Source organism: Salinimonas sediminis, assembly GCF_003429285.1.
Lineage (GTDB): Bacteria > Pseudomonadota > Gammaproteobacteria > Enterobacterales > Alteromonadaceae > Alteromonas > Alteromonas indica.
Window position 1 is genome coordinate 2,018,169 of record NZ_CP031769.1, and the last position, 57,671, is coordinate 2,075,839.

Genomic DNA, 57,671 nt, shown 5'->3' on the forward strand with positions numbered 1-57,671 from the left:
CTGCCGGTTCAGCTTGAAACACGGTGGGTTAACCAGCGTATAGCAACAGATTTTTTGCTGCAGGATCTTACTCAAGTGAGTATCAATACCTATTTACATCGGGTCGCCCCGCTTACCGAAGCAGACCATATTGTAGAAGCGATACATGCTGATGCGCGCACCGCCAGTTGGTTAAGTATTACCACCGGCGATGCATGTTTGTGTATCCATCGCAGAACCTATTGTAGTCAGGGAATTGTTAGTGTGGCCACCTTAATTCACCCTGGTAGCCGGTACCGTTTAGGCAGCCATTTGCAGTTTACCGCCACGGATAAGGGCTAATTATGAAGCGCCTGGATACCCAGCGAATTATTCGCTCTCCTATCGGCAACACGCTTAGCGCGCGGAGCTGGCAAACCGAAGCAATATTACGCATGTTGATGAACAATCTTGACCCTGCGGTAGCCGAACATCCTCAATCGCTGGTGGTTTACGGCGGCATTGGGCGGGCCGCCCGAGACTGGTCTGCCTATGACAAAATCGTGGAAGTTATTAAACGTCTGGCGGATGACGAAACCCTGTTAATCCAATCGGGAAAGCCGGTGGGGGTGTTTCCCACGCATGTTAATGCGCCACGGGTGCTCATCGCCAATTCCAATTTAGTGGGACGTTGGGCGACTTGGGACCATTTTAATGAGCTCGATCGTAAAGGTTTAATGATGTACGGCCAGATGACTGCCGGGTCATGGATATATATCGGCTCACAAGGTATCGTGCAAGGGACATACGAAACATTTGTCAGTGTGGCAAAAAAACACTTTAATGGAAGTAGTCAGGGGCGTTGGATTCTGACCGCCGGCCTGGGCGGGATGGGCGGCGCACAGCCCCTTGCCGCCACAATGGCTGGCTATTCCCTGCTTGCGGTTGAAGTGGATGAAACCCGCATTGATTACCGCCTTAAAAATGGCTATCTGGACAGCAAAGCGTACGATTTAGCCGACGCCCTGGCGCAGATCAACCGCGCCAACCAGCAGGGTACCCCGGTGTCCATTGGCTTATTGGGGAACGCCGCTACGGTGTACCATGCCTTACTTGCTCAGCACATCATTCCTGACGTGGTAACCGACCAAACCAGTGCGCACGATCCGCTGAATGGTTACTTGCCGGAAGGATGGACTATGGCGCAAGCGGCAGCCCAACGCCAAACTAACCCTAACAGGGTGATTCACGCGGCTAAACTTTCCATCGCTAATCAGGTTAAGGCCATGCTGAAAATGCAAAGTTGCGGGGCTGCCACGCTGGATTACGGCAATAATATTCGTCAGATGGCGATGGAGTCGGGGGTAGATAATGCGTTTGATTTTCCCGGCTTCGTTCCGGCCTATATCAGGCCTTTATTCTGTCGTGGTATCGGGCCGTTTCGCTGGGTAGCGCTATCGGGCGATCCACAGGATATTTATAAGACAGATGAACGGGTAAAACAATTGATTGACGATCCGCACCTGCACCAATGGCTGGATATGGCGCGAGCGCGCATTGCATTTCAAGGATTACCAGCGCGTATATGCTGGGTGGGGTTAGGGCAACGTTTACGCCTTGGTCTGGCATTTAATGAGATGGTCAGAACCGGTGAATTATCGGCGCCGATAGTCATTGGCCGCGATCATCTGGATTCTGGCTCAGTGGCATCGCCAAACCGGGAAACTGAGGCCATGCAGGATGGCTCAGACGCGGTAGCCGATTGGCCGCTACTAAACGCATTATTAAATACCGCCAGTGGGGCTACCTGGGTAAGTGTGCATCAGGGGGGCGGCGTGGGCATGGGGTTTAGCCAGCACGCCGGTATGGTGATAGTTTGCGATGGCAGTGTTGAAGCCGACCAACGGCTTCGTCGAGTCTTGCACAACGACCCCGCCAGCGGGGTGATGCGCCATGCAGATGCGGGTTATTCCCTGGCCCAGGAGTGTGCCCAAGCCCATCAACTGGATTTACCGATGCAGGGCTCCGCTCATGAACAGTAGTTTCCATCTGGAACCGGGCACATTAACGCTGGATGATTGCCGCCATTTTTTTCGTCAGCATCAACCTATCCGGTTGTCGGATAATGCACGCGGACCGATTGCAGCGGCACGGCAGACCGTCGATGATGTTATAGCACAAGGCCGGACTGTATATGGCATCAATACCGGTTTTGGACTCCTCGCGAATACCCGGATAGCACCAGACCAATTGATCGAGTTGCAGCGCAGTATTGTGTTATCCCATGCCGCCGGCATTGGTGAGTTTATGGAGGAAGCCACGGTTCGGCTAATGATGCTGCTAAAAATAAACTCCTTAGCAAGAGGCTACTCTGGCGTAGGCTTTGATGTGATAGCCGCGTTGATCACCTTGTTTAATCGGCGTATTTGGCCGGCGGTGCCACAACAGGGGTCAGTGGGCGCCTCGGGCGATCTTGCGCCCTTAGCCCATATGAGTGCTGTGCTGCTGGGCGAGGGCGAAGTATTTATTGAAGGTCAGCGGTATCCGGCTAAATACGGGCTTGCCCAGGCGGGCATTAAGGTAATGACCCTGGCGCCTAAAGAAGGGCTGGCACTACTAAATGGTACGCAGGCCTCTACCGCATTTGCTCTGCAAGGGGTATTTTATACTGAAAGTGCGCTATTAAGTGCTATTGGAATTGGCGCGCTCACCGTCGATGCCGCTGCGGCGTCGCGCGTCCCTTTTGACGCACGCATACATCAGGTGCGAGGACACTGTGCCCAAACCGATATCGCAAAGGCGTATCGACGGCTTTTGGCCAGCTCTGGAATCGGTCAGGCACATGCGCATTGTGACAAGGTACAAGACCCCTATTCGGTACGCTGTCAGCCTCAGGTGATGGGCGCCGTACTGCACCATCTGCGCCATAGTGCCGCTACCATAGTCACTGAAGCAAACGGTGTATCAGACAATCCCTTGGTATTTGCCGCTGATGCAAGTATTTTATCGGGCGGTAATTTTCATGCACAAATTATCGCCATGAGTGCTGACATGCTGGCCATCGCATTAAGCGAAATAGCTGCACTGTCGGAGCGGCGCACAGCGTTATTGGTAGACAGCACCCTCAGCGGTTTGCCGGCGTTCCTGGTGAACAATGGGGGCGTCAACAGCGGGTTTATGATCGCGCAGGTCACTGCGGCCGCGCTGGCCAGCGAAAATAAAACCCTGGCGCACCCGGCGTCAGTCGACTCGTTACCTACCTCGGCCAATCAGGAAGATCATGTATCAATGGCGACCTTCGCCGCGCGCAGGCTGGCCACTATTTATCAAAATGTGGCGGGCGTACTGGCGATTGAATGGCTGGCGGCAAGCCAGGGCATTGATTTTCGCGCACCTTTGAAAACCAGTGAGCCTTTGCAAAAAGTACAGGCAATGTTGCGTTGCCAGGTACCGTTTTATGCCAAAGATCGGTACTTTGCTCCAGACATTGCCGCTGCCACTTCGTTGGTGCAAAGCCATGCGCTGGCCGATTTTATCCGCACTGTTATTAAAATCGACATAATTCAGTAATTTACCCGATGACAGTATAAAAAGATTCTGGCATACTCTGCGCCCCCAACGGCAGTGGTGTGTCTATCATGCAACAAACACAGTGTGATAATAACAATAGTATGTTCAGTATCGGCCTTTCTAACCCGAAGTCAGCCACGAATGTAGCCTCTGTATTACGTGCCGCTGGATGTTACGGTGCCAGTAGCGTCTTTTATACGGGTGAACGGTACCGGCGCGCCAAGGATTTCAATGCTGATACCAAAGCCATGCATAAACTTATTCCCACGGTAGGGGTAGATACGTTATCTGCTATGGTCCCGGCTGGGGCGGTAGCAGTCGCGGTGGAATTAGTTGAAGGCGCAGTACCGCTGCCGGAATTTGTCCACCCCGCCAATGCGTTCTACGTGTTTGGCCCCGAAGATGGCTCGTTATCGAACTGTGATTTGGCATGGTGCGAGCAGGTGGTTTATATCCCTACCAGAGGCTGTATGAACCTGGCAGCTACCGTCAATGTGGTATTATATGACAGGATGGCTAAGTCAGATTATCAGGCTGGCGATGCGTTAATCAGAGCATCCAGGGACACCAATAACCGCACCCGTATCCGTTAATGTAGTTTTTTTACACCAAAGCGCTCTGTGTCTCCATATGGGTACGTCATTTCTATGATGCTGTATTTATTGACTATTTTTGAAAATTTCGGCCGTTAATCGGTGTTTATCCGCTATCGCCTTCTTTTAGTGACGCCAAATGGCAACACGCTATTGTTTGTAATGTATCTATATTTATATTTATTGCGCCTGTGGGGACAAGGGGTGTGTATCACCGCGGCTTTTTTTTATGATTCTTTAGTCTAAATTTGGGGTCGAAGTTGTCGAATCCGCGCTGATTATTCTTTCCCACTATGAAAAAAATTCCTACCGAAGGATTGTCCGTAAATATTCCCAATCTTGTTGTTTTTCTTAAAAGTATTTAGTTCAAAACGCGGAATGCTGAGGTCAATTTTACAATTGGCTATCTAGTAAAAATGTTGTAACAAAATAAAATGCCTCTGCAAGGCTTATCTGGCGGGCTCTCCCACAATGGCACAATTGTTGATACACTCAATAAAAGAATAAATAACCCTCATTATTTTCTTAATTTACTTCTCTGAGATTATGCTGCTGTTTGGCCCAAACTAAATTCAGATATTGTAATTTACTTTGGCGAAGTCATCAGGCAGTGTATCGAATGCGTGCGATCTGGTATCGATCGTGTTTTAGCGCAGTCAAGGAATGGATTGACAGAGGTAAAGAGTATAATTACAAGTCCATAAACGGGAGTCAAAGTGAAACGTCGCTTGCTAAATGTTTTTAAAAGAGTACATAAAGTACCAGGAATCAAGCAGATGATTCGTCCTGTCGTGCGCCGGAAAATGAATAAAATCATCGATGCCGCGGCCGATCATTTCTTCGAACATTTTACGTTAGTCGTAGCCAATGAAGAGCACGAACAACGTACCTGCTTTAAAACGCGCCATCAGGTATATTGCGAAGAAATGGGCTTCGAGGACGCCCGTCCAAATCGTATGGAATTTGATGAGTTTGATGAGTTTGCATTAAGCTGCTACATCAAGCACAAAGCGACAGGCGACTGTGCTGGGACCATCCGGTTAGTTATGCCCCAGCACCCCGGACAGTTGTTACCCATCGAACAAAATTGCCCCAGTGCTATCAGAATCGATGATCATAGTCCGCAGCGTTATCCGCGTTACTCGATTTGTGAAATATCCCGACTTGCTATACCAAAACAGTTCCGCCGCCGTAGTTCAGACAACAGCTTATCGCCAGTGACTGGTAAATCCCTGAACAACGGTTTCAAAAAAGATAAGCCGGGTCGTAATTTTCCTTATTTATCACTTTCTTTGTATTTTTTCGCTGCCAGCATTTGTGTGTTGCGTGACATCGAAAACGTATATGTGATGATGGAACCAAGACTCGCGCGTAGCCTGCGTATTTTAGGGATTCAGTTTGAACAACTGGGTAGCGAAATAGACTATCATGGCAAACGAGCGGCTTATCAAATTTCACCGGTTGAGTTTATGCAACAGGTATCGCCAGCATTACAGCGCTTTCAGCGTAAGATAATGGCCGAACTGCAGGAAGTACCCAATTTTGGTGCTATTTTCCGTCATCAACCATCAATTCTGACCAAAATTAATAAAGAACAACGTGCTGCGTAAATACGTCTGAATACGTATGCATATGGTGGGTTAACTTTCTTTTAACAGGTATTCTTTTAACAGAACTGTTTATCAAAGAAAGTTAACCTATGTTCCGTTTATCTTCCCCGCGCGCCGCTGCCGGTTTCATTTCGCTGTGCAGTGTTCTATTATTTTCCTGTACGAACAGCAATTCTTCGGAATCTGAAACAGTCCAGGCCGCTTCCATGAATACGCCCCCTCAAAGTAAACCAGTTGTCTATCAAGTGTTCACCCGCTTGTTTGGCAATACTAATTCTACCAACAAGCCTTGGGGTTCGATTGAGGAAAACGGGGTAGGCAAGTTTAACGATTTTTCGAATACTGCACTTTCTGCAATTCGCCAGATGGGCGTTTCCCATATCTGGTTCACTGGTGTGCCCCACCATGCTACCGCCACAGATTATACGCAGTACGGTATCGCGCTGGACGATCCTGATGTGATTAAAGGGCGCGCTGGTTCACCTTACGCGGTCAAAGACTACTACGACGTAGATCCTGACCTGGCACAAGACCCTGCACAACGTATGGCAGAATTCGAAGCGCTGATAGCTCGCACGCATGCACATAATATGCAGGTTATTATTGATATTGTACCTAACCATGTTGCCCGCGGCTATCGCTCTACCCAGGCCCCCCCAGGCGTGGCGTCACTGGGCGCGAATGACAACACCAACACGGTATACGCGCGGGACAATAATTTTTACTATGTACCTGGAAAAGCTTTTCAGGTGCCTGAGCAGCCTGAAGGGTTCCACCCTACAGGCGGGGCGGCCCACCCGCTGGTTGACGGTATGTTTGATGAAAGCCCTGCCAAGTGGACCGGTAACGGTGCCACGGCCGCGCAACCTGACGCCAATGACTGGTATGAAACTGTTAAAATCAATTATGGTATGACGGCTGAGGGGAAAACCGACTTTCCAACCTTAGCGCCTGGTCTGGCTAATCAGGATAGCGCAGCCCATTATGCATACTGGCAAGATAAGCAATTGCCCGACTCTTGGTACAAAATGCGCGATATCGCCTTATTCTGGCTAGCTAAAGGGGTGGATGGATTTCGCTTTGATATGGCTGAAATGGTGCCGGTGGCGTTTTGGTCTTTTTTAAATTCTTCTATTAAACATCATAACCCAGACGCCTTTATTCTGGCCGAGGTCTACCAACCGGACCGTTACCGCGAATATATACAATCAGGCCTGATGGACTATCTTTACGATAAAGTGGGATTTTACGACTCACTTAAGCTGGTTATACAGAACCAGGCCAGCGTCACAACGCTGGACCAGGCAGCCGGCGACGTTGTTGATATCGAGTCATCTATGCTGCATTTTCTGGAAAACCATGACGAACAGCGCATTGCCAGTAAGCCATTTGCCGGTAGTGCGGTGAAAGGTAAGCCGGCTCTGGCAGTTTCAGCCTTGAAAAGCGATGCGCCATTTATGTTGTATTTTGGCCAGGAAGTGGGCGAGGATGGTAGTGAAAATATGGGGTACGGGCAGGCCTCCCGGACGACTATTTTTGACTATGCTGGGGTACCGGCGCATCAGCGCTGGATGAATGAGGGGAAATTTGATGGCGCCAGGCTAACCGAAAAAGAGCGCTCGCTTCGTGATTATTACCAAAGCGTGCTGCACGTTGCCGCTTATCATCCGGCAATGGATAGCCCCACCTACAGTCTACTTCAGTACCAACAGGCGGCGCGACAACAACAGACTGATCGGGTCTACAGTTTTTTACGTGATCACCCGCATCAGCCGTTGATTGTAATTAGTAATTTTGATGACGACGAAGCTGCTATGACGCTCACTCTCCCTGAGTCATTAGTGACAGCGTTTCAACTCGCTAATTCAGCAGGTGTAAAGCCACAGGCCGAACCTTTAAATCAGAAGCAGCGGGTGACGCCGTGGTCGGCGTATCGTGTGAAAAACCTGTTGGACCGTACGGCGAAGATAACGCTGAGTCATCAGCAAGACGCTGTCGTGGTTAAGGTTAACGTGCCAGCACACCATGCCGTTGTGTTAGAAGTGAGCGCACTAAACGCTGCGAAGCTGTAGTGTTGACACAAGGTACGCCCCAAGGCTGGCAGCACCGCTGGCCCTGGGACTTACCTTTAGCGGGGATATTAATTAGGTGGGGTTTCGTTAACTAACAAACCTTTGTTTTCATAAATGTCATCCAGCGGTGTGCTTTGGGTTAGAAATCCTGAAGGCGCCCCCCCAACATCATATAGCTTGCTAAAAGCCACTGCCGTACGTTCTACCCGCACCAGAATATCTGCCACTCCCCGGTCAAAATTGAGAATCTCCTCAATTGTTAAGTCTGCCGGCTGTAAGCCATAGGGCAGGGCAACATACCTTGCCTGCGGGTTAATATCACATAGCAACATTACATTGTTGCGCTCGCACCCTTGTGACATTGCCATCAACCTTGCTTTACTGGTTTCGTCTATGGGCATGGTAACAAAATGGCGGCCAACCACCTTGGGTACTCCTTTAACTTCCGCCAACAAATAGCTACTACGTGATTTAACCTTTTTGGCATTCTCGACAATAGCATCAGGGGCTGGGCCTTTTTGGCCCAGCGACATTTCGATTTCACTGGTCATACGCTTCAATATATCCAGCGAAACATCACGGCAGTAATGAGCTACCTGTAAATAGCTTACCGGAGAACGAGGATGAAACGCGTTTAGCGTATTGGCCAGGCTTAAAATAGTAGGGTTTAACATAGTATGTCCTTAATCCACGGCCCGAGCGCTTCCTTAACTACTAAGAACGGGGGCGTCTGGCTCTTATCGTTACACTTCACAATAGGTTCTGGGGCTACGTCATGCCCGGTTTACATCTAAAACCGCAAATTATTAACATAAGGCGTGGCGGCTTTTATAGACAAAAAGTCTGCCACTGAAAGGCGACGTATTATACTTTCGTATACGTCAGTAAACATAGTTTAGAACAATTGTTTACATTGTGATAAACAAATCGCAAATAATTAATAATAACGGCGATATAACAAGGGGTTGGCGGCGTACGGTGATGTTACGCGTAACGTTACGTACAGTAGATTTTGCTGCCTTTTTGTTTTAAAAATGCAAAAAAAGGGACTTTTTCTTTTCGCTGAATACGTATGCAAAGCCTTGGTTGTCAAGGCTTCCAGGGGTAACATCCTGTTAACCTAGCCAAGTAGCATGCTATTTGGCGATTAACAAAAGTAAGGCAGAGCATGCACAAAGCCGTCCACACAATAGTCTTTCTAACCAGTCTCTTCGGGGGCAGCCAGGGCCACGCCAGTCAACCACCCGAATTAACGGTGGCGCCGCCCTCATGGTGGGTGGGGATGCAATCTTCTACCTTGCAACTCATGGTGGCAGGGAAAGATATCGCGGGCAGCGAAGTGACTGTAAATTCCCCTGATGTCAGTATTGTTAAGGTTGCCTCACAGGACAGCCCCAACTATTTGTTTATTGATGTGGATGTCAAACACGCGACCGCCCGGCAGTATACCTTTACACTGCGCCGGCCCGGTCAGGCAGATACGCAGTTTACCTATGATATTCATCGCCGTCGTGATGGCTCGCGCGCGCGGACCGGGTTTGGTCAGCGCGACACCATTTATCTGGTAACGGCGGATCGCTTTGTTAACGGCGACCCCAGTAATGATGCTCATGCCGCGCTGGTAGATAAGCCTCAGCCAGACAAACCCGGCGGGCGTCATGGAGGGGATATTCAAGGCCTAATCGATCATCTGGATTATCTACAGGAGATGGGGTTTACGCAGTTGTGGCCGATGCCACTACTGGAAAATGCCATGGATGCGTATTCTTATCACGGCTACGCCATCACTGACCACTATCAGATTGACCCCCGCTATGGCACCAATGCGCTATATCGCGAACTGAGCAAACAAGGGCGTGAGCGAGGTATAGGCCTGATCATGGATGTGGTACTTAACCATATTGGCAGTCATCACCCGTGGATGGCTGACATGCCATCGGCAGACTGGATTAACAATCAGGGCGAATTCACTGCTACCACCCATCGGCGCGAAGCACTCCACGATATGCACGGCGTAGCCGCAGATGTAAGCGCATTTAGTGATGGTTGGTTTGTACCCACCATGCCCGATCTAAATCAGCAGAACCCTTATTTAGCCACTTATCTGACTCAACAGGCTATCTGGTGGATAGAGTATGCCGACTTAAGTGGGCTGCGGGTAGATACTTATTCGTATTCCGACAAAGCCTTTTTAAGCCACTGGACCCATCGTCTTATGCAGGAATACCCTGAGCTGAATATCGTGGGAGAAGAGTGGACGGTAAACCCGGTCATTACCAGTTATTGGCAGGCCGGCTCGAATCCAGATGATGGCTACCAATCCTCTTTGCCCAGTGTAATGGACTTTCCGTTACAGGCTACCCTGGTGGACGCGTTGAAAAACCAGGAATCCTGGGGGACCGGGCTAGTTGAGCTGTATAGTTTGCTTGCGTCGGATGCGCTGTATGGCGATCCCTATAATCTGGTGATTTTTGGTGATAACCACGACATGAGCCGAATCTTTACCCAGCTGGATGAAGATTTTGCACTTTGGAAAATGGCGATGACCTATCTGTTGACCAGCCGCGGTATCCCGCAAGTATTTTATGGCACCGAAATTTTAATGGCTAACCCGCACAGCGATGACCACGGCGTGATACGCAGTAACTTTCCCGGTAGCTGGCCTGACGATAAGGTCAATGGTTTTACCGGTGAAAATCTGACGGCGCAACAACAAGAGGCCAGGGCGCTTATTCAAGGACTACTGACATTACGCCGTCAGCACCCGGTGATAGCCACTGGTCAGTATACCCATTACGCCCCACAGGAGGGGGTGTACGTATACTTTAAAACGGCAAAAGAGGGTAAGCAGGGTCACGGTGACGGGGCAATGGTGGTACTCAATAAAAACGCCCAGCAGGTAACCTTACCGTTACCGCGCTTTGCGGCACAGTTGCGGGGCATAAACACGCTGCAGCGCTGGCCGGATAGTAGCGAAGTCGCCACGGCCACCGGCGAGATAACAATTGCACCACAAAGTGCTACAGTATGGCTGTTAAACTGATAACCCGTGAATTAATCAATAACCATAACAATAGTGGTAACTATGCAAACACAACAACCCAGACTGCACTTCTGGCAGGTATGGAACGTAAGCTTTGGCTTCCTCGGTGTACAATTCGGTTTTGCCCTGCAAAACGCGAATGTGTCACGAATACTCTCGGATTTAGGCGCAGATCTTCATTCTCTTTCACTGTTCTGGTTGGTAGCCCCCATTATGGGGCTATTAATCCAGCCATTGGTTGGGGCGGCATCTGACCGCACCTGGAACCGGCTGGGCCGCCGCCGTCCTTTCATCCTGGTTGGGGCAATAGCAGCAGCGATAGGCATGTTGCTAATGCCGAATGCCCCCCTATTTGTGACCTTTATGGCACCAATGATTTTTGGCGCAGTAATGCTAGCGCTGATGGATGCTTCGTTTAATGTATGTTTCCAGCCATTTCGCTCACTGGTTTCAGATATGGTGCCTCCCGGGCAGCGTAACGTCGGCTATTCTGTGCAGTCATTGCTGATAAATATTGGCGCGGTAATTGGTTCCATTCTGCCCTTTGTGTTGACCAATGTAGTGGGCCTTGAAAATACCGCTCAAATGGGCGAAGTCGCGCCATCCGTTACCTGGGCGTTCTATCTTGGTGCCACCGTATTACTGGGCACGGTTATCTGGACAGTGGTCCGTACAAAAGAGTACGCCCCGGCGGATTATCATCGCTATAAAGGCATTGAAGTTGAGCAGGCACCCGCGCCAAAACAAAGTATGACTACCCGCCTGGGTAATTTTGGCCGGTTAGTAGTGAATATGCCTGACACCATGAAACAACTGGCAGTGGTGCAGTTCTTCTCCTGGTTTGCCTTGTACATTATGTGGGTATACACCACCCCGGCGATTACCCAGCATATCTGGAACGTCGATAAAAAGTGGTTCGATCCTGCTTTTATCGCCACGGTACCTATGATTCCGGAAACCATTGTCATGGCTAAAGGTGCAGCCGGTGACTGGGTTGGGATCCTATTTGCCGCCTATTCGGTTTTTGCGGCGGTATTCTCGGTATTTCTGGCGCGGTTAGCTGACCGCTTTGGGCGCAAATTTGTATATTCCATGTCGCTGCTGGCGGGTGGCGTCGGGTATATCAGCTTTTTAGTGTTTCAGGATCTCACTATCGTGAACGTGAATTTACTGATTACCCAGGTGGACGTGCCCTTGGGGGCGGTAAAACTACTGGTGCCAATGGTTGGGATAGGTATTGCCTGGGCAGCCATTCTTGCTATGCCTTATGCCATGCTAGCCGGAGCCCTGCCGGCGCAGCAAACCGGCGTCTATATGGGCATTTTTAATTTTACGGTAGCGGTGCCGCAAATTGTGGCGGGCTTGTGCTCCGGCTTTGTTTTGTCCTATGTGTTCGATAATGAAGCCAAATACATCATTGTAGTGGCAGGCGTTTCGATGCTTTTGGCTGCAATATCGGTCTTTTTTGTAAAGGAAGCCGACCCGGTTCAAACGAGTAATTAACAGGATTGACTCATGTATCACTATCAAAAGCGCTTAACTGCACTTGCTGTAGGCGCGGCAATAACGGCATTATCAGCGTGTTCCAGCACCACTCAAATGGCCGGCTCGCAGGTTGAACAAACCGCCGCCCAACAGCGCTTGGGCTCGACCGGTACGCCAATTTATGGCACGGACAACCCGTTTGCCAGTGAAGCAATCTACTTTGTGGTAACGGACCGGTTTGTCGATGGCGACCCGTCCAATAACCAGCAAGATCAGGGCGGCGATAACCCCACCTGGCGGTTACAGTTAGATGGCCCAGATGGCAAATTTGCCAATGTTGGGTATATGGGTGGCGACCTGCAAGGCGTACTCAACAATGCTGATTATATCAGCGAATTAGGGTTTACCGCGGTGTGGCTAACCCCGATTCTGGATAACCCAGACGAAGCTTTTACCGGTGGCGAACCCATTACCTATGGCGATGCATTTAAAGACGGGGGCAAAACCGGCTATCACGGGTACTGGGCAACCAACTTCTATAAGGCAGACGAGCACCTTATAAGTGCTGATTTATCGTTTAAAGATTACACTACCGCAATGCGCCAGCAACATGGCTTGAAAACGGTGTTTGATATTGTGGCGAATCATGGCTCACCCAGCTTTACAATGCCGCACGATCAGCCCGGTTATGGAGAGCTGTATGATGCGCAGGGCAAACTGGTTGCCGATCATAAAAATTTACCGCCAACTGAGCTAGATGTCAGCCAGCCATTGCAATCCTTTTTTCATCCGTATCCGGATTTAATGCAGCTGTCTAATTTGAATGAAACCAATCCGCAGGTACAGGACTACTTGATTAATGCCTACCTGTACTGGATAGAGCAGGGCGCCGATGCGTTTCGTATCGATACCATCCGCCATGTTTCGCATGGTTTCTGGCGTGAAATGGCCGATCGGGTACGGGCCCAGCATCCAGACTTTTTTATGTTCGGCGAAAGCTTTGTATATGATGCAAATTTTATCGCCCAGCATACGTTGCCTAAAAACGGGGGCATGAGCGTACTGGATTTTCCTATGCAAAAGGCGATGGTTGAGGTATTTACCCAGGCAAACAGTGACTTTGCTGCGCTCGAAGAGGTGCTGTATCTGACCCACGGGCCGTACAATAACCCATATGAACTTACCACCTTCTATGATAACCACGATATGGCCCGGATGGATGCCGACGATAATGGCTTTATTAACGCCCACAACTGGTTATTTACGGTGCGCGGCATACCGGTTATTTATCAAGGCTCAGAAATTGGCTTTATGCGAGGCACCGCAGAGCATGCTGGCAATCGCAATTATCTTGGCCAGGAGAATATCGATAAGGCGCCCGCGCACGTTATCTATAAAGCATTAAAGAATATTGCCCATGTTCGGCAAAGTACTCCGGCCTTGCAACGCGGGCTGCAGGTGAATATCGAGCTGGCCGGTGACAAGGCGGCATTTTATCGTGTAGTAGAAGATGACACGGCTGCCCAAACTGCCTTGGTACTATTGAATAAAGGAACCACCCCTGCCGATTTTGCGGTAGCAGAGATGTTGCAGTCAGGGGAATGGAAGGAGCAGTTATCAGGCCAGCAAATGACAGTGCAAACGGGGGCTTCCCTGAACACCGAGGTCGCGGCCAACAGTGTTCAGGTGTGGGTAAGGGAAGGGGCGATTAATCACCCAGCGTTACTGGAAAAAATTCGTGACCAGCTAGCCCGCCAGTAACCTATACCCGCGATTTCAATCACTTTCCTTGGCGCCGCACGAGCGCCTGATGATTAACTCAGCAGGCATCAGGTAATCATATACCTGTTGCTTGTTGATAGCATTAATCAAGGTGGTTACCAACAACTCCCCGGCCCGGGTGGTATTTTGCCTTACCGTGGTCAACCCAGGCGAGGTATAACCGGAAACGGGTATATTGTCGTAACCCACAATAGCAATATCTTCCGGCACTTTTAACTTAGCTTCATGGATAGCATCCAGCGCGCCAATAGCAATCAAATCCGAGGCGCACACTACCGCCCTCGGTAACGTGGGGCTATTAAGCACATGCTGCATAGCCGCGTAGCCGGAATCTTCTGTGGAAAAGGCGTCGTACTGCAACGGGGTGGCGGGAAGCAGATGATGTGTATTTAACGCATCCCGGTAGCCCTGATAACGTGCTTTAAATTCAGGTGCCTGTTCGCCGCATTCCCCTACAAACGCAATATTCTGATAGCCTTGTGCAATTAAATGCCGGGTAATCTGAAAGCCACCTTGATAGTTGTCGCACCCGATATTAACGCCGGGCTGGTCTTTATCCTGCGCGCCCCAACGCACAAAATGCGTGCCTTGCTCTTCGAGGCGAGCTAATTTTGAACGATACGAGCGATAATCACCATAACCCAACAAAATAATCCCGTCGGCTTTATTGGAGTCCTCAAATTCAGCGTGCCAATCATCCGCCATATTCTGAAACGACACCAGAAGATCATAGCCGGCATTGGCACTGGCCCGGGTGATGCTGCCTAACATTGATAAAAAGAACGGGTTGATAAGCGAATCATCGGTGGTCGGATCTTCAAACAGCAATAGCGCGAGGGTGTTACTTTTTTGCTTGCGCAGGTTACTGGCGTTCTTATCAACCTTATAATTGAGTTCGCGGGCAATCTGCACCACGCGGTCGCGGGTTTGCTGACTGACCAGTGGACTATTATTTAAGGCGCGTGACACCGTAGACTGAGACACTCCAGCCCGGTGGGCAATATCAAACGAGGTGGCTTTTTCTTTCATGATCACTACTTACGAATAAACCGGTGGCGTGCCACCAAACGCCCCCACTTTAACATAAAAGTAAAAATGTCAGCCCGTTAAATCTGTGGGGTAAATACGCTATCGGCGTTTATTTAACCAATTAAACCGGGAGCCTACGAAAAAATATCGCCCGCCACACGCCCGATGTTATACTCCCCAACACAGTAATTTTAATTAGTTTATTAAAGGGGAATGCGCGAATGGCGGAGACTGAAAATCGTCCGACCAACTTTATCCGGCAGATTATCGAAAAAGATTTGGCGGCTGGATTACACCAGCAGGTGAAAACGCGTTTTCCGCCCGAGCCGAATGGCTATCTGCACATTGGTCATGCTAAGTCTATTTGTCTTAATTTTGGTATTGCGCAAGACTATCAGGGTGCCTGTAACTTACGCTTTGATGATACCAACCCAGAGAAAGAAGACATCTCCTTCGTCAACAGTATTTCCCATGACGTACGTTGGCTGGGCTTTGAATGGGAGGGTGAACCCTGCTATTCCTCGAATTATTTTGACCAGTTGCATGCTTATGCTAATGAACTTATCGACAAAGGCTTAGCCTATGTTGATTTTTCTTCTCATGAAGAAGTGCGAGCATTACGTGGCACGTTAACCGAGCCAGGCCGCAACAGTGCTTATCGGGATACTGATGTAGCAACCAACCGTCGTGAATTTGCTAAAATGACGGCTGGCGAGTACGCGGAAGGGCAGTGCAGCTTGCGCGCGAAAATCGATATGGCTTCGCCATTCATGTGCATGCGCGATCCCATTATTTACCGGGTTAAATTTGCCCACCATCACCAAACGGGTGATAAGTGGTGTGTGTATCCCATGTACGATTTTACCCACTGTATATCTGATGCTCTGGAAGGGATTACGCATTCGCTGTGTACCCTGGAGTTTCAGGATAACCGCCGTCTGTACGACTGGGTTATCGATAATATCACTATCGACTGTACGCCTCGTCAGTATGAATTTTCTCGTTTAAACCTGGAATATACCGTGTTGAGTAAGCGCCGGTTAATTCAGCTGGTAGACGAGCAACACGTATCTGGCTGGGATGACCCGCGTATGCCAACCATTGCCGGTTTGCGTCGACGTGGTTATACCGCTGGCTCGATCCGTGAATTTTGTAAGCGCATTGGCGTGACCAAAATGGATAACATGGTGGAAATGGGGATGCTGGAGTCGTGTATTCGCGATGACCTGAATGTTAATGCCCCGCGCGCCATGGCTGTGCTTGAGCCGGTTAAAGTCATTATTGAAAATATGGCCGCCAGCGAGAGTCAGACAATCGACGCGCCGTTACATCCTAATGATGAGACGATGGGCACCCGTAGCATTACCTTTAGCCGCGAAGTGTATATCGAAGCGGAAGATTTTCGCGAAGAAGCGAATAAAAAGTTCAAGCGGCTAGTGTTGGGTAAAGAAGTACGGTTGCGCAATGCCTACGTTATTAAAGCCGAGCGGGTTGATAAAGACAGCGATGGTAATATTAAAACGATTTATTGCACCTATGATGTCGATACCCTGGGCAAAGATCCTGCCGACGGTAGAAAGGTTAAGGGCGTAATTCATTGGGTGGATGCTGCCACGGCGGTACCTGCGCAATTTAGATTGTACGATCGGTTATTTACCGTGCCCAATCCGGCTGCCCAGGATGACTTTGTTGAAGCAATAAACCCGGAATCACTTACCGTTAAACATGGCTACGTAGAAGCAGGCTTACGCGGTGCCACCCCTGAATCTGGCGCGTGGCAGTTTGAACGCACGGGGTATTTTTGTTGCGACCCGGATAGCCAGGCCGAACAACTGGTTTTCAACCAGACGGTGGGTTTACGTGATACCTGGGCTAAAATTGAACATGCGCCAGGCTAACTGCTAACCCGATAGTATAGCTAGACCCACATGTTTGGCTGGCGTGGATAAAGGCTACCTGTATAGGTAGCCTTTTTAGCATTGGCGCCGGCAAGAAGACGAAAATTAGCGGGTTATTTTGGCTGGCAATCTAACGACTGCCCGTTTACTCCTTCGCTGTCATAGCCCATTAAATACAAATACAATGGCATAATTTGCGTCGGCGTTTTTAATGTCTGTGGATCTTCAGCCGGAAACGCGCTGGCTCTCATCGCGGTCCGGGTACCGCCTGGATTAATACAGTTGAACCGAATACTACGGTTTTCAAATTCACTGGCCAATACCTGCATCAATCCCTCAGTCGCGAATTTAGACACCGCATAGGTACCCCAAAACGCGCGCCCTTTACGGCCAACACTGGAGGTGGTGAATACCACCGAAGCAGCCGGTGCCAGGCGTAATACGGGGATCAGCTTTTGCGTCATCAACGCCGTCCCGTTAACATTGATATGCATTACATCCAGCCATTCCTGTTCGGGAATATCGACAAAAGCGCTTAGCTGGCCTAGTACCGAAGCGTTATGCAATACCCCGTCAAGCCGGCCGAACTTATCTTCAATGGTTTCTGCCATGTCAGCGTAATTACTCGCCGTGGCGCCTTTTAAATCCATCGGGATAATGGCCGGTTGTGGATGACCCGCAGCCACAATGTCGTCATACACCGCTTCCAGTTTACTGACTGTGCGGCCCAGTAATATGACCGTGGCGCCATGGGCAGCATAAGTGCGGGCAGCTTCAGCGCCGATCCCGTCTCCTGCACCGGTAACCAGAATGATTTTGTCTTCAAGAAGTGTTGCCGGGGCCCGGTAGTCGTTCATTTTCGCCTCTGCATTATTTGTGGTCTATGTTTGCTATAGACACCTTGCCATAAAAATTGCCGCTAATCATACAAAGCTGGCAGCACTTGTAAACGAATGAATGCGAAACACCACATAGGAGCCGCCAAAAGAAAATAAAAAGTTAACAAAATTTTGCAAAGTTGCTGCAATCTCAATAAGATTGCGCTATAACAAACTGGTCTTACTTGTTTGAAATCTATTTTGTAGGCCCTGGGGTGACCGGCTCTTTAAAGACAGGAATGTCAGGTAACGTGGGTTTTAAACAGACCATAAAAACAATGAAATTTAGGGAGAAATCATGAGAAAACTACTTATCAGTTCCAGTGTTGCCATAGCACTGGGGCTAGCAGGTTGTGGTGGCTCTGGGGATAGCATAGACGACATCCAGGCCGAAACCCCCACCCAGACGCCATTATCCCGTATCGTATTCGACCCGGCAGCTGGCGATCTGAACACACCAAACGATTTACTGATGTTACCCGGCGATGATGGTTTTTTTGATTACACCCTGAATATTCCTGTTGATGATCCCAGCGATTACAGCGACCCGGTAAATGCATTAAATGTTCTTGATGGTTGGTCCACTCAGCATCCTTTTGTTATTGATGTTGTTACTCCCGCTGGCGTGTCGTTAGACGAGAGTTCGCTTGCAGCCGGCGTGTTTTTATATGAAGCCACGTTGGGGCTGGACCAAAGTGATGCCGATTGCGCCGCGATCACCACCCCTTCAGCTGGCTGTAAAGTGGGGGATGCACTCACCTATGGCGAAGATTATGTACTTAGTCTGGTAGATGCAGATACTATTTCAGTGGTACCGCTTAAACCGCTTAAGCCAGCCAGCGGCTATATGCTGGTGATGACTACCGGCCTGAAAGACAGTAGTGGTAAAGCCGTACAGGGCTCTACCACTTGGGATCTGGTTCGCCAGGATATTAACGTGAACCCGTTAAGCACAGATGATCAGTTGCAGCTGCAAGGGCTGGTGAACAGCTTTATTACGCCGCTGGAGTCGGCCGGTTTCTCGCGAGACGAATTAACCTATGTAGCAACCTTTACCACCCAATCAGTGGATAACGCCTTACAGTCACTTAAAAAACTGTCGGTAGCCACTTATGCAGCGCGCGTGGCTGGCGGCGATCCTGATGCCGCAGAGTCACTACCCGCTATATCGGTCGATGACCCGGCAGCAGCCCCTACTGCGATGGAAGCGTTGAACCTGGTAAGTGACGAAGTACTATCCGCTACTATACTGCAAGTCTCAGCAGAGCTTGATGCGACTGACTTTAGTCGTCTGCAAAGCTGTGACGGACTGATTAATACCGTAACTGGCGCCCTGGCTGACGAGTGGGGCGAGCTAAACACCGCTGCTCAGGCTGCTGCCAATGGTTTACTGACTCAGGTTGGGCCGTTTTGCGCCGCTCAGCGTTATGAAGGTAGTATTAGCCTACCGTACTATTTACCACTCCCCAGTGCTGAAAACCCTATGGCTCCGGTAACCGGCTTTTGGCATGCCGCCTGTGACAGCGGTATTGTCATCGCTGGCGCCGGTGATGAGGTTTTGGCCGCAGCCCAACCGGGGCCCAACAACGCCCTGTGTCAACAAATCGGTTTAGCTGACTTACGGGTAGACGAGCAGATGCTTGATAGCGCCCGTCATATTACGCGCTACAACCCGGTACCCCAGGCCACGGCACTACAGGCGCTGGATGTACAGGTAACCTTACCCGACCCGCAGGTAGCAGGCGCACTGGGTATACCGCTGACTACGCCCGCCGAAGGCTGGCCTGTGGTAATTTTATACCACGGCATCACCAGCAAAAAAGAAGATATGCTGGCGATTACCGGCGCCTTGTCGCTGGCCGGTATCGCTACGGTGGCTATCGATCAGCCGCTACATGGTAGCCGTGGGTTCGATTTAGATAGCGACGGTACCGATGATATCAATGCCACATCGGTCAGCCCAACCCATTATATGAACCTGGGCAGCCTACCTACGGCGCGCGATAATTTGCGTCAGAGCGTAGCCGATTTACTGGGCGTTCGCTTAGGCTTAAATAGGTTGATAGATAACACCGCTGAGAGCGCTGTAAAGCTGAATCTGGGACGCGTTTCGGTAATGGGTGTTTCTTTAGGGGCTATCACCAGCGGTAACTTTGCGGCAATTGCGAATACTTCATTGGGGGATGAGTTGGCCGTGTTGGACGGTATGTTCAGTGTTAATGCGGCCTCGCTTGAATCGCCAGGCGGTGGCGTGGCGCAGTTTCTGATTGAATCGCCCTCATTCGGGCCGTTGATTAAAGGTTTACTGCTTACCGAGTCATCAGAGGAATTTAAAGCGCTATTAACCCAGCTTTATGGTTCGATAGACGTCACACGTGAACAACTGGTCACCGCAGTTGCGCAGTTTGAACAAGCCTTGAGCGCCGAGCAAGCAGCCCAGGTACAGGCCACCTTAGGCGAATTTGCCTTCGCTGCACAAGCGGTATTGGATGCCGGCGACCCGAATAATTATGCGTCTACTCTGGCGCAAAATACGCCGGTACATATGATGAGTGTGGTGGGCGATGGTAGTGATGAGAATAAGCCTGATCAGGTTATTCCGGTCACCACCGCATTGCCATTGGCAGGACAGCAGCCGCTAGCAACGCTATTGGGCTTGCAGCAGGTTAGCAGCACCGTCACCGGCGATCCGGTTTCGGGCCAGGTCCAGTTTACCGCTGGCGCGCATGGTTCAAGCCTTCTGCCCACTGCCAACCCTGCGGTAACCAAAGAAATGCAAACCGAGGTAGCCACGTTTATCGCTACGCAAGGTAGTACTATTGTGATTAGCAATCCGGATGTGGTGGCGAATTAACCATCAATATTCATTGAGGCCAGCCATTGTGCTGGCCTTTTTTATGGATTTGATAAAACGTGCCTGTCGTAAGTCCTGTTTAACGCTGGTAAACTTGCGTCAACCTCAATTTGAATAGCACTATCTTTGGATAGCATCAGGAGAGAAATTTGGAGTTTTTGTACGAATACGGGCTGTTTTTGGCAAAGGCAGTAACTTTGGTTGTGGCCATTGTCATCATTATTGCTGCCATTGTGGGTGCAGCCAGCAAACAAAAACCGGGTAAAGGGCATCTGGAAATTGTATCGCTATCCGAACAATTAAAAGATATAACCCATTATGCGCGTTCAGTTCTACTTGATAAAGCGAGTATGAAAAAGCTTGCCAAGCAGCAGAAAAAAGAAGCAAAAAGTCAGGATAAACAGGATCACGCTAAGCCCCGCTTATATGTGATTGACTTTAAAGGCTCTATGGATGCACATGAAGTTGAACGTTTACGTGAAGAAGTCACTGCTATCTTATGTGTTGCTGAAAAGGCTGATGAGATTTTAGTTCGGCTGGAAAGCGGCGGTGGGGTAGTCCATGGCTACGGCCTGGCAGCATCACAATTACAGCGGGTAAAAGATGCCGGCATAAAGCTGACCGTAGCCGTTGATAAAGTGGCCGCTAGTGGTGGCTATATGATGGCTTGTGTGGCGGACCACCTTATGGCTTCTCGTTTTGCTTATATCGGTTCTATCGGTGTATTGGCACAGCTTCCTAACTTCAACAAAGTGTTGAAGAAAAATGACGTGGAGTTTGAGCAGCACACGGCCGGAGCGTATAAGCGCACACTTACCGTGTTCGGTGAAAATACCGACGAAGGACGCGAGAAGTTCCAACAGGAAATTGAAGAAATTCACACTTTGTTCAAAGATTGGGTTCATGAGCAGCGCAGCGAAATGGATATTGAAAAAGTGGCCACGGGCGAATTCTGGCCGGGTATTAAAGCAAAAGAACTGGGCTTAGTAGATGAAATCATGACCTCAGATGATTACATCTTGTCAGCCCATCCTGATAAGCAAATCTATAGCGTGAAATATGCGCACAAAAAGAACGTAGCTGAAAAGTTAGGGATGTCTTTTGCCAAAGTCGCCCAGCGTTCATTAATGCGTATGTGGAGTGAGTCGCGCAGTTGGTTCCACTAAGCAACGACCATGGCTCAAACAACCAAAATACGTATTGTAGATGCTGCCGAAGCGCTGTTCGCGGAACAGGGCTTCACCCAGACATCTATGCGCAATATCACGGCCAGGGCGGGGGTTAATTTAGCCTCCGTTAACTATCATTTTGGTAGTAAGAAAAACTTAATTCAGGCGGTATTAAAACGCTATTTTGATGTATTGATGCCCGAATTAGACAAGGCCTTTGCAACATTGCCCTTGCAGACCGGACAACCAGGTATCGGCGCTTTATTTAATGCCATGATTCCACCCATGCTGGCGCTGCGACAGGTAAAACCGGGTGGGACGGAACGCTTTGTCGTCCTGTTGGGGCGCGGTTATACCGAAACGCAGGGCCATCTGCGACGTTTTATCATGCATGATTACGGCGCTACCGTGCACCGTCTGCTTGAGCAAATTCATCGCCGCCTACCGCATATTGATGACAGTGAACTGTTTTGGCGGTTACATTTTGCAATGGGTAGTTTTGTGTTTTCAATGGCGTCGTGTCAGGCCCTTACCGAAATCGCCCAAGCGGATTTCAACCAGCGGGTAGAGGTAGTGGATGTTATTTCTCACTTGGTACCATTTGTCGCAAATGGTATCGGCGGCGCGCCTTTACCCGGGTAAGCCTTAAGAGTTAACATCGGTATCAGGCTTTTTTCTGATGCTTTGTGCTGCTTATTTCTGCCTTAAAATAAATCCTCTGGTATGTCTAAATTATTGCAAAGAACTGGCTGTTACCGACATGAGCCGCCATTAGCTGGCAGAGGGAAGCTTTTTTCTAAAGTTTACTGGTTAATGATTAGCGGTACTGACTCGTAAACGGTCGGACAGTTTGGGATTTTGACTTACTATATCTGATATTTCACAGCAATAGCTTGAACTGCCGCTTTAGACAATGAGCGGACATACGAAATTCAATTCTTACTCAATAACTTTGTGTTAGTAGTAGACATACCTCGCACATCAAAGGTGGAATTTAATGTTTCGCTAGTAATTTGTGTTCAGCTACAATTAGCACTCTAATATTCATACAGAATACTCATTTATACTAGCAATATAAGTAAGAGGCTTCGGGATGTTCGGAATAGATGGAAAGACTGCTCTCGACCCTAGAAATACTATACCTGACATTATCGTTCCCGCGACTATAGGGTTCATATTAAAAGAACCCAAGATAGGTTGGCTTAGGCCATAGCCTAAGCCGGCTACTCCCAAAAATTCAGCTCGTGATATTTTCGCTTTTAAACTTTTGCAAACATACTCAATTTTAGATTCTCTCAGTGTTCTAGCTAGATCGAGAAGAGCTAATTCTAGCCTAGCCATTTCAGCGTTTTTAGCGCGCGGAATGTCACCGGAAGTAATAATATTGTCATATATAGAATCAAGAAAGCATCTGAACGCAAGCAGTTCATCTCTGCGATGCTTTTTAAAATTTAAAATATCATCAAATGGGACTTGTCGCTGAGGAATTGGTATCATATTCAAAAGCTCAATATCTAGAGCACTTCCCATTCTTGGGTCAGCTTTTTGGTGAAAATATCCAGCTTTAGCAAGACTCCAAGCTCCGGGTTCACGCTCACTATAAATTTTATAGGCTTCTAGCTGAGCATGAACAGAGAAAAGATGATCTATGCCGTCAATAGATTGCCTCTTGCCATTAACAGTCCTAAAGCGCGACAAGTTAATGTTGATTGTTTTATCAATAAGTTCATGACGCTGTAAAACACCTACACTCTCAAGGTATTGTAGCTCAGGATTGTTGATAGTTTTTTCTAACATGGGGCCGTCTGGATAAACGATCTCATCCCAAAACAATAAATACTTTCTCAATTCACTTCCGTGTAAGTATCTAGTATGCCGTTGATTGTTATGAATCCAAAATGGCTGACCGACTATAATCCCTCTTTTCATATCCAAAACTTGCCCTCCATATCGAATTCAGCCCAAGATTAGCCAACGTTTTAACATCATTAGAATTTCCATTGCCATGTTTTGCTTTTTTAACATATTTGCCAAAGCGTGTTATAGGACATAACCCGCTTCATAATATAACTTCTTTTACCATCTGCAAATTGCTCTTAGTTGTAGCTGAGTCGAATACTTTCCAACGGCCGCTTTACGTCTTGAGTTCAATCGATGGGCGCAACACATCGGTTAAATTTCTGTGCTGGTGTTTCATAGTCTAACGTTTTTCTTGGTCTTTCGTTAAGTTGTCTCGCTACGCTGCTAAGTTTTTGTTGGCTGTGTACTGATAAGTCGGTACTTTTTGGAAAATACTGCCGTAGTAATCGATTGGTGTTTTCATTGGAACCACGTTGCCACGGTGAGTAAGGATCACAAAGATAGACTTTTATATCAGTGGCTAGAGTGAACTGTTTGTGGTCTTTAATTTCTCTCCCCCTGTCCCAAGTTAGAGATTTATATAGTTCCTTAGGTAGCTTTTGAGCGTGCTTAATAAGTGCAGCAATCACGGTCGACGTTTTACTATCATCCACTTTTGCCAGCATTACGAATCGAGAGTGCCTCTCTACTAGTGTCGCTATGTAACTGTTGTTAGAACCACATATAAGGTCGCCTTCCCAGTGACCAGGTATCGCTCTATCTTCAACTGATGCAGGTCGCTCACTAATAGAAACGGCGTCAGGAATTTTTCCTAGACCTAACCTTTTCAGTGAAGATTGACGCGACTTGCGAACCACTCTTTTTGACCGCAAACACTTTTGCAGTTCTTTCTTTAGAGCGCTTCGCGTCTGAATGAAGAGTGTTTTATAGATGGTTTCGTGAGACACGTACATTTCCTGATTATTGGGGTATTGTCGCTTTAACCAACCTGCAATTTGTTGTGGTGACCATGCCCTTTTAAGCTTAACGGCTATCAGCTTACATAAATCTGGAGAGTCAATTAACTTACATGGCTTAGGTCTCAATGCTTCGTCCCATGCTCGTTGTTCAGCTCTTACGGCACGGTAGTGCTTCAGCCCACCATTTCTTTTTACTTCACGGCTAATTGTAGATGGCGCTCTAGACAAACGTCTGGCAATTTCTCGAATGGATTGTTTACCGACTAAGCATCGTGATATTTCTTCTCTTTCATCAAGCGAAAGAGACTGTAGATGTCTTTTTCGTTCTGGTGGCCGATACCCACCAGTTTGATAAATGGTTGGCATAATAGAAGAGTGAAAGCGGTCAAACATTCTAGCGATATCATGCAGCGAATCACCTCGCTTATACCTGTCCCAAATAAGTGCTTTCTGTTCTGGTGAGTAATAGATACGTTTTCTTTGTTTCATGGCAACATTCCTCCTTTAATAAGGATAGCGTTGCACTCACCAATTGAACTCAAGGTACATAGCGGACCCACCAATTCTATATAGTCTGCAACACATGACCCGCGCTATATCACGCCATATCATTGCGCGTGTTAATAGAAACTCTTGTTTCATATCGAACCTTTGTTCTATACCGCGGCTGGCAAGCTGCCGCGTATGTCAGCCGTACCGTGCGTCGATACTATCGAGCATCTTTAGCAGACGGGGAGCATCTTGGCTGAAGGCAAGCAAATCTCGTGACTGGTACTAGCTATCATGTCACGCGGCCAAACCTACACCATATTTATAGTATCGGGTACCCGATTTAGAAAGTTGGCGCAGAGACCGCGCTAGATATGATCCGCGTATTACACCAGGTGGGGACCCTAAACTAATGGTAAATCGATCTTTTAACATAAGGGCTATTATAGTGGGGCGATGAGGCGGCAAAAATCACTAACCTGGCACACGAGCTGTTTCGCTCACGCTTTTTTCTGGTCGCTTTTCGCCGTGTCCGGATAGCACATTTCTCAATGCTATGTGACAGGTTACCCGTTTGCCAATGCTGCATGTGCTATACGTTTTGGCCTGCCTGACCGTATCCCAATGATTATAGGCCTCTTGCCTTAATTTCCTTGACGGTACATTGATTTCTTTGACGGTACTTGCCATTAATACAGAGAAATCCTTGCGAATTTTCTATGCCAGCTGTTCTGCTAATTGCCAGGCGTTTAAGTCTGCACACCGCAAAGTGTGTTGTTATACATTTGCTAGTCGTTTTCTTTAATATCAAATTTCTTCGCAAATATCTCGTCAACCAGACGCTCTGGCAGCATAGTGGGCAGGGTATAGTTGACGAATTTGTTCGGTACCGGCGCATAGCGTGCTTTAGGTTTGTCAGCGGTCATGGCCTCATAAACGACATCGGCGATATCTTCAGTCTCGAGTCCGTCTTCTGCTCCTTCTATCATCACGTCCAGAAAGTTTTTAATTGAGTCTTTCCACGCACTATCTTTATATTGCTCGGCAGCATTTGCTTCTTTTGCTTTCTTCCAGATAGGCGTTTTAACACTGCCCGGCCCAATCGAGATTGAATCTATGCCGTATACCATCAACTCGCGACGCAAACTGTCTGTGATGCTTTCCATAGCGTGTTTACTGGCAGTGTAAGCGCCCAGAAACGGGGAGGGCAGTTCGCCGCCGAGACTGGTTATGTTGATAATGCGCCCGGGATCGCCGTTAAGGGTTTTATCCGTGCCCAAAAGGGGTAGAAAGGCCTGAGCCATTCGCAGTCCGCCAAAAGCATTCACTTCAAAATGCTGAATAAATTCGTCGATATCCTGCAATGCCAGGGGGCCGAGTTTGGCAATGCCTGCATTGTTTACGAGCCCGCCGAGTGTTTGTCCTGCTAGTTTTTCAACGACCTGGTCTACCGCTTTCTTGATTTGCTCCGGCTTTGATACATCCAGAAAAATAGGCTGTATCTGAGGTTCTTTTTCAGCAAGGTTTTTGGCATCATCCTCGCTGCGAACGCCGGCAAACACTAACCATCCTTCTCGCGCAAACCTGATGGATATAGCTTCACCGAGTCCTGAAGATGCACCTGTAATGATGATTGATTTCATATGACCTTCTATTAATCAAAGAGTTGAGTTAAATTTAGTATTTATAGATTTGCTGCCAGCAGGTAAATCGCCAGGCAGGCTTCTACAATGAAATACCCCCAACTTTTTTTCGAGCCGGCGTCGTTTAACAGAATTCCGGTGATTCGGCCAACTGCGGCGCCTGCATAGAGAAAACCGACCATTGCAAAGGCTGCGGGGATAGATAAAAATAATGCCCCCAGCCCGGCACCCACAAATAAAGCGCCGTTTGCCGCCCGGATTTCGGTATAGCCCATATTGCTTCCGTCTGGTTTGAGAGCAAGTTTATTCATGGTAAAGTCCGGAGCGAGGAACCCTACCAGTCCAAGGGCGATGGTAAGCACTATCGCAATAATATTAAGCGTGTCGATCATGATTTCCCCAAAGTAGTTATTTGGTTAATGTGAAGGGTTTGCCAGACTCCCAGAGCCGAAGTTGTACCATGCTCAGTGCAACTCAATGACAGAACGCATGGAGTTAGGCTTGATTGAGTAAACGCTGTTGATAAAAACGCTGACATTATTGTTACTGCAATTTTCCCGGGCAAGATTATCCCGAAAGGCCATAAGTGGGGGGCTGCAGGGTTAAATATGTTTAATCGGAACAAACGGCCAGTATGCCAGGGCGCGATAGAAGAGACTTTTGGCCTCTTGCCAGTGCCGATAGCTGACCTCACAGCTTTGGCATAGATATCCGGTTAATGAGGGACATCAGCGAATTTTATTCAGCCTGAGAAATCGATAACGCCATGGCAGTGAGGCAGCACAATGCCAGTACCAAGTCGACTAGCAGCAGCTCACATACACGGATTTATAGTATGAAATACAGTATGCATTAGAAGCGACGGTTACCACCACCCTGTGTCCGGATTCAGTACATTCTTTATACATGCTAATCAGGCCCCTTAGCAGAGAAACAGGATAGAACACTTTTCGCATTTTCCAGGGAAGGTTTAAATATGTGCTTCACGTACTAAGTTGCCTGTCAGGTTTGGTCAAGCGCCATAATGAAAAATGGCAGATAACGTTGTGTTTAACCCTGATCAGCTGTTATTTATCAAACAGTGTGCGAAGGGTTTATCCGAGGGTCGTCATACGGTGGCGCCTTCGCCATAGACTTATCAAAGCGCTGTCTCCGTTCAGCTAACAAAGTGGCGGCTACCGGTATATTTCCCGGCTATCTCTTCTGGTCGTACCCCCTAGCCATACCTTCTAGCTATCCTTACTCTCCACCCCTTGTAAGTATGTCTTCTAGTACTGCCCCTTGCCTGTATCTAAACAGGCCGAGCCTTAATTGCGTGGCTTGGTAGGCCTCGTAGGGTATCTCGCTATCGGTATTTTTACCGGTTGGTGATAGACTTTGCCCCATCATTTTTATGTTACGTAATGGGTGCCTGCTAATATGATATCTCGTCTGGAACTATTAAATGTACTGGATAACCTGCTTAAACCTAATGAGGTGAAAGATTACTGTCCAAATGGTTTGCAAGTGGAAGGCAAGCTAAGAATTAAGACTATTGTTACCGGTGTTACTGCTTCTCAGCGACTTATTGATGCCGCCATAGAGCATCAGGCAGATGCCATCCTGGTTCATCATGGCTATTTTTGGAAGGGGGAGCCCGCGGTCGTCACTGGTATGAAGCAGCGGCGTCTTAAAGCATTGTTAACCAACGACATTAATCTGTATGCCTATCACCTGCCCATCGATATCCACCCCGAACTAGGCAATAATGCGCAACTGGGTTCGTTATTGGGCCTGGTTAACAGCCAACCATTGACAGATATCGCCCCCAACGGGATTGTATTTAAAGCAACTTTAGCCGAGCCCGTGACCCAGCAAGCGTTAACGGAAAAAATTTCGCAGGTACTGGGCCGTACCCCGCTGGTAGAAGGCGATAGCAACAAACTTATTCAACATGTAGCTTGGTGCAGTGGGGGCGGGCAAGGCTTTATTGATCAGGCGGCTGCTGCGGGTATGGATGCTTTTATCAGTGGCGAAGTGTCTGAACAGACTATTCACAGTGCCCGCGAGCAAGACATTCATTACTTTGCGTGCGGACATCATGCCACTGAACGCTACGGGGCCAAAGCGGTAGGCGATTACCTGGCCCGTGAACTTGGTTTGGATGTACGCTTTATTGATATCGACAACCCTGCATGAGCTTATCTGAATGAAGGAAACTGATCGCTACTTTAATGGGATAGCGGATAAATTTGCGCGTAATATTTACGGTACCACTAAAGGTAAGCTCCGCCACCTTTTGTTACTTGAGGCGATGCAGCCCTTTCTGGAGGGCGGCCCTCAGCATATTATCGAACTTGGGGGAGGCACCGGTATCATGGCGCGGGCGCTTTTAGCATTGGGGCACAATGTTACCCTTACCGATGCTTCTGAAGATGTGCTTGCCCTGGCCCGCGAGTTATTAGTGGACTATCCCCAGGCGAAGATAGCGCAGGCCACCTTACAAAGTATTGATAATCTCGCTGATTACGACATGGTGGTATGTCATGCTGTACTGGAATGGTTAGCCGATCCGTTGGCTACACTCACCCGTCTGAGCCAGCAGATGCGCCCGGGTAGTGTACTAAGTGTCAGTTTTTTTAATCGCGATGCAGCGCTGTTTCAAAACGCGGTATATGGGAATTTTGATTACATTGCCCGGGGCATGAAAGTAAAAAATCAGGTTCGGTTAAACCCGGATAATGCCCTGGCTCCGCGGGAGGTGATACACCACGTAACGCAAGCCGGCTTCGAGATTGCGGCGCAAAGCGGAATTCGGTGTTTTCATGATTATATGCAGCACAAGCCAGATAATGATGAGGTGTTTGCCCAACTGTTAGCCTTAGAGCGACAATACGGCCAGCAAGCGCCTTTTTGCTGGTTGGGCAAGTACTTTCATCTGATGTTGCGAAAGCCTGACAAGCCGGCAGATTAAACGTCGCTTACGACAGCAAAAAGCGCTTTTGCGTTGCCCGCTGGTGGGCAAAATCCTCAATATTGTTGATGGTGGTGTTGGCAATCTCAGTTAAAGCTTCCTGGGTGAAAAACCCCTGGTGGCCGGTTATGAGCACATTGGGGAAGGTTAATAAACGTTCAAATACATCATCATCAATAATCTGTAACGAGCGGTCGGTGAAGAATAAGCCGGCCTCTTGCTCATACACATCTATGCCTAATGCACCAATTTTCTTTTGCTTTAATCCATCGATGGCCGCACGGGTATCTACAATAGCGCCCCGCGAGGTATTGATAAGCATGACGCCCTTTTGCATCTTTGCGATAGCATCTGCGTCGATAAAGTGGGCGGTATGTTCAGTTAAGGGGCAATGGAGGGTAATAATCTGACTGCGATCAAAAAGCACGTCGGCCGATACATATTCGCCACCCAGTGACTCGACCGCTGGGTTTTTCTGGGGGTCGCAACATAACACCCGACACCCAAAACCCCGCAGTATACGCACCACTGCCAGACCTATTTCGCCTGTTCCTACCACGCCAACGGTTTTATTATGCAAGGTAAAGCCGAGTAATCCATTAAGAGAAAAATTACCTTCTCTAACCCGGTTATAGGCGTGATGGGTTTTACGATTTAACGTTAATATCAGCGCTAAGGTATGCTCTGCAACCGTTTCCGGGGAATAAGCCGGTACCCGCGAAACCGCTATATTATGTGCCTGGGCGCACGCCAGGTCGACATTATTGTAACCCGCACATCGTAACGCAATATGCTTTACTCCCAATGCATGCAGAGTACTTATTACCTCGGCATCCAGCGTATCATTAACAAATACACACACCACCGAAAAGCCTTTGGCCATAGCACAGGTCTGTTGGGTAAGCGCTGGTGGGAAAAAGGTCAGGGCGACGGATTTGTCGGCAGCGGCAGCCGTTAAAGAGGCTTCGTCGTAGGGCTGGGCACTAAAAACAGCAACATTTACGGGCATAAGCGAACGCCTTACAATAATTGTTCAATGGCTTGGGTAAGCGTATCAGGTTTAGCCGGTGGGCCAAAACGCTGCACGGCGTGACCCTGGCGGTTTACCAGAAACTTGGTGAAATTCCACTTTATCGCAGTGGTGCCAAATAATCCGGGGGCCTGATGTTTTAAGTAGCGAAATAGCGGATGGGCATGGGCGCCGTTAACCTCAATTTTGCTAAACAGCGGAAAACTGATGTCGTAATGTGTTTGGCAAAAGGTGGCAATTTGTTGATCGCTGCCAGGCTCTTGCTGGCGGAACTGGTTACACGGAAACCCCAGTACCACCAGACCGCGGGCACAATATTGCCGATAAAGCTGCTCCAGCCCCGCATACTGGCCGGTAAAGCCGCACTGGCTGGCCGTATTTACAATGAGCAGAACCTTATCGTGATAATGCGCCAGCTCATGCTGCTCTGTGTTGTTTAATCGGGCCGAAAAATCATACACTGTGGTCACGGTTACTTGCTGTCCTTATGGCGACTCGCCGTCAATGAAACGCATGAACGGGCAAGTGGCAAATAATGCTTTAGCGTTCAGATGACTAGCATACGCCCTAATGACTGGGGTTTACACAACTAAAAGGTGAACAATGACGGTTCAAAATGTAAGTTTTCTGGGGTTAGGGGTGATGGGTTATCCAATGGCGGGGCATCTGGCCAATGCCGGTTATACGGTCACAGTATACAACCGCACCACTGCCAAAGCGCAGGCCTGGTGTGAAGAATATGCCGGGCACGCTGCCGCCACCGTAGCGGAAGCAGTGGCCCAGGCCGACATCGTGTTTATGTGTGTAGGCAATGATGACGACGTGCGTAGTGTTACCGCCCAGGTACTGCAAACCCTGCCCAGCGGCGCCACCCTGGTGGACCATACTACCGCCTCTGCTGAGCTGGCGCGGGAACTGGAGCAAACCTGTGCGCAGCAAAATATTGCGTTTATCGATGCGCCGGTATCTGGCGGCCAGGCGGGAGCACAGAATGGTCAGCTGACGGTAATGGCAGGGGGGGATGAAAGCGCTTTTGCCAAGGTATTACCCGTTATTAACAGCTATGCCCGCCATGCCCAGCGTTTAGGACCAGCTGGCTCTGGTCAGCTGGCTAAAATGATGAACCAGATTTGTATTGCCGGTATTGTCCAAGGCTTAGCTGAGGCGCTACATTTTGGGCAGCAGGCCGGCCTGGATTGTGAGCAGGTGATTCAGGTGATCAGTAAAGGCGCTGCGCAATCATGGCAAATGGACAACCGCGCGACGACGATGCTGGCGAATCAGTATGATTTTGGCTTTGCGGTTGACTGGATGCGCAAGGACTTATCTATCGCCCTGGAAGAGGCCCGCCGGAATGGTTCGACACTGGCCCTGACGGCATTGGTAGACCAATATTACGCCGATGTACAAAAGGCCGGGGGACATCGCTGGGATACCTCTAGCTTGCTGACCCGGCTGAATCAGTCTTAACTGGGTGGGCGGGCTCAGTGGAGGTATCTGTGTCTGCTATATCAAGGACCTTAGCCGATGCGTACAGGTGCTTATTTTCCGCTACTTTTTGACGTAACTGGGCAAGGCGCTGTTGGTTATTCCCTGATAGTGCCGCCTCACTCATGTTCTCCAGTAAGGCAACCACGGTAAAAGTGCGGTAGGCGGGATGATTGGCCTGTACCATACATTGCAACAGGTTCAGGCCAAAGGCCGCCGTACCAGGAAGCAAGCGATATGCTTGGTAGAAATAGTACATCGCTTGCAGGTATTGCTGTTGCACAAACAGGCGCGTACCGGTGTCATTTAGTTCAAAGGCCTGCTCTGCCGCCAGCCCCATTTTTTGTTCGGTCAATGTCAGGCTTTGTTGATGTGTAATCTGATCAGATAAATCAAGATTAGTTTGGTTACGAGCATGTGCCAGGGCCAGCATTTCGCGTGCTTTTTGGGGCTGACCTACACCACCGTATACTTTTGCTGCGGTAACCAGCGTGCCGGCATCGGTACGCTGAAACTGCAGCGTACTATCTCCTTGCATAAGTTCTGCGGCTTTATCTGACTGATTGTTCAGCAGCGCGGTATAGGCCATTAATACGTCACGCTTTTGCACTGATTGTGGGTCGCTTAAGGTGCGCCCGGCAATCCCGATAAGCTTACGCGCCTGGCTCAGGCTTTCTATCCGGTTGGTCAATGGCTGCTGTTCGGCGATAGATAAATAAAACTCAGCTAACTCGAAAGTAAATTCGTGAAACTTGTCCCGGGCACTTTGGTTGGCGTCACGTTTTTTCTGTAGCAGCTCGATACCTTCAATGATGCGATGTTGTTTTTGATAGGTTAAGGATTTCAGGCGTGTGGCAGGTACGCTCAGTGCACTGGTTTTAATATGGTCAAGATAAAACTCGGCCTGAGAGTAAGCTTCCTGTTCGAAACATAACCCCGCCAGCCATTCGAAAGCTTTGTCACGTGCCAGTTGAGAGGAAACCATTTCGCTAAGCGCATCTTTGCAGGCAAACCAGTTACCTTCCACATAATGACACTTTACTTTGCCCCACTGGGCCCACAACACTTTGTCTGATTCAAGCAAAATAGTATCGTACAATGCCCGGGCCCGGGGAATATTGCCAATATCGAACAGGAGTTGCGCTTTGAGCTTCAAAATGTCGTTGCGCAAGCGCGGCGGAACAGTACTTTCCAATTGCCGTTGTAACAAAGAAAGCGCTTGTTCAGTATCGTCTTTATCCAGTGCATATAATGCATCACGCACAAATCCCCGGTACGCCACATAATGTTTTAGTCCACGGGACAGACTATGCATATTATAGGGCTTGATAAGTAGCAAGTCGGGTTGGCAATCAATAATCTGGCCAATCGTTTGGGGCAGGCGATCACAGGTAATAAAAATAATCCCCGTACTGGGTTTTATGAACTGCTCATTGCGTAACAGTTGTAGCCACTCCACGCCATTTCGGCCTTCGCCAAGATGAAAATCAAGTAACAGGATTTCAAAATTCTGCTTGCGTAAGGCACTTTTAAGCTCATTACCATTACTGAAGCTACTGATGTCAAATAACCCCAAGCTAAGCAAATGGCTGCGTAGGGTAGCCCGGGCGCTGGCGTTATCTTCAACAATGGCGAGGCGATAGGACATCTAAACACACCTGTTCGGTAATCAGGGAAGGCATTGGGTATAGGTTGTTTAAGCATAACAACGACCTGCCAGTACGTCATTATTGATGACAAAATAAATTCGCTAACGGCCATTGATCCTATCAATAGACTGTCGCATGATAAATGTCACACATTCTTTACATATAAATAACGTCAGGTTAAAGCTTTACGTTTACGTGAAGGTAAGGTGGCGTTATGTTGTCGGTATACGCATCGATTCTCAGGACAATTTATTATGCATCAGGTATCCCTACTCATTAACGGCGAAATGCAGGCATCTTCCAGCACACAGTTTATTGATGTGACCAACCCGGCAAATAACCAGGTTATCGCTCAGGTTCCCTGTGCAACAGAACAGGAAATAGAACAGGCTATCATGAGCGCGCAGCGTGCTTTCGACACCTGGAAAGACGTACCGGTAACCGAGCGGGCGCGGGTTATGATGCGCTATCAGGCCTTGCTAAAAGAGCATCAGCGCAGTATTGCTGAAACCCTGGCGCAGGAAACCGGCAAAACCATTGATGATGCCATGGGCGATGTATGGCGTGGCATCGAGGTGGTTGAACAGGCGATGAATGTGCCGTCCATGATGATGGGTGAAACAGTAGAAAATGTGGCTCGCAATATTGACACCTATAGTCATATTCAACCTTTGGGTGTGTGTGTCGGCATTACTCCTTTTAACTTCCCTGCGATGATTCCGTTGTGGATGTTCCCTTTAGCAATAGCTTGCGGCAATACCTTTATTCTTAAGCCTTCTGAGCAAGATCCAATGACGCCGATGCGCTTGGCTGAACTGTTTATAGAAGCGGGCGCGCCGGCCGGGGTGCTCAATGTTATCCACGGCGGCAAAGAGCAGGTGGAACCGCTACTTACCCATCCTTTAATTAAGGCAGTTTCTTTTGTGGGGTCAGTACCGGTTGGCCAGCATATTTACCGCACAGCAACCGCGAATATGAAACGCGCACAATGTTTTGCCGGGGCGAAAAACCACACTGTTATTATGCCTGACGCTAATAAAGAGCATGTGCTGAACAATTTGGTCGGCGCCTCAGTGGGCGCAGCTGGCCAGCGCTGTATGGCGATATCGGTAGCGGTATTTGTCGGTGAGTCGCAGCAATGGATCCCCGAGCTTGCCGAACGTATTGCGCAAGTGAAACCCGGCGTATGGGACGACAAAAAAGCCGGCTTTGGCCCACTTATCAGTCCGGCAGCGAAGCAGCGGGTACTGGGGTTTATTCAAAGCGGTAAAGAGCAGGGCGCGCGCTGTCTGGTCGATGGCAGTGAGTGTCAGGTGGCCGGCTACGAACAGGGTAACTGGGTTGGGCCAACGGTTTTTGCCGATGTAACGGACCAGATGGATATCTATCAGCAGGAAATCTTCGGGCCGGTATTATGTACGATGGCAGCAGCGTCATTGGAAGACGCGCTAACCCTGGTAAATAACAATCCCTATGGCAATGGTACGTCTATTTTCACCAATAGCGGCGCTGCCGCCAGAAAGTATCAGCGGGAAGTAGAGGTGGGGCAGGTAGGAATAAACGTACCGATTCCGGTGCCATTGCCCTTCTTTTCTTTTACCGGCTGGAAAAATTCATTTTATGGGGACCTGCATGCTTACGGAAAGCAGGCTATCCGGTTTTACACCGAAACCAAAACCATTACCGCGCGCTGGCTAGAAAATGACATTCCCGGCGGCCCTAACATGACCATCTCGCTTTCTTAACCGGAGGTTATTATGGATTTTACGCTTAGTGAAGACCAACAAGCGTTTGCCGAAACCGCAAAGCAGTTTGCTCAACAGGTTCTTTATCCCCATGCCGCACGTTGGGATAGAGAACACCACTTTCCTGTCGCTGAGATTCGGCAGGCCGGAGAACTCGGTTTCTGTGGTTTGTATACGCCTGAAACTGAAGGAGGCCTGGGCTTATCCCGCCTTGATGCAGCAATTATCTTTGAGCAACTGGCTATGGGGTGTACCACTACCACCGCCATGTTAACGATCCATAACATGGCGACCTGGATGATCGCCACCTGGGGCAGTACGACAGCCAAAGCGATGTGGTGCCCACACTTAGTTACGGGCGAAAAGCTGGCGTCCTATTGCTTGACTGAGCCGGGTGCCGGCTCTGACGCGGCATCGTTAAAAACCACCGCCACCGCCACCGCCGATGGTTTTATACTTAATGGGGCAAAAGTGTTTATCTCCGGGGCGGGCAGTACCGATGTTTTGGTAGTCATGGCGCGCACAGGGGGCGAGGGCGCTGCCGGGGTGTCTGCTTTTGCCGTACCGGCGGATTGTGAGGGGGTGATTTACGGTAAGGCGGAAGAAAAAATGGGCTGGAACGCCCAGCCAACTCGCATGATCACATTTGAAGATGTGAAGGTAGAACGAGCCTGGCTGTTAGGTGAACCCGGAGACGGTTTCAAAATGGCGATGCAGGGCCTTGATGGCGGCCGGATTAATATTGCCACCTGTTCTATCGGTACGGCACAACAAGCTTTAAATACTGCCCGTAATTACATGCAAGAACGCGAGCAGTTTGGCAAGCCGTTAGCCGCTTTTCAGGCATTGCAGTTTAAACTGGCAGATATGGCTACCGAGCTGGTCGCTGCCCGTCATCTGGTGCGCCTGGCTGCATTTAAACTCGACAATAAAGATACCGACCGGACGACCTATTGCGCCATGGCCAAGCGGTTTGCTACTGATGTCGGGTTTAGCGTATGTAACGAAGCACTGCAATTGCATGGCGGTTATGGCTATATCAAAGAATACCCGCTGGAGCGACATATGCGCGATGTGCGAGTGCACCAGATACTGGAAGGCACCAATGAGATTATGCGGCTGATTATCGGTCGGCGTTTGCTGGCTGATGAGCGGGAAATACTATAAGTGGTAGCAAGGAGATAATATGCAGCAAGATAATGCCATGGCCCCAGTTCAGGTTACTGAAATTCCTTTACCGGACGGCAAAATTGCCGGGCAACTTACGTTAAACAAGCCGGCTTCGCTTAATGCGCTGGACTTAACCATGGCGCAAATAATGCTGACGTCATTAACCGAGTTTGCGCATCGTGAAGAGGTTGCGCTGGTATTTATTGATGCTGCAGGTGATAAAGCGTTTTGCGCAGGGGGCGACATAGTATCCATGTACCGGGCAATGCAACAGGCGCCCGGCGAAGTGCCTGACTTTATCCAGCGTTTTTTCGCCCTGGAGTATCGGCTTGACCACCTAATTCATACATTTCCAAAACCTGTCGTGGTGTGGGGCCATGGTATTGTGATGGGTGGGGGAATGGGGCTGCTGAATGGCGCGTCCCACCGTGTGGTTACGCCAGCTTCCAGACTGGCGATGCCAGAGATTACAATTGGCTTATACCCGGATGTCGGAGGCAGTTATTTTCTTCCGCGGTTACCGGGGCATAGCGGCTTATTCTTAGGCCTTACCGGAGCCAGCATTAATGCAACTGACGCCTGCTTTTTAACCCTGGCTGATTATTACTGCGATACATTAGCTAAACAGCAGGTGCTTGACGCGCTGCAGCGCACCGTGTTCAGCCCGCTGACCGCTCATGACCAGCTTAGCGCACTGATTGGCCAACACAATGTGGCTATCGATGAACGTATCGACGGGCAGGTAGAAGAGCATCTTGAGGCGATTAACCTGGCGTGTCAGGCCGACGATGTTAGCGTGATAGCAAAGCAGATTTTGTCCTTAGACAGTACCGCCGATAAGTGGCTGCAACGGGCCCAGCAAACCTTGGAAAAAGGCTCGCCGATTACCACCCATTTGGTTTTTGAACAAATTCAACGCGGTGCCTCCATGTCCTTGGCTGACTGTTTTAAAATGGAAATGACGATGTCTTGTCGCTGCGGGGAATTTGGCGAGCTGCAGGAAGGGGTGAGGGCATTATTGATTGATAAAGACAATCAACCTGCCTGGAAATACCCTGCCATCGACGCCGTTCCTGCCACGGTGGTAAATCACTTTTTTGCTGATATATGGGATGTTCAGCAACATCCCCTGGCTGATTTAGGAGCATAAGCATGGATATAACATCAAAGAAAATAGCCTTTATTGGCTTAGGCAACATGGGGGCGCCCATGGTAGATAATCTGCTCAGCCATCAGTTAGATGTGGTGGTGTTTGACCTTGTACCCGAAGCGGTTCAGCGGGCATGTGACAAGGGCGCTACTGCCGCAACTGACGCTAGGCAAGCCGTGCGTCAGGCAGATATTGTTATCAGTATGCTACCGGCTGCCGCGCATGTTAAAAGCCTCTATCTATCGGATACCGGTATCATTGCCCAGGCCCGTCCCGACACCTTATTTATTGACTCCAGTACTATTGATGCCAGTACCGCTAAACTGGTGGGTGAAGCGGTAGAGCAGGCTGGTCATCAGTTTGTTGATGCCCCGGTTTCGGGGGGCACGGCTGGCGCTGCCGCCGGTACATTAACCTTTATTATGGGCGGGCATGACACAGCAATCGAACGGGCCCGGCCAATACTGGCGTGCATGGGTAAAAACCTATTCCATGCCGGCCCCATGGGAGCAGGGCAAATAGCCAAAATATGCAATAACATGCTACTGGCCGTGTTGATGGCCGGCACCAGTGAGGCATTACAGCTGGCGATTGCCAATGGTCTGGATCCCAAGGTTGTTAGCGACATCATGCTGCAAAGCTCAGGATGTAACTGGACCTTACAAAAATACAATCCCTGCCCTGAGGTCATGGCTAATGTACCAAGTAGTAACGACTACGCGGGTGGTTTTATGGTGAAATTAATGAATAAGGATCTTAGTCTGGCTATGGACGCTGCCGGTGCTACTGGCTCTGCCACCCCCATGGCCAGCGCGGCGCAAGGGCTTTATCGGTTACATCAGTTGCAGGGAAACCAGGATAAAGACTTCTCCAGTATCTTTACCTTATTTGGTAAGCTATAACTGAACACAGCCAATACGAAGCCAGGCATTTTGCCACTTTGCTTTGCTTCGTTTTTGCTGGCTAATCTGCTAGCATCGCACGCACGAAAGCTCTTTAAGGCGTTAGATGTATTATGTGGCAATGTCCCTTATGCCAGCATCCTTTAACTACCTCAGGCACGACCTGGCAATGTGATAACCGTCATAGCTTTGACCAGGCTAAAAGCGGATATGTAAACCTTCTCCCCGTCCAGAATAAAAAATCTCGTCATCCGGGCGATGACAAAGCGATGTTACAAGCTCGCCGGGCATTCCATCTGGCCCAGGGGTATATGCCGCTAATGCAACACTTGGGAGCATGTGTGGTGAAACACCTCCCAGCGGGCCTCACGCCAGTGCAGCTGTATGATGCAGGATGCGGCGAGGGCAGCTATGTGGCGTTTATTGCCACGTATTTACAGCAGGCCGGCGTACCGGTCACGGCGGCAGGCAGTGATATTGCAAAAGCGGGGGTTGAAATGGCCGCCAGGCGTTACCCTCAGGCCGATTTTGTGGTGGCCAGTTCCTTTGCTTTGCCGGTGGCCGATGCCAGTCTGGATGTTGTATTACAAGTTTTTGCCCCTGGCAGTGAACAAGAGTACCGTCGGATACTTAGCAGTGAAGGTATATTAGTTACGGTGGATCCGGGCCCGGCTCATCTTAGTGAGCTTAAAGCAAAAGTGTACGATAACCCACAGCAACATAGTGCCCCATCAATGCTACCGGCGCCGTGGCAGCTGGTTGAAGAGTCTGCATTAGGTTTTACAGTAGATCTTAGCGATGTTTCGATTTGTAGTGCGTTATTGGGAATGACGCCCTATGTATGGAAATTAAGCGAACATAAGCGTGCCGAAATGGGCCGTATGTTGACTTCGGTGACAGCTGATTTTGTGGTAAGAGTGTGGCGGGTAGACACCAGTGAGTGAGCCAAAACCACACCCAAAACTGCTTTTTCTGGATCGTGACGGCGTGATAAATCACGATACCGGATATGTTGGAAAACCCGCCGACTTTACCTTTATACCGGGTATTTTCACCGTTATTCACCAGTTCGTTAATGCCGGTTTTTTACCAGTAATTGTGACGAATCAATCGGGTATCGGCCGAGGCTATTACAGCGAGAGTGATTTTGCAGCACTGTGTGAGTGGATGCAAAACGCCTTTACCGACCAGGGCCTGCCCTATATTCCGGTCTATTATTGTCCGCATCACCCTGAGCACGCGCAGGGCAACTATCAACAGTTATGCGATTGTCGAAAGCCTGCCCCCGGTATGTTACTCGCGGCAGCCAGAGACTTAAATGCAGAATTGTCCAGCAGTGTCCTGTTAGGAGATAGCTGGCGTGATATTCAAGCCGGCGCCGCCGCTGGCCTGCCTGCGCAGTGCTACATCAATGCTACGCCTGCGCAGGAGGCAACGTTAGGCCAAAGCAACGTATTTCACGCCCCTTCAGTGGCCGCAGTCACCCCGCTGATCCCAGCCATTATTGCGGCGTCGAAAAACGGGTCAGATGCTTAATCGCCGTACTCAGCAAATCAACATTGAGATTGTCTGTGCTGCGTTGACCGGTTGTAATATCGGTAATGTCATAACTACCATTACTTAATACTTCTATACGCTGGTTGGCGTGCATCACAATCACTTTTTCGCCGGTGGTGCTTACCAACCAGCTTCGGTTCGGCTGTGTAAGGTCCCGGCCGGTAGAATAAAAGCTGGCCGGCGCGGCGCAGCCCAGCGCATTTAATATTGTCGGAGCCAAATCTTCGGTACTGGCAATATCACCTTTGAGGTTCATATTCGTATGCAGTTGGCCTTTAGCCGCCTCGCTGCCAGGGTTGAATCCCCGGGCGATAATCACATCGCTTTGGGCCAGCAAGCTTTCACTTAGGTAGTCATCTATTTGCGTGGCCGGTAAGAAAGCCAGATGAAGCCCCTTGTGATCATTACTTATCGGCTGGCGGAACCCTTCCAGTAACGCGTTGGGTAGCGGCGCATCAGTATGAATCGACACCGACATGCCCTGCGCTACAGGCAGCGCAAGCATTACCGGATTTTCTTTGGCCAGTGTATCTTCATATATTTCCGGCACCCCGAATAAGGTCGTCATAATTAACCCCTCCAGAGACGAGGCACTGGAGAAATAGTTATCCAGGGTACGCAGTGACGGCAGCGTGTTTAGCGCCTCAATGGGCGCAGTATCCGTTTGTACAATAAGGGTAAGATTGTGCGCAGGCTCAACAGAACAATACACCGGCTTAAGCGGGTAGGTGATTTTGTGTATCTGTGGATCAAACTGGAGTTGTTTACGCGCTTGATAGCTGACTAAATCAAGCAGACCATACCGCGACATAGTGGTTTTCGCCGTAGCCGGATAAGACAGCGGAAACATATTATCCTGTTTAATAATGGGCTGGTACAGCTGGGCATCTGCCCATACATGGATAGCATGGCTGGCAACAAAGCACACAATAAAGAAACTGGAAACCGGGGTACCAATGTGTTTTTTCTGTAATCGTTCAATACGTTTCCAGATAGCATTAGCCAGAACTAACTGAAAACCCAGCCAGACAATAAATAACATCGCCAGAAAACCCCAGTCTTGCATACTGAACTGACTGATTTGGGTTTGTGCCTCGGTCTTTAACAAGGGGGCGGAGTTAAAGCTGATATGAAAGCCGGTACGATTAAACAGCAGTGCATCAAAAGCCAGCGAAGCCAGACCTACTGCAGCAATAATCGAGGCAGCAGTTTTAATCACCCGCGGGCTCACTGCCAGGTAGCACAGCGGTAGTACAAATATAACAAAGCCAAAGAAGGTCATAAAACTGATATGACCAAACCAGTTTGCAAACAAGAAACCGGTACCAACCACCGTATCGGGCAGGGGCGAGGAAAAGATAAAAACCGACGCAATAGTAATCGCTATGGCAATATTGGCCAAAGCAAACCAATGCCCCCAGTTAACTAACTTGGTAACCCGCTGACGACGGGGTGATTCAGCTAAAATCATGATCAGGCAGCGTTATTGTTTGATACTTTTGACCAGCACACCGGCAAACTTCTCGGCCATTGCGGCCCGGTCTGCTGGCTTAACCTGGGTTTGGAAAATATGCGTAATGACATTACCCAGTACCATCAGGGATAAGTCCCGATCGGCCTGGTTGTCATCCAGAGTCTGGATAACTTTATTCATTAGCGCTTCGAAGTCCGCGTTCTGGTAACGGCTCTGTTGGGGCATTGTTACGCCTCTTTTGCTGAAATCTTTAATAAAAAGAATGGTAAGATAGATACAAGGATTATAATCGTTGTTTGAGTGATAACAATCATTCATTCATAATTCCCCTAATTCCTTTTCTTAAGTTTCAAAAAATAAACAACAGGATGCCATTTTTACTATGAGTGCACTGATTCACCACTTCGTTGTTCATCGTCTGATTGTCAACGAAGAGGAAAAAATCCAGGCGATACCTCGCAATGCCTGCCTGACGGTTACGCCGGAAATTGAGCACCTGGCGCATCAGATCAATCACAGTTTCAATTCCAAGCCAGGCAAGGGTGTAGGTCATTTTGTGGAGCAGGCGCCCGGCGAAGATGACGCCGCAGGGAAGGACGTGAGTGGTTTTGCCACCGAACTGGGACAGTTTATTGCTGCGCAGAATCAGGGACAGGATGATCTGGAAGATAAATTCCATAGCTTGTCATTGTCTGCTACTCATCGGCTAATTACGTCTTTGATAGAGACGGGCTCAGTAGAAACGGGATTTTTAATTTTTTGTCAGTACGAGTATTTAGCCACCCAGTATCTGATGATTGCATTATTAAATACCCGCGCCCACGTTGAGGTTAATCAGGCGCTGGAATTAACCTCTAAAGAACATCTGGATTTAGCGAAAATGCAACTGGCGGTGAGAATCGATTTAACCCAATTACAGGTGCAGCCCGAGCAACAACGCTATGTTAGCTTTATTAAAGGGCGCATGGGCCGCAAAGTTTCCGACTTTTTTATGGACTTTATCGGCTGTGAAGAACTGGTTGACGTTAAGCAGCAAAATAAGCAACTCATTTCATCGGTAGATGCCTACCTGGCGGGCGAGAGCTTAAACCGCGAAGAGCAAGAGCAGCACCGCAATGAAGTGAAAAGCTATTTCAAAGAAAAAATTGATAGTGGTGAGTCATTGTCGATAAGTGAGCTGTCTGGACGTTTACCAGCAGACTCAGCTAGTAGCCATTCGTTTGAACAGTTCACTAACAGTTTGGACACGCCGCTGGAAAAAGCGATTCAGCCTGATCCGGCAGCGCTGCGCCAGTTAGCCAAATTCACCGGCGCCGGGGCTGGGGTAAGCGTAAGTTTTGAGCGAAAACTGCTGGGCGATCGGGTGATTTATGATCCGCAAAGCGATACGCTGACAATTAAAGGTATTCCACCTAACCTGAAAGACCAGTTGCTGCGCCAGTCAGCCGGTTTTCACAGCGACAGTGATGAATGAGATTATGCGCAGCTTGGCGTATAATAGGCTCCAATTAATTATGGCTGTAAGGGCACTATGCAACTTTTTGTAAACGATCTGACAGTGATGGACTTTTCTTACCTTTGCCCCCGCCGGGGCATGGTGGGAGAAAGCTGGATTGTCGATGTCGTTCTGGATGGCAATCTGAACGATGAAAGTATGATTCAGGACTTTGGTAAGGTGAAAAAGAACCTGAAGCGACTGATTGATGAATATGTTGATCATAAACTTCTGGTACCCCTGGAATATACCGGCTCTACGGTTATTCACCGTACCCAGGATGAGCAGGTAGAAGTACGCTTTGAAACTAACGAGCACAGTGTCATTCAGCTGTTTTGCCCGGCCGAAGCCTATGCTTTTGTGTATGCTGATGAAGTCACGATGGACTCGGTGGGTAACTATTTGCGGGAGGTTATTGCCACGCACCTGCCGGATAATGTAGCCAGTATCGAGCTAAAATTACGCGCTGAGCAAATATTAACACCGTACTATCACTATACTCACGGTTTGAAAAAGCATGATGGCAATTGCCAACGCATAGCGCATGGCCATCGTTCAAAAATTGGTATCGTTATTGATGGTCAGGACTGCCTGGAATCGCAACAATACTGGGCGCAGCGTTGGGCAGATATTTACATCATCAGCGCTCAGGACATTATTGAATATGATGCCCGCCAAGCGACGGGGACGGTAGATAATCCAGATGAATATTACTGCTGCGCCTATGAGTCTTCGCAAGGTTATTTTGAATTGCTTATTGCCCGAAATGTCTGTGAAGTGATCGAAACCGATTCTACAGTGGAATGCTTGGCACAGTTTGTATTTGCAGAGCAGAAAAAACGCAGCGGTGACAGCACCCTTCAGGTAATGGCTTATGAAGGGGTTGGTAAAGGGGCAATGGTTAGAGACGAAGTATGCTGAGCTGCCTCGCAAAGCTGCGTGGCTATGTGGCTAGTGCAATCGTGTTAAGCGCTACATTATGCACACCGCTGGCACTGGCTGCGACTACTGATCCCGACCAGGCACTGGTGTTAAACGGCAGACTTACACAGGGCAGTTTAATTAGAGCGCAGCTGCCGGTGGGTAGCCAGATCACACTTGATGGTAAGCGTTTGACACAGAACGGCCAGGGTAAATTTGTTTTTGGTTTTGACCGGGATGCAGGGTTGACCCATACGCTTGCCTGGCAGTTACCCGATGGCAGCCAGCATACCCGGACACTTGATTTAGCTAAACGGGATTATGTCACGCAGCGCATTGACGGCCTAGACCAGAAAATGGTTTCACCGCCGGCTGAGGTTACTGCCAGAATCCGAAAGGATGCGGCCAATGTGGCGGCTGCACGGGCGACCATCAGTGCTGGCGACGCTCTGTTTACCGGCTTTATCTGGCCAGCTGAAGGACCCATTACCGGTGTGTATGGTAGCCAGCGTATTCTAAACGGTACGCCCAGTCGGCCCCACTATGGGGTAGATGTTGGGGCACCCACGGGCACCCCGGTGGTGGCTCCGGCTACCGGCAAGGTAACGCTGGCAGCGGATCTTTATTATTCTGGCAATACATTGATTATTGACCATGGAATGGGGGTATTTACGACCTATCTTCATTTAAATAAAATGCGGGTCAAGGTAGGCGATACGGTGGAACAGGGTGAGCAAATTGGTGAAATTGGCGCCACCGGGCGCGCTACTGGCGCGCACTTGGACTGGCGATTAAATTTAAACAATCAGCGGCTGGACCCAGCGTTACTTGTTCCGGCCAGGTAACTCGACCACCGTTTATAAACCGCCCGCTACCTATGGATGCTAGCGCCCAGAGTGGGCTACCAGGAATACAGCAACACGCCGCACGCACGGCGTGATAGGCTGTTAGCTGCCACCCATACTTAGCCGCAAACAACCTTGCTGTTTGCGGCCTGTCCATTAAGCCTGGGCTAATCCCAACCAGCGATGCAGCCGGGTTCGATCGTCAATAGTGAAATAGCAAGCATACTGCGCCGCATCTTCTACCGGTAGCGACAAGGTCAACACGCGCCCATCGCGAATAACCGTCATAACCATCGTGGTTTGTTCCCAGGTATTAAGCATCCGTAACAGTAAGTTTTCGTTAACCACAAAGTCATCGGCTGCCAGGATAGTATCGTTAATCTGCAATCCCGCCACACATGCCGGTGAGTCGGCAAACACCTGCGCAACGACTACGCCCATTGGCGCCGTTTTTACTGTGGCACCCAGCCAGCGCCGGGGGCCTTTGTTGCCTATATTATTGCCGCCCTTATCAGCAGCATTATTCTTGGCCCGGTAATGCAGGGTAACACCGATATCGGCTAACCAGTCGTCCAGCACCACATCCGTAGTACTGTGTACTACCTGGTCAAGATAAGGCTTAACATCAATGCCCAGTTTTTGCTGACACAAGGTGCTGATAACATCATCTGGCGTGCCCCGCTCATCCTTACCATAATCCTGCCACAGGTGCTGCATAACAGTATCCAGCGAATACGCGTTATGGCTTTGTTGGCGAATCAGTAAATCCAGGCCCATTGCGATAATGCCGCCCTTGGTGTAGTAACTGACAATATGGTTTACCGAGTTGGCATCTTGTTTGTAAAAACGGGTCCAGGCATCAAAACTGGACTGCGCCGCACTTTGTATTTTACGGCCCGGGCCCTGCAATAACCGCGTCAGGTTCTGGCCTACAATTTCCAGGTATTTTTCCGGGGTGATCAGCCCGGTGCGGGCAAGGGTCAAATCATCATAAAAGCTGGTAAAGCCTTCGTAAATCCATAACTGATTGGTATAGACCTCCTGGCCAAGGTCCGGGTTTATCATTAATTCAGGTCGAATGCGCTTAACATGCCAGGTGTGGAAAAGCTCATGACTACACAAACTCAAAAAGGTGACATAACCCTCTGGTCGCACGCCGGTTTCCCCGGGTAAGGGTAAGTCAAAGCGCGGATACAGTAGCGCGGTGGAACTGCGGTGTTCAAGCCCGCCAAAGCCAGTATCGCTCAGTAATGTCATGAAAATATAACGGTCGGTAGGATAGGGCGCACCAAATAGATCCAGGTGATGTTGACAAACCGGTGTTAAATCTTCACAGATACGACCGATATCTACCGGCGCATCACCGCTAAACAGCATGACAAACTCAATGCCCTCTACCTCAAACGATTGCGTAATGGCTTCGCCGATGAATATCGGGTGATCAATCAGTTCTGCATAGCTATCACACTGATAGCTGTTATTGACCTGAGGCATACTGGTTTCGACGATCCAGCCAGGGTACTGGGGATCATGGATGGCGAGGGCGTGTGGGTGTTGCTCCAGCCCCTGCACCTGCAAAAATACTGATGTCCCATTACAAAATGCGTATTGGTCATTAATAAACGCAGAGCGTACCGATAAATCAAACGCAAATACGCTATAGCGCACCATAACCGCTTCATCCGGGCAGCTAAACTGCCAGGTTTGTTTGTCGAGCTTCGCCAGCTCAAGCGGCTCTCCGGTACACGTAGCCGCCTCTATCTGAGTAATATTACGCGCAAAATCGCGGATCATGTAGCTACCGGGAATCCACGCCGGTAGTGACAAACGGGTTTCTGGCTGACCGGTAGCCGGAATCGTCAGACTAACTTCGAATAAATGCTCACTGCGAGAGCCCACCGCTAATTCATAATAAGGGTGGCTAATAACATCAGACATAAAACACCAAAATAGGAAAAGATGCCTATATGATGCCCAACCTGGTTTGTTTTGTCAGTACCTGTAAATTATGCTTATATCAGGTATAGGTATTATTTTAGCAAAATGAGTAAGGTAATCATTGAGTCATGCTACCTGAACAGGACATAGCGTTACTACGCGCTTTGCAATCCGGAGCGATGGTGGATTTACAGATAACCACCCCCACCGCGCCAAAACGCGCCCGTACCCACTATATTGGTATGGATATTCCCAATGCCATGATGTTTGCGGTTCCCCAGAGCGCCAAATGGGCCGCCCTGCGGGATTTATTGCTGCCCGACAATACTATGGTTGTACGCTATGTGTTAGAGGGCGATAACGGTACGGTAATCGCGTTTAAAGTTAAAGTGTTACGGTTAATGCATACGCCGTTATCAATGGTAATTACGTCGTTTCCCCAGTTAGTTCAGTCCCAGGGATTGAGAACGGAAAAACGCGGTCAATTAGGTATTTCGGTGGAAGCTATGATTGACGATGAGCAGCAATTACCGGCCATTATTGTGGATATGTCTTCTAAGGGCTGCCGCCTGGCAATAGCAGAAAAACACCAAAGTACGCCTTTTGAGCTTAACAAAGCATTAACATTACGTTATAAACTGGAAGGGGAAAGCGTCAATATTATCAGTAAAGTGAAAAATCACACCAGTGACAAGGTCTATCGCTACTACGGATTGCAATTCGAACAAACACAATCGGCGGTTACCGCAATGCTGGAACGATATAGCCTATTTTACGAGTAATGCCGGCGCATTAAGATAAGTCACGACAGAAGGCAGCTTATGCGTCAGATAGAACATTTATTATCGCGTTACGGTGAAAGCCATCAAAATCGCACCAATGTAATTATTCATACCATTGCCGTGCCCAGCATCTACTTTGTTACGCTAGGCCTGCTCTGGGCGTTGCCGGTTCCCGATTGGCTGGCCCAATATGAGGTAACCTGGGCGCATGTCATCGCGGTGCCTGTATTGTATTACTATTTTTCGCTTTCAGGTCCTATTGGCGCCGCCATGACAGTGCTAACCATTGCCTGTTTTGGCGCGGTCAGTTTGCTGGAGATGGCTGGTATAGGTGTATGGCAATTCTGCCTGGCATTGTTTGTGGTCATGTGGGTACTGCAATTTGCGGGGCATAAAATAGAGGGCAAAAAACCGTCTTTTTTAGAGGATTTACGCTTTTTACTCGTAGGTCCGGCGTGGTGGTGGGTGCATTGGCTTAAGCGAATGAACATTGCTTATTAGCACTTATATTGTTAACTCCTTCCACCAGGTGCGACCAGCGCCCCTAGAGTTACGATTAAGGTGCCATGGTAGGCGGCTTATCATGCGTATAATTGCATGAAGAATATTGAAATCGGTAGTTATGTGAGCCGCTGGCAACGACTTTTTGAAAGTAACGAAAGACTTTTCTGGGCCCTGCATAGTATGGGGTGGGCAGGCTTTGCGCTGGTGTATTACATCGGCTCCTTCTTGCACGATGTGCGTCCTATCTGGGTATTTATCATTCTGCTAAACGCGTATGCGGGCTGGTTGATGACCGTGCCGCTGCGTTATGTGTTTCGCTGGGCACGCCGGTTAACACCACTTAAGATGTTAGGCGCAGTAATTTTTTCCTGTTATATCATCGCCCTGTTGTGGGCGGTGGTGAAAAATATTAATTACTGGGAAATCTACAAGCACGGCTATCGACCTGACGCCTGGTATATGTATTTCACCAATACCATTAACTCAATGATAATGGTTGGCTGTTGGAGTGGGTTGTATTTCGGCATTAAAAACTTCCAGATGCTGCAAAAAGAAAAGCAGAACGCCTTGAAGGCCAGTACAATGGCCCATCAGGCGCATATTAAAATGCTCCGCTATCAGCTTAATCCGCATTTTTTGTTCAATACACTCAATGCGATATCAACACTGATTCTGTTAAAAGAAAACGATACGGCAGAAGCCATGGTATCAAGATTAAGTAACTTTTTACGTTATTCATTGGATAACGACCCCATAAAGCGGGTGCCGCTGGAACAGGAAATCAAAGCCCTCAGGCTGTATCTTGAAATTGAAAAAGTTCGCTTCGACGACCGCTTAGAGGTGCACTGGGATATTGAATCTGGGTGTGAAAATGCCTTGGTTCCTAGCATGATTTTGCAACCGCTTATTGAAAATGCAATTAAACATGCCATATCTAAGATGGAAGCTGGTGGTCGGCTTGCAATAACCGCCCGCAGCTTCGGCAATGACTTATTAATGGACGTCGCAGACAATGGACCGGGAGCTGATATCAAGGACGGTCAGCTATCTCGTGAAAACGGCGTTGGCCTGGTAAATATCAGGGAGCGTTTGCAGTCACTTTATCATCGTAATTTTGCTTTCTCTGTAGAGCATAACCAGCCAACAGGCGTCAGGGTGAGACTGCGGATTCCCTATGAAGTAAAAGATGCAAAGCATGACTGAGCAAAAAATAAAAACCATTATTGTTGACGACGAACCATTAGCACGCCGCGGTTTACGGGCGCGCCTGGAAAGACACAGTGATGTTGAGGTATTAACCGAGTGCCAGAATGGGTTAGATGCGGTGAGCGCAATCTCCCAACATCGTCCCGATCTGGTGTTTTTGGATATCCAAATGCCTGGCCTTAATGGGTTTCAGGTTATTCATAAGCTACGCGAGCTGAACCAGCCGATTCCGCTGGTAATTTTTGTGACCGCCTATGATAGCTATGCCATCAAAGCATTTGATGTGCATGCACTGGATTATTTACTGAAACCAGCAGACGATGAAAGGCTCACCGAAGCGCTAAGCAAAGTGCGTGAATACCTGACCAATCAGCATCAGGATTCGCAATCCAGAAAGCTGGCTTCGCTGGTTGCGGACCTGACCGGTGATGACTGCGAGGAAATACTGCGCAAATTAGCCAATGGTGAAGCGATTGAAGCCAATCCGTATCCAGAAGTCTTGGCAATTAAAGACGGCTCGGAAGTCACCAGGGTGGCGGTGCAGGATATTCAGTGGATAGACGCGGCGGGTGATTACATGTGTGTGCATGCCCTTGATGGGATGCATATTATGCGTAAAACAATGAAAGAGCTGGAGCAGGAGCTTAACCCGCAGTGGTTTGTACGGGTGCACCGGTCAGCAATTGCCAATATCCGTTTTGTAAAAAAACTGGTGAGCCATATCAGTGGGGAATATCACTTAATTTTGCAAAATGATACTGAACTGAAAGTCAGTCGCAGCCACCGCGACAAAGTAAAGGCGGCAATGAAAATGTAATGCCGGGGAGCCTTGGTATCAGGTTAGTCCTGATACCGCTGGTTCATTAAACACAGGGCGGTGGCGCGCGCGTCTTCGCCCAGGGTCTTTTGCTTTTGCCAGGTGGTTTGCAGCGGCACATTCACTACTGCACCACTACTTATACCCACCATAATATCGGTTACATCCTTGCCTACCAGCGAGACGGCATGTGTACCAAGTTTCACCGCTAAAATACGGTCCTGACTGACCGGTGATCCGCCGCGCTGAACGTGACCTAAGGTGACGGGGCGGGCTTCCAGACCCGTAATATCACTCACTTCTTCGCATAGGCGGGTGACCCCGCCAGGCCACACATGCTCAGATAACACAATCACATAGCTCACCGGCCCGCGGCGTTGCTGGCGTTGCATTATTTGCTGGCGAATCTGTGCCAGGGTTGCTTGGGCCTCGCTAAACAGTTCAGGCACAATGACAAAGTCAGATGCCGAGGCTAAGGCCGCACTTAAGCCAAGAAAACCGGCATGCCGGCCCATTACTTCCACTACAAATACCCGGTCGAAAGCATCCGCCGTATCGCGAACCTTATCAATAGAGTTCACCGCAGTTTCGATAGCCGTATAATAACCGATAGTCGCATCTGTGCCATCTACGTCATTATCAATTGTGCCAGGCAAGCCGATAATCTGACCTTGCCAGTGAGCCTTTAGCGCGTGGGCGCCATGGAATGAACCATCGCCGCCTATAACGATCAGGGTATCGACTTCTGCTTCATTCAAATGGCGGGCGGCTAGCTTCAAGCCGTCCTCCTCACAAAATCGCTCACAACGCGCACTGTGTAAAATGGTACCGCCCTGCTGAATAAGGTTATGCATACGTTCCGCTGTGAGCGTAATACGGTCGGGCTCCAATAATCCATTATAGCCACGTAAAAAACCGGATACCCGGTAACCGGCGCGCTCGCAACTCAGGACGATAGCGCGAATGCAGGCATTCATGCCCGGCGCATCTCCTCCGGAGGTGAGTACAGCAACATGTTTGGTCATAATCTGTAACCTTTTTAAGCTGTTTTATAGAATAGGCCGTGTATTATTATTCGCCAGGGTCATGCTACGTATTTCATTTTATTCGGAATACTAACGTAAAACAGATGGGCTGCTACGTCTACATTAGCCGGCTATTATTAGTACGGTATAAGCGCAGCCTATGGCCAATTTATTGAAAAGGATAAGTATGAAAAAGTACTGGTTAATAATAGCCGTTTTACTGCTATCGGGTTGCACCTCACGGTTGGCGTATAACAACCTGGATTGGCTGGTTTACTGGTATATGGACGACTATGTTGAATTAACCGATAGCCAGGAAGTCATTTTTGATAAAAAACTGGCTAAATGGATTGAGTGGCACCGTAATGAACAACTGCAATTGTATAGCATGCAACTAAAGCAGCTGCGCCAGCATGTGCAAAATAATACACTCAATAAACAAACTATCGCGCAGCAACTCGACCAGGCCCAGGCACACCTGATTACCCTGCGGAACAAACTTGCGCCAGAGTTAGCTCAGTTAGCTACTCAGCTGTCTGACGATCAGGTCATCTACCTGTTCGCCGCCATCAGTAAAGATAATCGTGAGAAACAGGATTCATTAAATGAGTTAAAAGCGCTGTCAGCGCAAGCGCGCTATGATCAGATAAGTGAAGATATTGAAGAAGAATTTGAGGAACGTTTAGGCAGCCTTACCGACACCCAGCAGGCGCTTATACGTGAATACGCGCGACACTTTACCAGCACCCGGGAAAACTGGCTGGCCTATCGGGTCGCTATGCAAAATGAAGCCAGAAAACTATTTAGCGGGCGTGCCGACAACCCTGCATTTAGCCAGCAGTTAACTCAATTGCTGCAAAACCCTGATGACTACCGCTCACCGGAATATCTGCAGCAACGACAGCATAACCGCCAGGCCTATCTTGAACTGGCAAGCCGGGTAGCCGACACCATGACGACACAGCAAAAAGACCATGTAGAAGAGCTGCTCAGTGAGTTGTTGGAAGATATTGAAGCGCTGCAAGAACCATGAAACGGTTTATTGGCCACAGGGCCACCACTGGTTACAGGCTACCCGACCGTTTTATTGCTTGGACCATAGGCGTGGTTTGGATATATCAGGGGCTGGTTCCAAAGATCATTATGCAGCATGAGGATGAGCAATATATCGCGCGTTTATTGGGGGTGCCAGCCGACTGGCTGCAGTGCTTTGTATATGCCGCTGGCGCTGCTGAAATGGTATGGGGCATGATTTTTATCGCCGCCTATCGCTTTAATATAACCGTATGGCTCAACATAGCGGCTATCGGAGCACTGTTTATAATGGTTGCTTGCGCTGCGCCTTATTATCTGACCAGCGCGTTTAACGGGGTTACTTTCAATTTATGTTTACTCCTGCTGACCCTGCAACTATGGCACCCGACGAGGCCCCACACAGGGCAGTAGGTTTAGTCGGTATGCCCGGAAATTATCGCTACAGATTTTCTTCGACATAGTTTAGGGTAGATGTTTTAGGGTAGAAGGTAGCGTCGACATGCATAAACACGAACAGCTTGATTATGTTGAATGGCCCGCCAATGACCTGGCCGCCACCAAGCTTTTTTTTGAAGCAGTTTTCAATTGGCATTTCACTGATTATGGGCCTGACTACAGCGCGTTTAGCACTCCCGTCTTAAGCGGTGGTTTTTACCGAGCCGCGCAAGCCAGCCACACTGAAAAAGGGGGCGCACTGTTGGTCTTTTACAGCCAGCAAATCGAGCAAACTCAACATAAGATTATCAAACATGGCGGTATTATCAGCCGCCCGGTGTTCGATTTTCCCGGCGGTTGCCGGTTTCAGTTTTTAGAGCCCAGTGGCAATGAGTTTGCCGTATGGTCCGAGCAGCTATGTGTCTCCAGCGTGGTGTAATCGGTTCTGTGCTCCAACCGTAAGCCGGGCACTGCTTGCAGAAGAATGCTGGCGTCCAGTACGGTAAGGGTATTGTCTACCGCGCTGCGGTATCTTCAGTCGTACGCGCTAAACGAGTAGTCAAGTCAGGCACTGGCACGCTAATTACCGCTAGTCACTTATTAATGCTAGTCACTTATTAATGCTAAGCACAGCGGCGTCGGTGGGTTTTAGGTTTAAGCCAGGGCGGTTAGTTTCAGCAGGTGATTTATACCATGGCAGAGAAGTAGCGGTGAAGATAAGCGGCGGCCGCGGTGCGCACGCGCTATACATAGGCTATGAGCCAGACTATGGGGCCATCGATAGCCCGCCCAAAGGCTATTGTGTATAGTGCTGATACTATGACACTCGAATCCATACACAACATCAAGGATTATACTCTTTTGCCACGTTTTGCTTTTATTTCATCGTTATTGCTTACCGGCATCCTGTTAGCAGGTTGTTCCTCCACCGCGCAACAAGCGCCTGACGTGCCGGTTAACACCGTTACCGGCAGCTGGCGGGTGCAGCACATAAACCAACAACCGGTGGCAGACTATGCGCCGGTAACGCTGAATCTTTCGGGTACCGGACAGGTATCGGGCAGTACCGGTTGCAACCAGTTTAGTGGCGCGGGTAATCTGAATGATGGAATGGCCACCGTGGGTAAATTGAGCATTACGCGAAAAAATTGTCTTAGTGCACTGGCTACTCAAGAGCAACAGTTTCTTTTGGCATTAGAACATGCATATAGCTATTATCAGCCGGATGCGTCGAGCCTGGTGTTAGCAGACCGTGAACAACAGCCTGTATTGCGCCTGACCGGCAGCAATGCCATGCCGGAACAGCCTGCAACAGACTTGACCCGCTATTTTTGCCAGGGGGCCGGCATAGTCACGGTGCGGAATGTCGGGCCGCAGGTTATTGAAATACAGGTGGGTGAGAAGCAGACGCTCCTGTCGCAAACCCGAAGCGCATCGGGTAGCAAATATGTCGGAAAGGACGTGGTGTTCTTTAGCAAAGCGAAGGAAGCTTTACTGCAGATCGAAGGCGCCAACCATGGCTGTCAGAAGCAGTAAAACGCTGGAGCCAGCTTCGTCAATGGAGCGGTTAGCGCTACGGTATTGGTTATTTGCTGATGATTAACGTCGCTTTACAATAGGTTCAATCATCAGTTCGTTAATCTCCTCACGCAGTGCAGCATACTTTTCCTGATGCTGCGGCTTAAGTGGAACATCATCAATAAGCCGGCACAATCTTTTACATTCCACACTGAGTTCACGGGGCGGATTTTTGTGCGGCGCTGCCAGCTTTAAAATGCATTGCATCAGGTTCAGGGCCACCCCGGTGTTAACTGGTGCGTAGTCCTGGGCCTGCGTAAATGCCATCCGGGCCTCAGCAAACTTATTTTGCTGATAAAGGCTGATACCCTGACGATTAAACTGTAAATATGCAGACTGTTTGTCGGTGGCTTTTGCTGAGGCAAGTTCCACGGCATGACTGGTATTGGGATCCAGGCTGTCGCGGTGTAACGATAGTAGTTCGGCTAAGGGTTGCGCGTCTTCATATTCACCCAACTCTAACATAACCTTGAGTGAGTCAGGTGCATAATACAGTGGATAGCTTTCATAACCTGCATCTATAGACTGCTGTGACTGGAACAGCGCACGTTTGGCATCGAGCTTTTTTCCATCCAGGGTGGCAATCCGTGCCAGAACCACCTGTTCATAGATATCGTAATTAAAGTCTCCCGACATTCGAGCGACCGCTTCATCGAAACGACCACGCTGCAATTGTAATAATGCGTCTTGCTGATACCTGTTACGAGTACGTTTATCTTCGGTATATTCCGCCACATCGAGCATACTGCGTATATAACCGCACCAATGAGCGATATTCTGATGTACCGTGCGCTTCGATAAATCCCAGATAGCCAGACAGGCCTGACTGGCCAGCATATAATCTTTATTCAGCCGGGCGATATCGCACGCGCTGTAATAACGCGGCAACGAATAGGGCGATAGTTTGATGGCCTGGTTGATGGCCGCTATCGCTGCTTCACCATCATTAATAGCCTGGCGGGCATGCGCAATAATGTCATAGGCTTCCGCGCTGAACCGGTTTTTCATTAAAATCTGGTCGCATAACGCTATCGCAGTTTCGGCTTTACCTAATTGCAGGTAGGTGCGGGCTAAAGCGGTTTTTACCCACTGCGCATTTTGCCCCTGCTCGTAGGGTTTAATGACCTCCAGAGCTTGTTGATACTGGGCTTCCTGCCAGTACAGTTCAACCAGTAACTGTTCGGCGGAATGTTGGTAATTGGTATTTGCCTGAATAATGCTATGGCACGCGTCAATGGCAATCTGCGGTTGTTCAGCATTGATGGCACTGTAAATTGGCAATAACGCCTGACGTTTTTGCCACGCCCGGTTTAGCCGGTTTTTTAGCTGCACCTGGGAAAATGGCTTTATTAGGTAATCATCAGGCCGGCGTTCTACCGAACCGAGCACAACAGGCCGGGCACTGTCGGCGCTTATCAGCATAAAAATACTGCTGGGTTTGATTAATTGCCTGATACGCAATTCTTCAACCAGCTCAAATCCATTTTTGCGTTCGGCCCCTAGGTGGAGATCAGCAATAATAATATCAAATTTTTGTTTAGCGCATAGCGCCAGCGCCTGTTCGGCAGACGATTTGGTCACTACGTCGGTGCAGCCCATAGAATTAAGCAGCCCGCGCAATAACAAAAGAAACGGGCGCTGATCTTCAATAATCAGCACACGTTTGTCGGCATAATTCATCGGGTATCGCCGTGATGTCGGTAACAAAGAAACAATTGATACTTAAGTATAACCAACACAACGAAAAAATACCTTTTGCAGGACGTATATATTAAAGAACCCTGCGTATGAACCGATATAAGCATTATCAGTTAAGGAGATAATGTGACGCAGTTTACCTCACCAACCGCTACCCCGCAGCCAGCGCAAATACAACCTGCCAACCATGAATGGCAGGGAAGTCTTGGGCGCGCCACGGGTGAGGGGGCATTGTTTTCGTTATATCTGGCGATCCAAATGCAGCCAGGTGCGCCAGCCGCCCGCTTTGAAACCATGCCTGCGCCTACATTTGATGAAACCGCCTTTCTTACCAGCCTTAACCATTATCGCCGCGCACCTACTTCGGCCCAGCCTGCTTCGTTATCGACCGTAGGCGTTTATAGTCAGCTCACGCAGACCCAGGATATGGCGAACCTTAGCCTGTGGCGGGCCATGCATCCCGATCCGCTGGCCATAGCAGATAATCCGACCCGCCTGGAGCCGCAGGTTGTCGCCAATTGCAGCCTGGCTACCCAGCTTAAACTGCGTGAAAACCATCGCGATGCAGCGTGGCAGTGTGATGAAACTCAGCTTGATGACATTATCACTGGCTCGGCGAGCTTGTTAAGCGCGTAAGCCGCAGTTTGTGCCGGCAGCGCATTTTTGCTATATTGCGCGCGCATTTTGCACTGGTTTTACGTTCCAATAAGCAAAGGTAAGATTACCCATGTCCAACTATATTGTTTGCGCAATGTATAAATTTGTTGCGCTTGAAGATTTTGAAAAATTGCGTGAGCCGCTCCAGCAGGCGATGGAGCAGTACGCCATTAAAGGCACCCTGTTACTGGCAAGCGAAGGTATCAATGGTACGGTGTCAGGCACCCGTGAGGCAGTTAATAACCTGATGGCATGGCTAAATCGCGATCCCCGTATTAACCCCATTTCCTATAAAGAATCTGTCCATGAGGAACAGCCTTTTTATCGTACCAAGGTCAAACTCAAAAAAGAGATTGTGACAATGGGAGTTGAAGGCATTGATCCACGTCAGACCGTGGGTACCTATGTCAAACCCAAAGATTGGAATGCCCTGATTAGCGACCCCGAAGTTATGGTCGTGGATACCCGCAACGATTACGAAATTGAGATAGGCTCGTTTAAACACGCCGTTGACCCCAAGACGAAAACATTTCGGGAATTTCCTGAATATGTTAAGCAGAATCTTGACCCGCAAAAACACAAAAAAGTAGCGATGTTTTGTACCGGCGGCATTCGGTGCGAGAAATCGACTGCTTATTTGAAAGAACAGGGCTTTGATGAGGTATATCACCTGGAAGGCGGAATTTTACAATATTTGGAAGATGTGCCCCAGGAAGAATCGCTGT

At 49.0% G+C, this 57,671-nt stretch carries 50 protein-coding genes (2 of these 50 cut by a window edge); 35 read left to right on the top strand and 15 right to left on the bottom strand.

All coding sequences use genetic code 11. The features are described 5' to 3' along the window. The 6 genes from hutC to D0Y50_RS09045 all read left to right on the top strand — a co-directional run. Nucleotides 1–321: the end of a histidine utilization repressor gene (hutC, locus tag D0Y50_RS09020; protein WP_117318698.1), read on the top strand. 396 nt of this gene lie to the left of the window's left edge; the window shows 321 of its 717 coding nt (coding positions 397–717); its start codon lies beyond the left edge, outside the window; the stop codon is at nt 319–321. A gap of 2 nt (nt 322–323) precedes the next feature. Next, nucleotides 324–2,000 (top strand): urocanate hydratase, encoded by a 1,677-nt coding sequence (hutU, locus tag D0Y50_RS09025; protein WP_117316550.1) that lies wholly within the window; start codon nt 324–326, stop codon nt 1,998–2,000. After that, complete coding sequence (gene hutH / locus D0Y50_RS09030; protein WP_108567040.1) at nt 1,990–3,528, top strand: histidine ammonia-lyase; 1,539 nt, start codon at nt 1,990–1,992, stop codon at nt 3,526–3,528. The genes hutU and hutH overlap by 11 nt, the downstream gene beginning before the upstream one ends. A gap of 68 nt (nt 3,529–3,596) precedes the next feature. Then, nucleotides 3,597–4,121 carry an RNA methyltransferase gene (locus D0Y50_RS09035; RefSeq protein WP_176582451.1) on the top strand — a complete coding sequence of 175 codons (525 nt, stop codon included), beginning with the start codon at nt 3,597–3,599 and terminating at the stop codon, nt 4,119–4,121. A 776-nt stretch (nt 4,122–4,897) separates the two neighbouring features. Next, complete coding sequence (locus D0Y50_RS09040; protein WP_117316552.1) at nt 4,898–5,731, top strand: PEP-CTERM/exosortase system-associated acyltransferase; 834 nt, start codon at nt 4,898–4,900, stop codon at nt 5,729–5,731. A gap of 89 nt (nt 5,732–5,820) precedes the next feature. Further along, nucleotides 5,821–7,803, top strand: coding sequence for an alpha-amylase family protein (locus D0Y50_RS09045; protein ID WP_218023569.1), 1,983 nt, complete (start codon nt 5,821–5,823; stop codon nt 7,801–7,803). Between the two features lie 68 nt (nt 7,804–7,871). Here D0Y50_RS09045 and D0Y50_RS09050 read toward each other — a convergent pair whose 3' ends face one another. Further along, nucleotides 7,872–8,477, bottom strand: coding sequence for a hypothetical protein (locus tag D0Y50_RS09050; RefSeq protein WP_117316556.1), 606 nt, complete (start codon nt 8,475–8,477; stop codon nt 7,872–7,874). A 494-nt stretch (nt 8,478–8,971) separates the two neighbouring features. Between D0Y50_RS09050 and D0Y50_RS09055 the strand changes: the two genes are divergently transcribed. Genes D0Y50_RS09055 through D0Y50_RS09065 form a run of 3 tightly spaced genes read left to right on the top strand, consistent with a single transcriptional unit; the run spans nt 8,972 to nt 14,092 of the window. Further along, entirely contained in the window at nt 8,972–10,846 is a 1,875-nt protein-coding gene (locus tag D0Y50_RS09055) for a glycoside hydrolase family 13 protein (protein ID WP_117316558.1), read from the top strand. Nucleotides 10,847–10,888: 42 nt separating this feature from the next. Beyond that, nucleotides 10,889–12,349 (top strand): MFS transporter, encoded by a 1,461-nt coding sequence (locus tag D0Y50_RS09060; RefSeq protein ID WP_108567045.1) that lies wholly within the window; start codon nt 10,889–10,891, stop codon nt 12,347–12,349. 12 nt (nt 12,350–12,361) lie between these two features. Continuing rightward, on the top strand, nt 12,362–14,092 hold the full coding sequence (locus D0Y50_RS09065) for an alpha-amylase family glycosyl hydrolase (protein WP_117316560.1): 1,731 nt from the start codon (nt 12,362–12,364) through the stop codon (nt 14,090–14,092). A gap of 15 nt (nt 14,093–14,107) precedes the next feature. Here the strand turns inward: D0Y50_RS09065 and D0Y50_RS09070 are convergent, their stop codons facing one another. Beyond that, nucleotides 14,108–15,142, bottom strand: a complete 1,035-nt coding sequence (locus D0Y50_RS09070) for a LacI family DNA-binding transcriptional regulator (RefSeq protein WP_117316562.1) — start codon at nt 15,140–15,142, stop codon at nt 14,108–14,110. Nucleotides 15,143–15,363: 221 nt separating this feature from the next. On the opposite strand from D0Y50_RS09070, the gene glnS reads away from it, so the two are divergent. Beyond that, nucleotides 15,364–17,040, top strand: a complete 1,677-nt coding sequence (gene glnS / locus D0Y50_RS09075; RefSeq protein WP_108567047.1) for a glutamine--tRNA ligase — start codon at nt 15,364–15,366, stop codon at nt 17,038–17,040. Between the two features lie 113 nt (nt 17,041–17,153). Here glnS and D0Y50_RS09080 read toward each other — a convergent pair whose 3' ends face one another. After that, the gene (locus D0Y50_RS09080) at nt 17,154–17,897 is read right to left on the bottom strand and encodes a YciK family oxidoreductase (RefSeq protein ID WP_108567048.1); all 744 of its coding nucleotides are present in this window, start codon (nt 17,895–17,897) and stop codon (nt 17,154–17,156) included. A 319-nt stretch (nt 17,898–18,216) separates the two neighbouring features. Here D0Y50_RS09080 and D0Y50_RS09085 point away from each other — a divergent pair, with 319 nt between their 5' ends. From D0Y50_RS09085 to D0Y50_RS09095, 3 genes are all read left to right on the top strand, one after another. Continuing rightward, nucleotides 18,217–20,772: a VolA/Pla-1 family phospholipase gene (locus D0Y50_RS09085; protein ID WP_117316564.1), complete on the top strand. Its 2,556-nt coding sequence runs from the start codon at nt 18,217–18,219 to the stop codon at nt 20,770–20,772. Between the two features lie 149 nt (nt 20,773–20,921). Then, nucleotides 20,922–21,938 carry a protease SohB gene (sohB, locus tag D0Y50_RS09090; RefSeq protein ID WP_108567050.1) on the top strand — a complete coding sequence of 339 codons (1,017 nt, stop codon included), beginning with the start codon at nt 20,922–20,924 and terminating at the stop codon, nt 21,936–21,938. Between the two features lie 9 nt (nt 21,939–21,947). Continuing rightward, nucleotides 21,948–22,583, top strand: a complete 636-nt coding sequence (locus D0Y50_RS09095) for a TetR/AcrR family transcriptional regulator (protein ID WP_108567051.1) — start codon at nt 21,948–21,950, stop codon at nt 22,581–22,583. Nucleotides 22,584–22,985: 402 nt separating this feature from the next. Here D0Y50_RS09095 and D0Y50_RS09100 read toward each other — a convergent pair whose 3' ends face one another. From D0Y50_RS09100 to D0Y50_RS09115, 4 genes are all read right to left on the bottom strand, one after another. Continuing rightward, complete coding sequence (locus D0Y50_RS09100) at nt 22,986–23,870, bottom strand: DUF6236 family protein (protein WP_117316565.1); 885 nt, start codon at nt 23,868–23,870, stop codon at nt 22,986–22,988. Between the two features lie 218 nt (nt 23,871–24,088). Further along, the gene (locus tag D0Y50_RS09105; protein ID WP_117315147.1) at nt 24,089–25,249 is read right to left on the bottom strand and encodes an IS30 family transposase; all 1,161 of its coding nucleotides are present in this window, start codon (nt 25,247–25,249) and stop codon (nt 24,089–24,091) included. Between the two features lie 788 nt (nt 25,250–26,037). Beyond that, nucleotides 26,038–26,892, bottom strand: coding sequence for an SDR family oxidoreductase (locus tag D0Y50_RS09110; protein ID WP_117316567.1), 855 nt, complete (start codon nt 26,890–26,892; stop codon nt 26,038–26,040). Nucleotides 26,893–26,933: 41 nt separating this feature from the next. After that, nucleotides 26,934–27,284 carry a DUF4345 family protein gene (locus tag D0Y50_RS09115; protein ID WP_117316569.1) on the bottom strand — a complete coding sequence of 117 codons (351 nt, stop codon included), beginning with the start codon at nt 27,282–27,284 and terminating at the stop codon, nt 26,934–26,936. Nucleotides 27,285–28,311: 1,027 nt separating this feature from the next. Here D0Y50_RS09115 and D0Y50_RS09120 point away from each other — a divergent pair. Together D0Y50_RS09120 and D0Y50_RS09125 are read left to right on the top strand one after the other, a co-directional pair. Next, on the top strand, nt 28,312–29,070 hold the full coding sequence (locus D0Y50_RS09120) for a Nif3-like dinuclear metal center hexameric protein (RefSeq protein ID WP_170145473.1): 759 nt from the start codon (nt 28,312–28,314) through the stop codon (nt 29,068–29,070). A 10-nt stretch (nt 29,071–29,080) separates the two neighbouring features. Next, nucleotides 29,081–29,845: a methyltransferase gene (locus tag D0Y50_RS09125; protein ID WP_117316571.1), complete on the top strand. Its 765-nt coding sequence runs from the start codon at nt 29,081–29,083 to the stop codon at nt 29,843–29,845. 7 nt (nt 29,846–29,852) lie between these two features. Here D0Y50_RS09125 and D0Y50_RS09130 read toward each other — a convergent pair whose 3' ends face one another. Further along, the gene (locus D0Y50_RS09130; RefSeq protein WP_108567979.1) at nt 29,853–30,854 is read right to left on the bottom strand and encodes a 2-hydroxyacid dehydrogenase; all 1,002 of its coding nucleotides are present in this window, start codon (nt 30,852–30,854) and stop codon (nt 29,853–29,855) included. 11 nt (nt 30,855–30,865) lie between these two features. After that, nucleotides 30,866–31,345 (bottom strand): glutathione peroxidase, encoded by a 480-nt coding sequence (locus tag D0Y50_RS09135; RefSeq protein WP_108567980.1) that lies wholly within the window; start codon nt 31,343–31,345, stop codon nt 30,866–30,868. A 133-nt stretch (nt 31,346–31,478) separates the two neighbouring features. Here D0Y50_RS09135 and D0Y50_RS09140 point away from each other — a divergent pair, with 133 nt between their 5' ends. After that, entirely contained in the window at nt 31,479–32,345 is an 867-nt protein-coding gene (locus D0Y50_RS09140) for an NAD(P)-dependent oxidoreductase (RefSeq protein WP_108567981.1), read from the top strand. Here the strand turns inward: D0Y50_RS09140 and D0Y50_RS09145 are convergent. Further along, a complete protein-coding gene (locus D0Y50_RS09145; RefSeq protein ID WP_117316573.1) occupies nt 32,314–34,011 on the bottom strand; it encodes a response regulator in 1,698 nt (565 codons plus the stop codon). The genes D0Y50_RS09140 and D0Y50_RS09145 overlap by 32 nt on opposite strands. Nucleotides 34,012–34,266: 255 nt before the next feature. On the opposite strand from D0Y50_RS09145, the gene D0Y50_RS09150 reads away from it, so the two are divergent. The 6 genes from D0Y50_RS09150 to D0Y50_RS09175 all read left to right on the top strand — a co-directional run bounded on the left by D0Y50_RS09150 (nt 34,267) and on the right by D0Y50_RS09175 (nt 40,515). Beyond that, nucleotides 34,267–35,757: a CoA-acylating methylmalonate-semialdehyde dehydrogenase gene (locus tag D0Y50_RS09150; RefSeq protein ID WP_117316575.1), complete on the top strand. Its 1,491-nt coding sequence runs from the start codon at nt 34,267–34,269 to the stop codon at nt 35,755–35,757. 12 nt (nt 35,758–35,769) lie between these two features. Next, nucleotides 35,770–36,924 (top strand): acyl-CoA dehydrogenase family protein, encoded by a 1,155-nt coding sequence (locus D0Y50_RS09155; RefSeq protein WP_117316577.1) that lies wholly within the window; start codon nt 35,770–35,772, stop codon nt 36,922–36,924. Between the two features lie 19 nt (nt 36,925–36,943). Further along, complete coding sequence (locus tag D0Y50_RS09160) at nt 36,944–38,077, top strand: enoyl-CoA hydratase/isomerase family protein (RefSeq protein ID WP_117316579.1); 1,134 nt, start codon at nt 36,944–36,946, stop codon at nt 38,075–38,077. Between the two features lie 2 nt (nt 38,078–38,079). Next, the gene (gene mmsB / locus D0Y50_RS09165) at nt 38,080–38,979 is read left to right on the top strand and encodes a 3-hydroxyisobutyrate dehydrogenase (RefSeq protein ID WP_108567986.1); all 900 of its coding nucleotides are present in this window, start codon (nt 38,080–38,082) and stop codon (nt 38,977–38,979) included. A gap of 113 nt (nt 38,980–39,092) precedes the next feature. Beyond that, entirely contained in the window at nt 39,093–39,923 is an 831-nt protein-coding gene (locus tag D0Y50_RS09170) for a putative RNA methyltransferase (RefSeq protein WP_117316581.1), read from the top strand. After that, nucleotides 39,916–40,515, top strand: a complete 600-nt coding sequence (locus D0Y50_RS09175; RefSeq protein ID WP_117316583.1) for a D-glycero-alpha-D-manno-heptose-1,7-bisphosphate 7-phosphatase — start codon at nt 39,916–39,918, stop codon at nt 40,513–40,515. The genes D0Y50_RS09170 and D0Y50_RS09175 overlap by 8 nt, the downstream gene beginning before the upstream one ends. On the opposite strand, the gene D0Y50_RS09180 is transcribed toward D0Y50_RS09175, so the two are convergent. Both D0Y50_RS09180 and D0Y50_RS09185 read right to left on the bottom strand, forming a co-directional pair. Continuing rightward, entirely contained in the window at nt 40,481–42,007 is a 1,527-nt protein-coding gene (locus D0Y50_RS09180) for a DUF3413 domain-containing protein (protein WP_117316585.1), read from the bottom strand. The two genes, D0Y50_RS09175 and D0Y50_RS09180, sit on opposite strands and share 35 nt — an antisense overlap. Before the next feature lie 12 nt (nt 42,008–42,019). Beyond that, entirely contained in the window at nt 42,020–42,235 is a 216-nt protein-coding gene (locus tag D0Y50_RS09185; protein ID WP_108568101.1) for a YejL family protein, read from the bottom strand. A gap of 157 nt (nt 42,236–42,392) precedes the next feature. Between D0Y50_RS09185 and yejK the strand changes: the two genes are divergently transcribed. Genes yejK through D0Y50_RS09200 form a run of 3 tightly spaced genes read left to right on the top strand, consistent with a single transcriptional unit; the run spans nt 42,393 to nt 45,271 of the window. Beyond that, nucleotides 42,393–43,484, top strand: a complete 1,092-nt coding sequence (yejK, locus tag D0Y50_RS09190) for a nucleoid-associated protein YejK (RefSeq protein WP_108567990.1) — start codon at nt 42,393–42,395, stop codon at nt 43,482–43,484. A gap of 57 nt (nt 43,485–43,541) precedes the next feature. Beyond that, complete coding sequence (locus D0Y50_RS09195; protein ID WP_108567991.1) at nt 43,542–44,426, top strand: 6-carboxytetrahydropterin synthase; 885 nt, start codon at nt 43,542–43,544, stop codon at nt 44,424–44,426. After that, nucleotides 44,420–45,271 carry a M23 family metallopeptidase gene (locus D0Y50_RS09200; protein WP_108567992.1) on the top strand — a complete coding sequence of 284 codons (852 nt, stop codon included), beginning with the start codon at nt 44,420–44,422 and terminating at the stop codon, nt 45,269–45,271. The genes D0Y50_RS09195 and D0Y50_RS09200 overlap by 7 nt, the downstream gene beginning before the upstream one ends. Before the next feature lie 156 nt (nt 45,272–45,427). Here the strand turns inward: D0Y50_RS09200 and D0Y50_RS09205 are convergent, their stop codons facing one another. Then, the gene (locus tag D0Y50_RS09205) at nt 45,428–47,209 is read right to left on the bottom strand and encodes a M61 family metallopeptidase (protein WP_117316587.1); all 1,782 of its coding nucleotides are present in this window, start codon (nt 47,207–47,209) and stop codon (nt 45,428–45,430) included. Between the two features lie 128 nt (nt 47,210–47,337). On the opposite strand from D0Y50_RS09205, the gene D0Y50_RS09210 reads away from it, so the two are divergent. The 4 genes from D0Y50_RS09210 to D0Y50_RS09225 all read left to right on the top strand — a co-directional run bounded on the left by D0Y50_RS09210 (nt 47,338) and on the right by D0Y50_RS09225 (nt 50,518). After that, entirely contained in the window at nt 47,338–47,991 is a 654-nt protein-coding gene (locus D0Y50_RS09210; RefSeq protein WP_117316590.1) for a flagellar brake domain-containing protein, read from the top strand. Between the two features lie 39 nt (nt 47,992–48,030). Next, nucleotides 48,031–48,492, top strand: coding sequence for an Mpo1 family 2-hydroxy fatty acid dioxygenase (locus D0Y50_RS09215; protein WP_108567995.1), 462 nt, complete (start codon nt 48,031–48,033; stop codon nt 48,490–48,492). Nucleotides 48,493–48,615: 123 nt separating this feature from the next. Continuing rightward, nucleotides 48,616–49,698, top strand: a complete 1,083-nt coding sequence (locus tag D0Y50_RS09220; protein ID WP_108568102.1) for a sensor histidine kinase — start codon at nt 48,616–48,618, stop codon at nt 49,696–49,698. Continuing rightward, nucleotides 49,691–50,518 (top strand): LytR/AlgR family response regulator transcription factor, encoded by an 828-nt coding sequence (locus D0Y50_RS09225; protein ID WP_108567996.1) that lies wholly within the window; start codon nt 49,691–49,693, stop codon nt 50,516–50,518. The genes D0Y50_RS09220 and D0Y50_RS09225 overlap by 8 nt, the downstream gene beginning before the upstream one ends. A gap of 23 nt (nt 50,519–50,541) precedes the next feature. On the opposite strand, the gene D0Y50_RS09230 is transcribed toward D0Y50_RS09225, so the two are convergent. After that, a complete protein-coding gene (locus tag D0Y50_RS09230) occupies nt 50,542–51,543 on the bottom strand; it encodes a 6-phosphofructokinase (protein ID WP_108567997.1) in 1,002 nt (333 codons plus the stop codon). 187 nt (nt 51,544–51,730) lie between these two features. Between D0Y50_RS09230 and D0Y50_RS09235 the strand changes: the two genes are divergently transcribed. The 4 genes from D0Y50_RS09235 to D0Y50_RS09250 all read left to right on the top strand — a co-directional run bounded on the left by D0Y50_RS09235 (nt 51,731) and on the right by D0Y50_RS09250 (nt 54,549). Further along, nucleotides 51,731–52,576, top strand: coding sequence for a DUF6279 family lipoprotein (locus tag D0Y50_RS09235; protein WP_108567998.1), 846 nt, complete (start codon nt 51,731–51,733; stop codon nt 52,574–52,576). Further along, a complete protein-coding gene (locus D0Y50_RS09240) occupies nt 52,573–52,989 on the top strand; it encodes a DoxX-like family protein (protein ID WP_108567999.1) in 417 nt (138 codons plus the stop codon). Before D0Y50_RS09235 ends, D0Y50_RS09240 begins: the two co-directional genes overlap by 4 nt. An 88-nt stretch (nt 52,990–53,077) precedes the next feature. Continuing rightward, entirely contained in the window at nt 53,078–53,452 is a 375-nt protein-coding gene (locus tag D0Y50_RS09245; protein ID WP_108568000.1) for a VOC family protein, read from the top strand. Nucleotides 53,453–53,874: 422 nt separating this feature from the next. Then, entirely contained in the window at nt 53,875–54,549 is a 675-nt protein-coding gene (locus tag D0Y50_RS09250; RefSeq protein WP_170145475.1) for an META domain-containing protein, read from the top strand. A 63-nt stretch (nt 54,550–54,612) separates the two neighbouring features. On the opposite strand, the gene D0Y50_RS09255 is transcribed toward D0Y50_RS09250, so the two are convergent. Continuing rightward, a complete protein-coding gene (locus D0Y50_RS09255) occupies nt 54,613–56,271 on the bottom strand; it encodes a response regulator (protein WP_108568002.1) in 1,659 nt (552 codons plus the stop codon). Nucleotides 56,272–56,415: 144 nt separating this feature from the next. Here D0Y50_RS09255 and D0Y50_RS09260 point away from each other — a divergent pair, with 144 nt between their 5' ends. Together D0Y50_RS09260 and trhO are read left to right on the top strand one after the other, a co-directional pair. Continuing rightward, nucleotides 56,416–56,925, top strand: coding sequence for a VC2046/SO_2500 family protein (locus tag D0Y50_RS09260; protein WP_117316592.1), 510 nt, complete (start codon nt 56,416–56,418; stop codon nt 56,923–56,925). A 91-nt stretch (nt 56,926–57,016) separates the two neighbouring features. Then, nucleotides 57,017–57,671 carry the 5' portion of an oxygen-dependent tRNA uridine(34) hydroxylase TrhO gene (gene trhO / locus D0Y50_RS09265; protein WP_117316595.1) on the top strand. The gene runs 341 nt beyond the window's last position, so the window shows 655 of its 996 coding nt (coding positions 1–655); it begins with the start codon at nt 57,017–57,019; its stop codon lies off the right edge, out of view.

Bases quoted from the DNA above. Each gene is read 5' to 3' on its own strand.
- hutU (WP_117316550.1), top strand. From the start codon at position 324: ATGAAGCGCCTGGATACCCAGCGAATTATTCGCTCTCCTATCGGCAAC.
- D0Y50_RS09225 (WP_108567996.1), top strand. From the start codon at position 49,691: ATGACTGAGCAAAAAATAAAAACCATTATTGTTGACGACGAACCATTA.
- D0Y50_RS09255 (WP_108568002.1), bottom strand. From the start codon at position 56,271: ATGAATTATGCCGACAAACGTGTGCTGATTATTGAAGATCAGCGCCCG.
- D0Y50_RS09130 (WP_108567979.1), bottom strand. From the start codon at position 30,854: ATGCCCGTAAATGTTGCTGTTTTTAGTGCCCAGCCCTACGACGAAGCC.
- D0Y50_RS09035 (WP_176582451.1), top strand. From the start codon at position 3,597: ATGCAACAAACACAGTGTGATAATAACAATAGTATGTTCAGTATCGGC.
- D0Y50_RS09085 (WP_117316564.1), top strand. From the start codon at position 18,217: ATGAGAAAACTACTTATCAGTTCCAGTGTTGCCATAGCACTGGGGCTA.
- D0Y50_RS09140 (WP_108567981.1), top strand. From the start codon at position 31,479: ATGACGGTTCAAAATGTAAGTTTTCTGGGGTTAGGGGTGATGGGTTAT.
- D0Y50_RS09170 (WP_117316581.1), top strand. From the start codon at position 39,093: ATGTGGCAATGTCCCTTATGCCAGCATCCTTTAACTACCTCAGGCACG.
- D0Y50_RS09105 (WP_117315147.1), bottom strand. From the start codon at position 25,249: ATGAAACAAAGAAAACGTATCTATTACTCACCAGAACAGAAAGCACTT.
- yejK (WP_108567990.1), top strand. From the start codon at position 42,393: ATGAGTGCACTGATTCACCACTTCGTTGTTCATCGTCTGATTGTCAAC.
- D0Y50_RS09045 (WP_218023569.1), top strand. From the start codon at position 5,821: ATGTTCCGTTTATCTTCCCCGCGCGCCGCTGCCGGTTTCATTTCGCTG.
- D0Y50_RS09120 (WP_170145473.1), top strand. From the start codon at position 28,312: ATGATATCTCGTCTGGAACTATTAAATGTACTGGATAACCTGCTTAAA.
- D0Y50_RS09245 (WP_108568000.1), top strand. From the start codon at position 53,078: ATGCATAAACACGAACAGCTTGATTATGTTGAATGGCCCGCCAATGAC.
- D0Y50_RS09160 (WP_117316579.1), top strand. From the start codon at position 36,944: ATGCAGCAAGATAATGCCATGGCCCCAGTTCAGGTTACTGAAATTCCT.
- D0Y50_RS09065 (WP_117316560.1), top strand. From the start codon at position 12,362: ATGTATCACTATCAAAAGCGCTTAACTGCACTTGCTGTAGGCGCGGCA.
- D0Y50_RS09100 (WP_117316565.1), bottom strand. From the start codon at position 23,870: ATGAAAAGAGGGATTATAGTCGGTCAGCCATTTTGGATTCATAACAAT.
- glnS (WP_108567047.1), top strand. From the start codon at position 15,364: ATGGCGGAGACTGAAAATCGTCCGACCAACTTTATCCGGCAGATTATC.
- D0Y50_RS09230 (WP_108567997.1), bottom strand. From the start codon at position 51,543: ATGACCAAACATGTTGCTGTACTCACCTCCGGAGGAGATGCGCCGGGC.
- D0Y50_RS09200 (WP_108567992.1), top strand. From the start codon at position 44,420: ATGCTGAGCTGCCTCGCAAAGCTGCGTGGCTATGTGGCTAGTGCAATC.
- D0Y50_RS09055 (WP_117316558.1), top strand. From the start codon at position 8,972: ATGCACAAAGCCGTCCACACAATAGTCTTTCTAACCAGTCTCTTCGGG.
- mmsB (WP_108567986.1), top strand. From the start codon at position 38,080: ATGGATATAACATCAAAGAAAATAGCCTTTATTGGCTTAGGCAACATG.
- D0Y50_RS09050 (WP_117316556.1), bottom strand. From the start codon at position 8,477: ATGTTAAACCCTACTATTTTAAGCCTGGCCAATACGCTAAACGCGTTT.
- D0Y50_RS09150 (WP_117316575.1), top strand. From the start codon at position 34,267: ATGCATCAGGTATCCCTACTCATTAACGGCGAAATGCAGGCATCTTCC.
- D0Y50_RS09215 (WP_108567995.1), top strand. From the start codon at position 48,031: ATGCGTCAGATAGAACATTTATTATCGCGTTACGGTGAAAGCCATCAA.
- D0Y50_RS09180 (WP_117316585.1), bottom strand. From the start codon at position 42,007: ATGATTTTAGCTGAATCACCCCGTCGTCAGCGGGTTACCAAGTTAGTT.
- D0Y50_RS09115 (WP_117316569.1), bottom strand. From the start codon at position 27,284: ATGATCGACACGCTTAATATTATTGCGATAGTGCTTACCATCGCCCTT.
- D0Y50_RS09210 (WP_117316590.1), top strand. From the start codon at position 47,338: ATGCTACCTGAACAGGACATAGCGTTACTACGCGCTTTGCAATCCGGA.
- D0Y50_RS09080 (WP_108567048.1), bottom strand. From the start codon at position 17,897: ATGAACGACTACCGGGCCCCGGCAACACTTCTTGAAGACAAAATCATT.
- D0Y50_RS09185 (WP_108568101.1), bottom strand. From the start codon at position 42,235: ATGCCCCAACAGAGCCGTTACCAGAACGCGGACTTCGAAGCGCTAATG.
- hutH (WP_108567040.1), top strand. From the start codon at position 1,990: ATGAACAGTAGTTTCCATCTGGAACCGGGCACATTAACGCTGGATGAT.
- D0Y50_RS09060 (WP_108567045.1), top strand. From the start codon at position 10,889: ATGCAAACACAACAACCCAGACTGCACTTCTGGCAGGTATGGAACGTA.
- D0Y50_RS09155 (WP_117316577.1), top strand. From the start codon at position 35,770: ATGGATTTTACGCTTAGTGAAGACCAACAAGCGTTTGCCGAAACCGCA.
- D0Y50_RS09235 (WP_108567998.1), top strand. From the start codon at position 51,731: ATGAAAAAGTACTGGTTAATAATAGCCGTTTTACTGCTATCGGGTTGC.
- D0Y50_RS09110 (WP_117316567.1), bottom strand. From the start codon at position 26,892: ATGAAATCAATCATCATTACAGGTGCATCTTCAGGACTCGGTGAAGCT.
- D0Y50_RS09195 (WP_108567991.1), top strand. From the start codon at position 43,542: ATGCAACTTTTTGTAAACGATCTGACAGTGATGGACTTTTCTTACCTT.
- D0Y50_RS09125 (WP_117316571.1), top strand. From the start codon at position 29,081: ATGAAGGAAACTGATCGCTACTTTAATGGGATAGCGGATAAATTTGCG.
- D0Y50_RS09040 (WP_117316552.1), top strand. From the start codon at position 4,898: ATGATTCGTCCTGTCGTGCGCCGGAAAATGAATAAAATCATCGATGCC.
- D0Y50_RS09145 (WP_117316573.1), bottom strand. From the start codon at position 34,011: ATGTCCTATCGCCTCGCCATTGTTGAAGATAACGCCAGCGCCCGGGCT.
- D0Y50_RS09205 (WP_117316587.1), bottom strand. From the start codon at position 47,209: ATGTCTGATGTTATTAGCCACCCTTATTATGAATTAGCGGTGGGCTCT.
- D0Y50_RS09240 (WP_108567999.1), top strand. From the start codon at position 52,573: ATGAAACGGTTTATTGGCCACAGGGCCACCACTGGTTACAGGCTACCC.
- D0Y50_RS09070 (WP_117316562.1), bottom strand. From the start codon at position 15,142: ATGAAAGAAAAAGCCACCTCGTTTGATATTGCCCACCGGGCTGGAGTG.
- D0Y50_RS09095 (WP_108567051.1), top strand. From the start codon at position 21,948: ATGGCTCAAACAACCAAAATACGTATTGTAGATGCTGCCGAAGCGCTG.